Source organism: Ancylomarina subtilis (assembly GCF_004217115.1).
In the GTDB taxonomy this organism is placed as follows: Bacteria; Bacteroidota; Bacteroidia; order Bacteroidales; family Marinifilaceae; genus Ancylomarina; species Ancylomarina subtilis.
On the sequence record NZ_SHKN01000001.1, the window covers coordinates 2056909 to 2114579 of the forward strand.

Annotated in this window: 52 protein-coding genes (2 of these 52 only partly in view); 14 read left to right on the forward strand and 38 right to left on the reverse strand. The window is 37.2% G+C overall.

Annotated features, from left to right (window positions below):
• Positions 1-950 carry the beginning of an ATP-dependent zinc metalloprotease FtsH gene (ftsH, locus tag EV201_RS08380; RefSeq protein ID WP_130307139.1) on the reverse strand. 1099 nt of this gene lie to the left of the window's left edge, so 950 of the gene's 2049 nt are visible here — the first part of the coding sequence; it begins with the start codon at positions 948-950; its stop codon lies beyond the left edge, outside the window.
• Positions 951-980: 30 nt separating this feature from the next.
• Positions 981-1355: a ribosome silencing factor gene (gene rsfS, locus EV201_RS08385; RefSeq protein ID WP_130307140.1), complete on the reverse strand. Its 375-nt coding sequence runs from the start codon at positions 1353-1355 to the stop codon at positions 981-983.
• Positions 1356-1511: 156 nt separating this feature from the next.
• On the opposite strand from rsfS, the gene EV201_RS08390 reads away from it, so the two are divergent.
• The gene (locus EV201_RS08390; protein ID WP_130307141.1) at positions 1512-2261 is read left to right on the forward strand and encodes a biotin--[acetyl-CoA-carboxylase] ligase; all 750 of its coding nucleotides are present in this window, start codon (positions 1512-1514) and stop codon (positions 2259-2261) included.
• A gap of 16 nt (positions 2262-2277) precedes the next feature.
• On the opposite strand, the gene EV201_RS08395 is transcribed toward EV201_RS08390, so the two are convergent.
• From EV201_RS08395 to pyrE, 4 genes are all read right to left on the reverse strand, one after another.
• A complete protein-coding gene (locus EV201_RS08395) occupies positions 2278-4545 on the reverse strand; it encodes a TonB-dependent receptor (RefSeq protein WP_130307142.1) in 2268 nt (755 codons plus the stop codon).
• Between the two features lie 230 nt (positions 4546-4775).
• Complete coding sequence (locus EV201_RS08400; protein WP_130307143.1) at positions 4776-5108, reverse strand: hypothetical protein; 333 nt, start codon at positions 5106-5108, stop codon at positions 4776-4778.
• A 92-nt stretch (positions 5109-5200) separates the two neighbouring features.
• Positions 5201-5698, reverse strand: coding sequence for a hypothetical protein (locus tag EV201_RS08405; protein WP_130307144.1), 498 nt, complete (start codon positions 5696-5698; stop codon positions 5201-5203).
• Positions 5699-5788: 90 nt separating this feature from the next.
• A complete protein-coding gene (pyrE, locus tag EV201_RS08410) occupies positions 5789-6421 on the reverse strand; it encodes an orotate phosphoribosyltransferase (RefSeq protein ID WP_130307145.1) in 633 nt (210 codons plus the stop codon).
• A 128-nt stretch (positions 6422-6549) separates the two neighbouring features.
• Here pyrE and EV201_RS08415 point away from each other — a divergent pair, with 128 nt between their 5' ends.
• On the forward strand, positions 6550-7152 hold the full coding sequence (locus EV201_RS08415) for an NUDIX hydrolase (RefSeq protein ID WP_130307146.1): 603 nt from the start codon (positions 6550-6552) through the stop codon (positions 7150-7152).
• 23 nt (positions 7153-7175) lie between these two features.
• Here the strand turns inward: EV201_RS08415 and EV201_RS08420 are convergent, their stop codons facing one another.
• The 7 genes from EV201_RS08420 to EV201_RS08450 form a co-directional block, all read right to left on the reverse strand.
• Complete coding sequence (locus EV201_RS08420; RefSeq protein ID WP_130307147.1) at positions 7176-8582, reverse strand: TlpA disulfide reductase family protein; 1407 nt, start codon at positions 8580-8582, stop codon at positions 7176-7178.
• A 90-nt stretch (positions 8583-8672) separates the two neighbouring features.
• Positions 8673-9146, reverse strand: coding sequence for a pantetheine-phosphate adenylyltransferase (coaD, locus tag EV201_RS08425; protein ID WP_130307148.1), 474 nt, complete (start codon positions 9144-9146; stop codon positions 8673-8675).
• A gap of 127 nt (positions 9147-9273) precedes the next feature.
• Positions 9274-11496, reverse strand: coding sequence for an amino acid permease (locus EV201_RS08430; protein WP_130307149.1), 2223 nt, complete (start codon positions 11494-11496; stop codon positions 9274-9276).
• A gap of 54 nt (positions 11497-11550) precedes the next feature.
• On the reverse strand, positions 11551-12750 hold the full coding sequence (gene hydF, locus EV201_RS08435; protein ID WP_130307150.1) for a [FeFe] hydrogenase H-cluster maturation GTPase HydF: 1200 nt from the start codon (positions 12748-12750) through the stop codon (positions 11551-11553).
• Between the two features lie 28 nt (positions 12751-12778).
• Entirely contained in the window at positions 12779-13945 is a 1167-nt protein-coding gene (locus EV201_RS08440) for a sigma-54-dependent transcriptional regulator (RefSeq protein WP_130307151.1), read from the reverse strand.
• A gap of 36 nt (positions 13946-13981) precedes the next feature.
• Complete coding sequence (locus EV201_RS08445; protein WP_130307152.1) at positions 13982-14938, reverse strand: Ppx/GppA phosphatase family protein; 957 nt, start codon at positions 14936-14938, stop codon at positions 13982-13984.
• A gap of 157 nt (positions 14939-15095) precedes the next feature.
• A complete protein-coding gene (locus EV201_RS08450) occupies positions 15096-16160 on the reverse strand; it encodes a putative type IX sorting system protein PorV2 (RefSeq protein WP_130307153.1) in 1065 nt (354 codons plus the stop codon).
• A gap of 149 nt (positions 16161-16309) precedes the next feature.
• Between EV201_RS08450 and EV201_RS08455 the strand changes: the two genes are divergently transcribed.
• The 7 genes from EV201_RS08455 (at position 16310) to EV201_RS08485 (ending at position 25268) form a co-directional block, all read left to right on the forward strand.
• Entirely contained in the window at positions 16310-17047 is a 738-nt protein-coding gene (locus EV201_RS08455; RefSeq protein WP_207224417.1) for a CDP-alcohol phosphatidyltransferase family protein, read from the forward strand.
• Positions 17048-17438: 391 nt separating this feature from the next.
• Positions 17439-18572 carry a cytochrome c3 family protein gene (locus EV201_RS08460; protein WP_130307154.1) on the forward strand — a complete coding sequence of 378 codons (1134 nt, stop codon included), beginning with the start codon at positions 17439-17441 and terminating at the stop codon, positions 18570-18572.
• A 50-nt stretch (positions 18573-18622) separates the two neighbouring features.
• Entirely contained in the window at positions 18623-21589 is a 2967-nt protein-coding gene (locus EV201_RS08465; protein WP_130307155.1) for a 4Fe-4S dicluster domain-containing protein, read from the forward strand.
• A 20-nt stretch (positions 21590-21609) separates the two neighbouring features.
• Positions 21610-22965, forward strand: a complete 1356-nt coding sequence (gene nrfD / locus EV201_RS08470) for an NrfD/PsrC family molybdoenzyme membrane anchor subunit (protein ID WP_130307156.1) — start codon at positions 21610-21612, stop codon at positions 22963-22965.
• Between the two features lie 12 nt (positions 22966-22977).
• Complete coding sequence (locus EV201_RS08475; RefSeq protein ID WP_130307157.1) at positions 22978-23496, forward strand: DUF3341 domain-containing protein; 519 nt, start codon at positions 22978-22980, stop codon at positions 23494-23496.
• A gap of 21 nt (positions 23497-23517) precedes the next feature.
• Positions 23518-24678, forward strand: coding sequence for a quinol:cytochrome C oxidoreductase (locus EV201_RS08480; protein ID WP_130307158.1), 1161 nt, complete (start codon positions 23518-23520; stop codon positions 24676-24678).
• Between the two features lie 23 nt (positions 24679-24701).
• Positions 24702-25268 (forward strand): c-type cytochrome, encoded by a 567-nt coding sequence (locus tag EV201_RS08485; protein WP_130307159.1) that lies wholly within the window; start codon positions 24702-24704, stop codon positions 25266-25268.
• Positions 25269-25325: 57 nt separating this feature from the next.
• Here EV201_RS08485 and coxB read toward each other — a convergent pair whose 3' ends face one another.
• Genes coxB through EV201_RS08510 form a run of 5 tightly spaced genes read right to left on the reverse strand, consistent with a single transcriptional unit; the run spans position 25326 to position 29572 of the window.
• Complete coding sequence (gene coxB, locus EV201_RS08490) at positions 25326-26267, reverse strand: cytochrome c oxidase subunit II (protein ID WP_130307160.1); 942 nt, start codon at positions 26265-26267, stop codon at positions 25326-25328.
• Positions 26268-26270: 3 nt separating this feature from the next.
• Entirely contained in the window at positions 26271-26558 is a 288-nt protein-coding gene (locus EV201_RS08495) for a cytochrome C oxidase subunit IV family protein (RefSeq protein ID WP_130307161.1), read from the reverse strand.
• Between the two features lie 10 nt (positions 26559-26568).
• On the reverse strand, positions 26569-27183 hold the full coding sequence (locus tag EV201_RS08500; RefSeq protein ID WP_130307162.1) for a cytochrome c oxidase subunit 3 family protein: 615 nt from the start codon (positions 27181-27183) through the stop codon (positions 26569-26571).
• Positions 27176-28786, reverse strand: a complete 1611-nt coding sequence (locus EV201_RS08505; protein WP_130307163.1) for a cytochrome c oxidase subunit I — start codon at positions 28784-28786, stop codon at positions 27176-27178. The genes EV201_RS08500 and EV201_RS08505 overlap by 8 nt, the downstream gene beginning before the upstream one ends.
• A 3-nt stretch (positions 28787-28789) precedes the next feature.
• Positions 28790-29572: an SCO family protein gene (locus EV201_RS08510; protein WP_130307164.1), complete on the reverse strand. Its 783-nt coding sequence runs from the start codon at positions 29570-29572 to the stop codon at positions 28790-28792.
• Between the two features lie 329 nt (positions 29573-29901).
• Here EV201_RS08510 and EV201_RS08515 point away from each other — a divergent pair, with 329 nt between their 5' ends.
• Positions 29902-30333: a c-type cytochrome gene (locus EV201_RS08515; RefSeq protein ID WP_207224418.1), complete on the forward strand. Its 432-nt coding sequence runs from the start codon at positions 29902-29904 to the stop codon at positions 30331-30333.
• A gap of 58 nt (positions 30334-30391) precedes the next feature.
• Here EV201_RS08515 and EV201_RS08520 read toward each other — a convergent pair whose 3' ends face one another.
• From EV201_RS08520 to EV201_RS08575, 12 genes are all read right to left on the reverse strand, one after another.
• The gene (locus EV201_RS08520) at positions 30392-30655 is read right to left on the reverse strand and encodes an SEC-C metal-binding domain-containing protein (protein WP_130307165.1); all 264 of its coding nucleotides are present in this window, start codon (positions 30653-30655) and stop codon (positions 30392-30394) included.
• A gap of 129 nt (positions 30656-30784) precedes the next feature.
• Entirely contained in the window at positions 30785-31510 is a 726-nt protein-coding gene (locus tag EV201_RS08525) for a sulfite exporter TauE/SafE family protein (protein ID WP_130307166.1), read from the reverse strand.
• Positions 31511-31543: 33 nt separating this feature from the next.
• Complete coding sequence (locus EV201_RS08530) at positions 31544-31990, reverse strand: FixH family protein (RefSeq protein WP_130307167.1); 447 nt, start codon at positions 31988-31990, stop codon at positions 31544-31546.
• Positions 31991-32008: 18 nt separating this feature from the next.
• Positions 32009-33406, reverse strand: a complete 1398-nt coding sequence (gene ccoG / locus EV201_RS08535; RefSeq protein WP_130307168.1) for a cytochrome c oxidase accessory protein CcoG — start codon at positions 33404-33406, stop codon at positions 32009-32011.
• Positions 33407-33423: 17 nt separating this feature from the next.
• Positions 33424-33999 (reverse strand): cbb3-type cytochrome c oxidase N-terminal domain-containing protein, encoded by a 576-nt coding sequence (locus EV201_RS08540; protein WP_130307169.1) that lies wholly within the window; start codon positions 33997-33999, stop codon positions 33424-33426.
• A 62-nt stretch (positions 34000-34061) separates the two neighbouring features.
• Positions 34062-34268, reverse strand: coding sequence for a cbb3-type cytochrome oxidase subunit 3 (locus EV201_RS08545; protein WP_130307170.1), 207 nt, complete (start codon positions 34266-34268; stop codon positions 34062-34064).
• A gap of 74 nt (positions 34269-34342) precedes the next feature.
• Positions 34343-36487 carry a cytochrome-c oxidase, cbb3-type subunit I gene (gene ccoN, locus EV201_RS08550; protein ID WP_130307171.1) on the reverse strand — a complete coding sequence of 715 codons (2145 nt, stop codon included), beginning with the start codon at positions 36485-36487 and terminating at the stop codon, positions 34343-34345.
• A gap of 39 nt (positions 36488-36526) precedes the next feature.
• A complete protein-coding gene (ccoS, locus tag EV201_RS08555; protein ID WP_130307172.1) occupies positions 36527-36742 on the reverse strand; it encodes a cbb3-type cytochrome oxidase assembly protein CcoS in 216 nt (71 codons plus the stop codon).
• A gap of 25 nt (positions 36743-36767) precedes the next feature.
• A complete protein-coding gene (locus EV201_RS08560; protein WP_130307173.1) occupies positions 36768-39257 on the reverse strand; it encodes a heavy metal translocating P-type ATPase in 2490 nt (829 codons plus the stop codon).
• 166 nt (positions 39258-39423) lie between these two features.
• Positions 39424-40338 carry a cytochrome c gene (locus EV201_RS08565; protein WP_130307174.1) on the reverse strand — a complete coding sequence of 305 codons (915 nt, stop codon included), beginning with the start codon at positions 40336-40338 and terminating at the stop codon, positions 39424-39426.
• A gap of 14 nt (positions 40339-40352) precedes the next feature.
• Positions 40353-41693 carry an NrfD/PsrC family molybdoenzyme membrane anchor subunit gene (gene nrfD / locus EV201_RS08570; protein WP_130307175.1) on the reverse strand — a complete coding sequence of 447 codons (1341 nt, stop codon included), beginning with the start codon at positions 41691-41693 and terminating at the stop codon, positions 40353-40355.
• 67 nt (positions 41694-41760) lie between these two features.
• A complete protein-coding gene (locus EV201_RS08575) occupies positions 41761-42696 on the reverse strand; it encodes a 4Fe-4S dicluster domain-containing protein (protein ID WP_130307176.1) in 936 nt (311 codons plus the stop codon).
• Between the two features lie 656 nt (positions 42697-43352).
• Between EV201_RS08575 and EV201_RS08580 the strand changes: the two genes are divergently transcribed.
• Complete coding sequence (locus EV201_RS08580) at positions 43353-44447, forward strand: chorismate mutase (RefSeq protein WP_130307177.1); 1095 nt, start codon at positions 43353-43355, stop codon at positions 44445-44447.
• Between the two features lie 73 nt (positions 44448-44520).
• Here the strand turns inward: EV201_RS08580 and EV201_RS08585 are convergent, their stop codons facing one another.
• The 6 genes from EV201_RS08585 to EV201_RS08610 form a co-directional block, all read right to left on the reverse strand.
• The gene (locus tag EV201_RS08585) at positions 44521-46221 is read right to left on the reverse strand and encodes a lytic transglycosylase domain-containing protein (RefSeq protein ID WP_207224419.1); all 1701 of its coding nucleotides are present in this window, start codon (positions 46219-46221) and stop codon (positions 44521-44523) included.
• 215 nt (positions 46222-46436) lie between these two features.
• Entirely contained in the window at positions 46437-47090 is a 654-nt protein-coding gene (locus EV201_RS08590; RefSeq protein ID WP_130307178.1) for a DUF5683 domain-containing protein, read from the reverse strand.
• Between the two features lie 23 nt (positions 47091-47113).
• Complete coding sequence (locus tag EV201_RS08595) at positions 47114-47998, reverse strand: ParB/RepB/Spo0J family partition protein (protein WP_130307179.1); 885 nt, start codon at positions 47996-47998, stop codon at positions 47114-47116.
• A gap of 60 nt (positions 47999-48058) precedes the next feature.
• The gene (locus EV201_RS08600) at positions 48059-48862 is read right to left on the reverse strand and encodes a ParA family protein (RefSeq protein ID WP_130307180.1); all 804 of its coding nucleotides are present in this window, start codon (positions 48860-48862) and stop codon (positions 48059-48061) included.
• Between the two features lie 238 nt (positions 48863-49100).
• Positions 49101-50102, reverse strand: coding sequence for a bifunctional heptose 7-phosphate kinase/heptose 1-phosphate adenyltransferase (locus tag EV201_RS08605; RefSeq protein WP_207224420.1), 1002 nt, complete (start codon positions 50100-50102; stop codon positions 49101-49103).
• A 123-nt stretch (positions 50103-50225) separates the two neighbouring features.
• Positions 50226-52448 (reverse strand): APC family permease, encoded by a 2223-nt coding sequence (locus EV201_RS08610; RefSeq protein ID WP_130307181.1) that lies wholly within the window; start codon positions 52446-52448, stop codon positions 50226-50228.
• A 295-nt stretch (positions 52449-52743) separates the two neighbouring features.
• On the opposite strand from EV201_RS08610, the gene EV201_RS08615 reads away from it, so the two are divergent.
• The 3 genes from EV201_RS08615 to EV201_RS08625 all read left to right on the forward strand — a co-directional run bounded on the left by EV201_RS08615 (position 52744) and on the right by EV201_RS08625 (position 56160).
• On the forward strand, positions 52744-53898 hold the full coding sequence (locus EV201_RS08615) for a TlpA disulfide reductase family protein (protein WP_130307182.1): 1155 nt from the start codon (positions 52744-52746) through the stop codon (positions 53896-53898).
• A gap of 75 nt (positions 53899-53973) precedes the next feature.
• Entirely contained in the window at positions 53974-54738 is a 765-nt protein-coding gene (locus tag EV201_RS08620; RefSeq protein WP_130307183.1) for a UDP-2,3-diacylglucosamine diphosphatase, read from the forward strand.
• Between the two features lie 51 nt (positions 54739-54789).
• Entirely contained in the window at positions 54790-56160 is a 1371-nt protein-coding gene (locus EV201_RS08625; RefSeq protein ID WP_130307184.1) for a DNA recombination protein RmuC, read from the forward strand.
• 71 nt (positions 56161-56231) lie between these two features.
• Here the strand turns inward: EV201_RS08625 and EV201_RS08630 are convergent, their stop codons facing one another.
• Both EV201_RS08630 and lon read right to left on the reverse strand, forming a co-directional pair.
• Positions 56232-57332, reverse strand: coding sequence for an AI-2E family transporter (locus EV201_RS08630; protein ID WP_130307185.1), 1101 nt, complete (start codon positions 57330-57332; stop codon positions 56232-56234).
• A gap of 204 nt (positions 57333-57536) precedes the next feature.
• Positions 57537-57671 carry the 3' portion of an endopeptidase La gene (gene lon, locus EV201_RS08635; RefSeq protein ID WP_207224421.1) on the reverse strand. Its footprint extends 2319 nt past the window's final position, so only the last 135 of its 2454 coding nucleotides appear in the window; its start codon lies beyond the right edge, outside the window; it ends in the stop codon at positions 57537-57539.

Below are 57671 nucleotides of genomic sequence, written 5' to 3' on the forward strand. Positions count from 1 at the left end.
CGACCAATGGCATCAATCTCATCAATAAAAATGATACAAGGTGATTTCTCTTTAGCTTGTTTAAACAGGTCTCGCACACGACTGGCACCAACACCAACAAACATCTCAACAAAATCAGAACCTGACATACTAAAGAAAGGGACATGAGCTTCACCAGCTACAGCTTTTGCTAAAAGAGTTTTACCTGTTCCCGGAGGGCCTACAAGTAGAGCTCCTTTGGGGATTTTCCCACCTAATTGGGTGTACTTTTCAGGATATTTTAGAAATTCCACAATCTCTTCAACCTCTTGTTTAGCCTCTGCCAAACCAGCAACATCCTTAAAGTTTGTTTTAATATCTGATTCCTTATCGAAAACCTTAGCTTTTGATTTACCAACATTAAAAATATTGCCACCACCAGCACCACCGCCAGCGCCTTTACTCATTCTCTTAAATACAAAGAACCAGATCGCAAGAATAATCAAAATTGGAAAAATAAATCCCAGAATATCACCAAAGTAATCCTTATGATCGACATACTTTACAGCTACACGATCAGCTTCAGGCATTGATTCTTGAGCCTTTTCAAGATTTTTCTCAAAATTCTCAATCGATCCAATGGTGAAGAAATAGTGTGGTCCTGCCTTTGACGGCGAATCAAATGAATTTGAGAATAGATCAGGATATTTATCCAAATTCGCATCCTTGATATAAACATTTACATTACCCAGGTTACGAACAATCTCAATTTTTTCAACATCATGATTGCGCAACATCTCAACTTTCACCTTATGCCAACTTGTTTCCTTTGGATTTTGTTGGTAGGTAAAATATTGAATGGCTAAAAAAGTAAGAGCTATTATTCCATAAATCCAATAAGCATTAAACTTAGGTGGTTTCATCATATTAGCAGGTCCTTTTCCTTTTTTATTAGGAGGTGGAGGTGTATTAGGCATCTTCTTATTTGTCATTATATTATTGTATAATTCTATTTGTAATAATTAAAGAACATCTGATATGTGGTTGATTTTAGCATCAGCCCAAAGTTGTTCCAATTGATAAAAATCGCGATATTCTTTTTGAAAAACGTGAACAACGACATCGGCATAATCCAGAAGCACCCATTGCGCATTCCGAAGCCCCTCTTTCCGCCACACTTTTTCATTTAATGCTTCCAATGTTTCATCTTGAACATGATCGGCAAGCGAAGAAACATGTGTATTTGAAGTTCCATTACAAATAACAAAATATTTACATACCGCACCACTTACATTTCTTAAATCAACACTTACAATATCTACAGCTTTTAAATCTTTTAATGCTTCAATAATCGTATCGACTAATTTTTCAGGTGAATGTTCTCTTTTTTTAGTCATATATTAATTTTAATCTTACAAAGATAATTTTTTTTTAAGTCTATTATAATAAAGCAAACTATAGATTTAGCCAGATCTGATAAAAACAGAGTTTGAAGTCTTAGAAATTGAAATCTTCATCCTAATTTTGTATCCAAATCATATTTAAATCAAATTATGCCAAATTTATTTCACCCAGATCGAATAATTAGAGTCAATCAACTTGATTCAACCAATTCGCATGCTCTCCATCTGTTAAAAAACAACAATACGTCAGGTGGCACTGTCGTTATGGCATTAAATCAGACAGAAGGCCGCGGACAGCAAACAAATACCTGGGAAAGTGAAAGCGGCAAAAACCTTACCATTAGTCTCATTCTTCGTCCCGACTTCATTCTGGCTCAGGATCAATTTCAGGTTTCCATGATTATTTCGCTAGGGGTTTCAGATTACCTAAGAGCTTATACAGAGAATGTTAGTGTCAAATGGCCAAACGATATCTATATTGGAGATAAAAAGATTGCAGGTATTCTCATCGAGCAAGCAATTATGGGTGCTTACCTGTCACATTCGGTATGTGGCATCGGCTTAAATATCAATCAAAGTAAATTTATTTCCGATGCTCCCAATCCCATCTCTCTAAATATACTGACTAAAAAAGAATATAATCTGGAAGATGAATTGCTAAAACTTTTGGCAGCTATTGAAAAACGCTACTTTCAATTATTCAATGATGGGGGCGAAATTATTGAGCAGGATTATCTAAAGTCCTTGTATTGGATTAATGAAGTACATTCTTTCAAAGATGAAGAAGGAACGTTTTCAGGAAAAATTATCGGCATCACAGAATTTGGACAACTGCAAATTGAAGATGAACAGAAGAAAATTAGAACTTATAATTTTAAAGAGGTGAGCTTTTTAAGATAGCCCACCCCTCTACTGATTAAAGTTCAACTGTAAGCTTCAAGCTGATATTTCGTCCCTGATTTAAATAATCAAAGCTTTTTAGTGTTGATAAATGATCGATGTATTTTTCGTTGAAAATATTGTCTGCAGTGAATACCAAATTTGTCGTATACTTCCCTAATTTTAGAGATGTCCCCATTTGTATAGCAAACAAATTATAAGCGGCAGTTTCTGTTTCAAACATAGCGGGTTGATTTTGCCTAAAAGCATGCTTCCATGACAGGTTCAGGAATGGAGAATCAAAAAAACTTGCCCCCTTTAAAATAAATCGCAGTTCATTATTCAACTTATGCTGTGGTACAAATGGTAAAGCTTTTCCATCATCATACTTCGAAATGACCATTGCGTAGTCAGAATGAAATTTCATAAAACTAAACGGAACAACATTAAAGGCCACTTCGCCTCCATAAAGCTTTGCATCTTGTTGGTCATAGGCATACACAAAACCGGTTCCCTCTGGTGAGATCTCGTCAGTCGGTGCCAGATATATAAAATCATAAACCCGATTATAAAATACAGAAACATCGATATTATGTTTCTGCGTATGGTAGTGAAGGCCCAAATCAGACTCTATACTTTTCTGAGGATCTAAATTGGTGTTCCCCTCTTCGAAACGACTTCCATGCATACCATGTTGCGACAATTCGGCCAAATTCGGGACCCGATAGGCGCTGGCAATATTGGTCCTCAGAAGAATATTTTCAGAGAGATGATATGTAGTCCCGATCGATGCATTCAGATTATTATACTTCCTGTTAATATGTACCATTTCTTCATGCTCATCATGCACCTCAGCTTCACTGTGAGAATGGCCTCCGGCTTCTTGCTCCGGTACATAAAGAAATCGGTTATCATATCGAAGTCCCAACTGCCATTCCCAAAAATTAACCTCTTTTTTATAAAGCGCAAAAACAGAAAAATCATCAATATTAGCGTTCGGGATAATACGATTGGGCGCCTTGTTGTTTCTATTCGTTTGATGCATCCCCTGAATCCCTACTAAAAACTCCGTGCCTTCCGATGTTGGGAAATAAAGCTTACTGTCGTATGTTAAGGTGTTTAAATCCATATCTACCAATCGAAAAGTGGTTGATTCGGGATTCCCGTTCAGTCTTCGTTGATTGAATTGATAAGCTGCATTTAATTCAAGCTTAAAGTCTCCTATAAAAAGTCGATTTCGCGATGCAATTAAATGCTGGGATAAATCCTGATACCAAAATCGATTCTTAAGCAAGCCCTTTCTTACCAAAGGAATTGATTCTTCATTAGTCATTCCTAATTTTGGACGCAGATAGTCGTAATAAATTTTAAAACTACCGTAATTCTTAATCAAGCCCAGTCCTACTTGCAAGCCCTTTGAATTAAAACGGGTATTGGGAATATAATCACCATTACCATCCTTATAATCATGATGAGATTGCTGATTCGCTCTTAACATCCAAAACCAATTTTCCCGACTGCCTTTAACACCGATATTTCTGTTAAACCCCTCGGTCACACTATAAAATTCAGTGCTGACATCTGCCTTAATTGCATTGGCCGGAGCCGGTTTTTCACGCACAATATTTATCACTCCCCCCATGGCATCTGATCCGTACAATAAGGAGGCAGGTCCTTTAATCACTTCAATATGGTCAACCCCCTGATCGTTTACCAGAAACGGATGATCTACAGAGAATTGAAAATTTTCCAGTCGGACACCATTATTAAGAAAGATCAGATTGTTAAGCGACAAACCTCTAATGACCGGCGAACTCACCCCGGGACTTCTCGAAATAAGATCCACACCGGGGATATGTGCTAGTTTTTCCCCCATAGATGGCGTAAGCAATCGATCGAATTCCTGTTTGGACATGACAGATATCTTTATTGGATTCTCGTGCTGCGAAGATGGAAATCCCCCGGACACAACAACATCCTGGGTTGTGACGGATGTGAAAACAAGATTAACATTCAAGTTTAAATCCGAATCTTTTAGTTGGAGTTTTTTAATAACCGTTTCATAGCCCATATATGAAAATTGAACTGTAAAACTTCCATTGGGTAAAGCATCTAGTTGATAGGAACCATCCGTCTGACTCAAAGTCCCTTTTTGGAGTTCAGGTATAAAAATACTGACACCTGCCAAACCTTTTAAATCATTTTGGTCAGATACAGTACCATACAGCTTATTTATTTTGAGGTCTGACGAAGCCAACGCCATTTGTGGCAATAGAAATAATACTGCCCATATATAACGAATCATATTTGCAAATTCTTTTTTTTATAAAACATAGGGAAACAATCGCATATGGTGTTTACTAACTAAAACCACACACGTACATTCCGACCAGTAGAATAGTCAGAAAATAGAGATCATAAGCATCACATGCCAACACATTAGCGAATAGCATTAATGAATAACAAAGACAAGGGTAAAAAGACACATCACTAAACAGTTTTTTAAAAGTGATATGAACTCGTCGATATGATCTCTTAAACAAAAAGATTTACTGCATATGGAGGTGCTCTATGGCTATAACCAAATTCGTAATCGAAGGAATTTGCTTGATAATAAGTAAACAGGTAAGATTTTAATTCAATGGCTACAACCGGAGTGATACAGATTATATCGGAAGCCACAAAAAAGAAATAATCAAATTCTAAGATGCCACAAACATCCTTAATGTCAGAATCTGTATGCTGACATGAATAGCCATGATGTTCGTGATTAGGAAACATCAAATGCTCCGCCTTTATTACTATAGGCAGAGTAAAAGCAAAAGCAAGAAGCCAAGCCAGAAAACGATGTTTGCTATTTTGATTCATTCTATCACAAATCTAATCAATAAAAATTAGCAAACAAAAAAGCTATTGATCAAGTCAATAGCTTTACATATGTATCTGATATGGGATTAATCTTAGTTAAGATTCTGAAGATTTTGATATGGAATCTGAGTCATGCCTTCAGCCAGTTGTTCAATGCCTTTCTCCAATTTCTTCTTCAACATCATCTTCATCATAGCATTCAACTCAGCATGTACGGTTAGTCTGAGCTTTGTTTCATAAGGCCCTTTTTCAATCAACTGAATCCAAAAGTAAAACTCAAAAGGACTGCGGCCATATCCGGTCAGTTTAAGGGTTTTGTTCTCCTCCTTCTCAACAAACTGCAAGCCGGCTTCACCAAAACCTTTTATTACAAAAGAACAGTTGTCTTCTGTAGCTTCCCAATGTTCAATTTTATCCTTAAAATTCATCTTTTTATCCGTTTGCTCTTCAATCTTGGCTTGAACCTCTGGATTCTCAGCAGCCAATTCAAAAACTTTCGCAATTTTTCTAAAATCAGATAAAAATGAATAGATACTATTCACATGATTTGGAATAATTTTGATATCACTTACAATCTTCGTTGTTGACATATACTTTCTCTTTTAGAATACAAAAGAGGGTGCCCAATGATAAGACACTCTCTTTTGCTTTATTTTTTATTCGCTATTTGAGCTTATTTTTTACTTTCTCCAATTGGCTGGATCCTTTCGCCATTCTTTCAACTGATCAACATCTTCCGCTTTTACATAGCCAATTTCCTGTGCACAATCAATCATTGTGTTGTAATCACTCAAGGTATCAACAACACAATTTGCATTTGTAAAGTTGTCTTCAGCAGTTTGGAATCCGTAAGTGAAAATGGCAAGCATACCCATCACGTTACATTCTGCCTCACGAAGTGCTTGAACAGCTTTCAAACTTGATCCACCTGTAGAAATCAAATCTTCAATCACAACAACTTTCTGTCCGGCTTTCAAATCTCCTTCAATCATATTGGTCATCCCGTGAGCTTTTGCGGCAGAACGAATATAAACCATTGGCAAATTCAATTCATCAGCAACCAAAGCACCAAGTGCAATAGCTCCTGTTGCAACACCTGCAATCACTTCAACATCCGGATATTTTGCTAAAACTGCCTTTGCGAAAGCCTTTTTAATATCATTTCTTACTTGAGGATACGATAAAGTTTTACGGTTATCGCAGTAAATTGGCGACTTCCATCCCGAAGCCCATGTGAATGGGTTTGTAGGTTCTAGCTTAATTGCTTTTATTTGCAAAAGGTATTCAGCGATTTGTTTTGCAGTACTTTGCATAGGACTATTGGATTAAATGGTTCGATAAATATGAGTTGATTAAACAAAACTGAGTGAAATACTCAAGCTTATACCACAGTGATACAAACTTTTACAACACCAGTCTCATAATCTGAAATCATCCGCAAATGTATAAAGTATTTTTTAAAGATCGTGCAATTTTCTTAGGCGATAAGACTGAAAGCTTGAATTTTCATGGCATGGTTTATCTATGGACAGAAGGAAATAGTTTAGAAGCCATCGTCACTGATTTCGATCAAGATGAAAATAAGACCGCTTTATTTTTTGCAGCTGAGGATGTGGAAGCTCTTTTTTCAGAATTCAAAAATCAATTCAAGTACATTGAAGCCGCAGGCGGACTGGTTTTCAATCAGGAAAATGAAATTCTGGCTATTCACCGTCTGGGCAGATGGGATTTGCCTAAAGGAAAAGTTGAAGAGGATGAAACAATAAGTGAAGCTGCCATTCGCGAAGTTGAAGAAGAGTGTGGCATCAGCCATTTACAACTGAAGGAAGAACTTGAATCGACTTATCATACGTATTGGATGAATAATTCGTGGGTGCTAAAACGCAGCTATTGGTTTAAAATGAGCTATAGCGGCAATGAAAAATTAGTCCCACAGACCGAAGAAGATATCGAAAAAGTAATTTGGATACCGACAAATCAACTTGACGAATTCAAATCCAACACCTATGCTTCAATTCTCGAAGTCTTAAAAAATCTGGCCTAAATTCAAGTACAAAATCCAATGGTTCACTTTTGGGAATAGTTTTCCCGGAGGATTTGTCTCTGAATCTTCACAAATGTTTTTTCAATCCCATCATGAGGTCCTCTTGCAGGATACTGATAGACTTTCCCTTCGGGGTCGATAATAATATAAGTTGGAAACACTTTAATCTTATAATCTCTCAAAACTGTATTATCCTTATCAATCTGCACAACAGGCCAAGTTGCCTCCTGGCTTTTCAAACGGTTCTGAAAACGAATAGAATCAACATCACTGGCCAAACTTAAAAATTCGATATCCTTACCAAAAGCTTTTTTCAATTTCTTCAACAATTCAAAATCACGCTCCCAAACTGAATTTGTCGTATTACAAAAATTCAGATACACATATTTCCCCTTATAGTTTTCCAGACTAATGTTACCCACTTTGAACTGAGGGGCCTTTGTGTTTTTAAGTAAATGCGATAGTTCAATCAGATAATTTCGAGTCAACTTACTCAGGTTTTCATCTTGAGAATTCAGCTTGATTTTTTGAATAATATCAATCGCCTTTCTTCGGGTTAACAGCCCATTTTCAGTTCCATCGAACACTGACTTGGCTAATAGAATGTCTCTAAAATTTTTATCCTGATAAACCGTATAGGTTTTCATAACATCATTCAAAGCCTGATAGGGAGCAGACGATTCAAGCGCCTTGTTAAACTTGGATTTTTCTCTTCGATGAAAAGCTGAAGCCAAAGGATTGTCATAAATTTTCTTGAACAAAGTTGTGTAAGCCAAATTGTTCAAGGCTATTTCCCGATTTGCAAAATATTGATTCTCCATGCGAATATAAGCCTCCGGCGAAGCCAGATAATCCAAATAAGCCAAACGATATTCCAAATAAACCCGAAAATACGGGTGTTTCACATCAGCAAAATTTGTTTTCATTTGCTTCGCAAAATCTATCCCAAGAGATGATGAGCCTTGATTGTAAATGCCATCAAAATTTTGATTGATGAAATTATCAATTTGATTATCGAACAGACGAATCAAACTATTCAGTCCGTTTTTATCTGCATTTCTAAAACCTAGAAACACATCCTGAGGTTCAAAAAAAGGATCCAACTTTTGTGCAGGAGATAAATCTCTTCGTGGTGGTAAACTGACCTGATATTCCTTACCTGCTTCAACAAAAAAATAGCCTCGAAATACACCAAGAGGTAAAAATATCATTTGCGTTTCAGCTATTTCAAATTCAACCGAAAACTGACCTTGCTTATCAAGTTTCATGACAGCTAATTGCTTCTCAGTTTTCGAGAAAGCATCGTCATAACACAATACTTTGATTTGCATATTGGCATAGGCCGCATGTTGCCCAAACAACTTTACTTTTTTAGCAAATGTACTTTGAACTCCAAGAGTCAATATCAGTAAGAAAAATAGTGATCGCATATTCAAATTTTTATAAGTGAATATCAGGAAAAACAGGTATTCGTATCCTTCATTAACATCGAATACGAATAATCTGTTAAATCTTATTGGTTACAATTTGTAAGCATCGGGATCCTGCACCACCGGCACGAATTGTGAAGCATCTCCCCCATGACGAATAATATCACGCACAATGGTTGATGTAATCATGGTATGTTCTGGTGTTGTCAATAAAAAAATCGATTCCAAATCGTACTCCATTTTTTTATTGATTTGTGCGATGGCGCGCTCATATTCGAAATCGGCAGCTGTTCGCAAGCCTCGTAAAATAAATTGTGCCCCTTTTGACTTGCAATATTCCACCGTTAAGCCACCATAAATCTCAACTTCGATTCTTGGGTCGTTATTAAAGCTCTCCTTTATCCACTGAATCCGTTTCTCAACTGGGAAAAACTGTTTTTTCTCAGCATTATAACCTATGGCAATTACGATTTTATCGAATAAGGGTAATGCTCGTGTGACAATTGATTTGTGTCCTACCGTAAATGGATCAAACGATCCTGGGAATATGGCTATACGCTCCATTTTTTTCTTAATAAATTTTCCGAGATCATCCTTACAGTGCCGAATTCTCTCATATTTTGATAAACTAATAATACAAACTTAGATATAATTAATCAAAGTCGTAGGATTGAATGATTAACAATCCCCATTACTTGATTTTAATTTTTTTGTAGGAACTCACAAAAAGGATATTCCCCATATCATCGAATCCGGTAAAGAGATCCAACTTATCGCGATCAATATCTTCTCTATTGAAACCTAGAATCGTTAAATCAGCATCCATCGATTTGTTCATAATTTCCTTCTTCTTATCCGTGTGATCAATTCCAATCAGCTCAATATTACTCGACGAAATTGGCAACTGTCCTGAACGAATTAAACTCAACAACTTGCCTTGTTCCTTTTCCAGATCTTTTTCAGGATACATCGCAAAAATCTTAATCATGCTTTTCTTCCAATCCGGATGCCCTTGAATAATATAGGCCAACAGAATCATCAAATTCGCATTCTCATAATCTTCCGATCCAATCCAGATATGAATCTCTTTGTGATAGCCAAACCCTTTATAAGAAGTATTCAAAATGCAAACATCAAATTGAGTTGACTCAATCAAATCGTAATTGTCAATCACATAATTCAGTTGCTTGGGTTTTGTGCGTGAGTACTCAAACAGAATCGAGTTATACCCATGTCCGGATATACCTGAAAGCTGCATCACCTGGGCAATAGCCGAAGTCATCGAAGGACTGATAATGGTATCCAAGAAAACACGATTTCGACTTCCTGATGCCAGATGAATCAATCGTTTCATCACTTTTTTCGATTCGTCATTGGTTTTCTCATTCAAAAAACCATCTAAGTAGTGAATATAGGTTCCAAAGCCGTACTTATAGGAAATCCATCGCAATAAATCGAAAGCTGAACGGCGCTTGAACGTATCCTGAGAAATACAAATTGCAAAAGGTCTCCAACTCACTTCACGATCGACTTTTTCCGCTCGTTGAGCAAAAATCTGTAGGTATCGACTCAACTGAAAAACAACCCCTCGGAAAAGTTTGGCCAGGCCTCGATGTTCCTTATTACTCACATTGATGCCATAATAAATAACCCCCATTATTAATAATGAAACAACGGCATAAACCATATTCATTTTAAACATGATCCAGAACGAAAGAATGGCTCCCATCAAAGAAAGGTACCAACGCGAACGAAAGGTTGGTCGATATGAAGGGTCAGCGGCAAAATGCTCAAGAAATGAAATCATACAAATGGCACCGTAGGTCACCATAAAAAACATTGAAATGATCTGAGCAACAAAATCAACATCACCAACCAATATAAATACAAAAGCAATAACAATTGAAATAACCGAAGCATTTAACGGCTCTTTCGTCTTTCTATTCTCGGTTTTCAACCATTTATTTAAACCTTTCTGGGGGAAGATATCATCCATCCCAATAGCCTGTAAAGTACGTGGAGCCACCATAATAGAACCTAAAGCCGATGAGAGAGAAGCTGCTGCCAAACCAATAGGAATAATTGGCCCCCATATCGCAATATTACTCATGATAAGTTGATTGCTATCCAGGTCTTCGGGACTAGCTGAAACCGTAAATTTATAAGCTGCCAATAAGTAAATTATCAAGCCCCCTATAGTTGCCCATATGGTTCCTCTGGGAATTGATTTCTTTGGATTTTTCAGATCGCCAGACAAGCCCAAACCTGCTGCAAGACCTGTAAATGCTGGAAATATAATGGTAAACACATAGAAAAAACTTTTCGGGTTCTCAATGGTTGCATCCAAAACAATATCCTGAGGTGCATCTGCCGGCGAACCAATAAAAAACATAAAAAGAGATGTTGCCAGCGTTGCCACAACAATATACAAAACCTTCATTCCCATATTTGAGCCTCTCCATAAAAATAGACCCGAAAGCAAAACCATTGCCGGAACAGAAATGGCTCTTTTATCATAAATTAACCAGCCAAAATTGTGAGCGATCCACTGAATGACTGGGTCAAAAGCTTCGGCAAAAGCAATGATATAAAATGCAACCGATATAGCTTGTGACAGATAGAGTGTAATTCCAATTGCTGCCCCAATATTCATTCCAAAAGATCGGGATATGATGTAATAGGCTCCTCCCCCCAACACCTTCTGATTGGTTGCAATTTCAGCAACGGCCATTGCGGTAGGAATGGTAATCATATGTCCTAAAATAATGATTCCGATAACACCAATAAAACCGACATTCCCAACAGCCCAGCCAAAGCGTAAGAAAAGAATAGCACCCAAAATGGTCGATATTGCCGTCATGAAAACGGGTAATGTCCCAAAATTAGCAGTGGGTTTTGCAAAATTATTAGCCATGTATTTTAATGAGTTTCAATTTAAGAATAGTGTACAAAAAAAATCAAAGTGAAATTAAAGCTTAAACGGTTCGACAGCTCTCTGGTAAATTCCCTGTACATAAGCAATGGCCAAACCATAGTTACTCACAGGAATCCCGGCTTCAATTGCAGGTAAAAGTCGATTCCGAATTTGTTTCTTGGTAATCATACAGCCTCCGCACTGAATCACCATGGCATAATCAGTAATGGGACGTTGAATGGCATCCAAACCTGAAACAATATCGAATACCAACTCGCAATCGCAATATTTTCTCAACCAAGCCGGCAGTTTAAACCGACCAATATCTTCACAGGAAACATGATGAGAACAGGATTCCAAAACTAAAACCCGATCACCACTTTTCAAGTCATCAATCTTTGGAGTCCCCTTTAAATAGTTTTCAAAATCACCCTTTTGTCTCGCTAGAACCGTACTGAAACTTGTCAGAGGAATATCTTTGGGTACTAATTGGCCTGCCAAATCGAATATCTGACTGTCGGTAATAGCCAACTTGGGTTTCACATTGGTATTTTTGAAAAATTCGGTCACCTGATCTTGCTGCAAAACAATATTCACACAATGGTTATCCAAAACATCTCGTATCAATTGAACTTGTGGCAAAATCATTCGTCCAGCCGGAGCTTCAGAGTCAATCGGGCAAATCAGCATCACCACGTCGTTAGGTTGAATTAAATCGCCAATAATGGTTTTAAAAACCTTGGACGATTCCGGTGCCGTTTTCTTTATAAGCTCAATCACCTCTTCAAAATTATCCGGCTTGATTGTCGAAAAATCGATCACTGAGGTTTTGTATGTTTCCTCCAGATCTGCTTTTAAATCCGCATTAATTTTGTTCTGATCAGACTTATTGTGAATGATAAAAAACGGTGTCTTATAATAGTCAAATTTCTTAATTAAGTCCTTTTCAAAATCACCAAATTCATTATCTGCAATCACCAGTATCGCCAAATCGATGGTAGAGATCGAATGTACGGTTTTTTCAATTCGCTTTGCTCCCAAATCGCCAGTATCGTCAATTCCTGCCGTATCGACCAGAATAACAGGAGCATAATCAAGAATCTCAAATGATTTCTTAACCGGATCGGTTGTCGTACCCGCCGTATCAGAAACAATGGCAATTTGCTGATCGGCCAAAGTATTTATTATGGACGATTTTCCCAGATTTCTACGCCCGTAGATACCGATATGTGTTTTATGATCTTTAGTCTTCATTAAGTCTTATTCTAATAATTCTCTCCTGCTAATTTTTATTTGCACCTGCATATAGTTTAATATCCTCTAGTGTGATCTCTTTCCCACCTAAAATAATTAAACGCTCAATAATATTCCGAAACTCACGAATATTCCCAGTGTAATCAAATTTTAAAAGCTCTGCAATGGCATCTTCTGCGATCGATTTTGGAGGCAATCCCATTTCATTACAAATCAAGTCAATAAAATGCTGGGCCAATAGAGGAATATCTTCCAATCTTTCATTTAAAGCTGGAACTTTAATCAGAATGACGCTTAATCTGTGATATAAATCTTCACGGAATTTCCCCAACTCAATTTCATCGGAGAGATTCTTATTGGTTGCTGCAATCACTCTCACATTCACCTTTATTTCCTTATCGCCACCAACACGCGTAATTTTATTTTCCTGCAAGGCTCGTAACACTTTAGCCTGAGCGGACAGACTCATATCGCCAATTTCATCCAAAAAAAGCGTGCCGCCATCGGCTAATTCAAACTTACCTTTACGTTGTTTATGAGCCGATGTAAAAGAGCCTTTTTCATGACCGAACAATTCACTCTCAATCAATTCAGAAGGGATTGCTGCACAATTCACTTCTACAAACGGGCTTTTTAATCGATTACTTTTTTCATGAATTCGATGTGCTACCAATTCTTTTCCGGTTCCATTGGGTCCCGTAATCAAAACACGTGCATCCGTTGGAGCAACCTTTTCTATCATCTCATTCAATTCCATGATGGCTTTCGATTCGCCAATCATATCGTATTTCTTACTAACCTTTCTTTTTAAAACTTTGGTTTCAGTCAGTAAAACAGCCTTGTCTAAAGCATTTTTAATTGTGATTAAGATGCGATTCAGATCCAAAGGCTTTTCAATAAAATCGAAAGCGCCTTTTTTAATAGCCTCAACCGCGGTATCGATGTTTCCATGTCCTGATATCATGATAACGGGCACATCAAATGCAATTTCCTGCAACTTTTCAAGCACCTCTATCCCATCCATTTCGGGCATTTTAATATCACACAGAATCACATCGAATTCATTATCATTGACCATTTTAATGGCCTCCATGCCATTCTCGGCAAGACTTACCTGATAGTTTTCGTATGATAAAATATCTTTTAACGTATTACGGATACTTCTTTCGTCATCAACAATTAAAATTTTTGACATGCTATAGTATTAAATAATGATCTAATTTTTAAAATTCTAGTCTGAAGATACTGATTTTTCCGATTGTTTTATCCTCTTAATGTAATCAAATAAAGCCCCTTCCTTCAATGCATATGCCGATTGAAACAAAATGGACACACCGCTTTCCTTAACCAGAAAATTAATAAAGATGCTGGCAATAACCATCAAATGAACTCTTGCCATATCCATACCTTGCATCTGCATACGTTCTTCAAGAGTCGAATTCAGAAAACGTTGATGCAGACTATTAAAATCTTCCAGCTTAATATGATAATGTGTTTTATCAGTCTCCATCTCCATTTTTTCTTCAGCAAGCAGAACCTGACGCAGAGTTGAAAAAGAACCCGATGACCCGATCAAGGTTTTGACAGAATAGGTTTGAAAAGCTTCGATTAAATCACGAAGTTGTTCCTTAAGAAAAGTTTCAATATTTCTTAACTCATCTATTTTGATAGGGTCAGAAGGTTGAAATTGTTCAAGCAAACGCGTCATCCCAATAGGATAAGACTTCTTCCAAAATATTTTCTCTGAGTTGGCAATAATAATTTCATTGCTGCCCCCACCAATATCAAGAATCGCAACAATCTCCTCATCCAAACCAACTGCCTCACGAGTTCCATAGTAAATTAACTCCGCCTCTCTGTTACCTGAAATAATCCTCACATCGATATCAAAATCACGACGAATTTGGGTGACAAATTCTTCCCCATTTTTAGCTGTGCGAATAGCAGAAGTTGCAAATCCAAAGGTTTTAACCGATTGATATTCGGTTATAATCTGTTTCATCTCAGTCAGAGCCAAATGTGCTCGCTGTTTAGCCTCTTCAGTAATATAATTCTGGTTGATCCCCCCAGCACCAATTTTTGCCGGATATTTAGATCTATGGAGTATATTGATTTGCATATCAACTGTAATTTCAGCGACAAGCAAATTAAATGTATTGGTACCCAAATCGATAATTGAGATACGCATATGAGAATGAGTTTTCAGTTAAAAAATAGCTCTTACAGGTATCGAAAGTAGTGAAAATTCAGAGCATAACAAGTTAAAAAAACTCTGGAAGAAAGGAAAAATGAATCAAATGATTCTCGGTCTCTAATAGCTACATCATCTCAACCAATCATCGAGATTAATTAAAGGTATAAGACAGTGAAAAGACATTTGAATATTTGGCTATGGACTGATCTCCAATATCAGTCAGTGCGTAATCTAAACGAAACCCCTTGTAATGAATTCCCAAACCCAGATTAGGCTGAAACACAATTGACTCTTTCTGATTAAAATCCATTTCACGTTGGATGTTTCCCACACCCATACGTAAATAAATAAGAGATTCATACCGAAATTCCAAACCCAAATGGGGATCCACACTCATAGGGTCACCTTCTACTAAAACATGGCGTTTCCCATCAAAGGTTAGATCTGCATCCAACTCTGCCAAAACAGAAACTTTGTCTGTCAATGTAAAATCACGACTCACGCCCAATATCAATCGGGGTAAAGTAATCTCCGTTGAATTCTCTGGAATTTCGTTTCCTGTTATATCGTAAACCTGTTCCAGATTGTCGGTTTTGAACACCCAGGCATTAAAGGTCGAGCTGGCATCCCTCAACAAAGCTCCCAATTGCCAATTGCCCCGTTTATAGCTTACAGCCGCGTCAATACCAAAACCGTAAGCTGAAGCAAAATCACCCGTATGCCGATAAATCACCTTCACATTCCCTCCGATTGACAAACCTTGAACCTTGGTATTCCTGGCATAAGAAAATAGGAAAGCGTAGTCAGCAGCCGAAAAAGTCGTCACTAAATCGTAGCGAACATTTCCATCCTTATCAATCAGTTCAAGCGTATTGGGAATATCATCAACACCAAAGCGAATCACACTAAAAGCCAAAGCGCTTTTCTCATCCAGTTTAATTCCCAAGCCCGCATAATCGTATGCTGCCATCCCAGCAAAATATTCAGCGTGCATAACCGAAACGTCATATTTCCTATTCAATCCTACCAAATTGGCAGGATTCCAATAAGCAGCCTCTACACCTCCTTGCGAGGCAACAGCAACGTTCCCCATTGCAAAAGCACGGCCTCCAATTCCCACCGAAAGGAATTCATTACTGTATTTAGGCGCTGTGGTTTGAGCTAATAAGGTCAATCCTGAAAAAAAGAAGAATATTAAAACTAGGTATTTCTGCATGCTATTGTCTTTGAACGAAAGGTAAAAATACAATGCTTTTTTAATTCGACGACATTCTCCTCCAAACTTTTCATTGCATTCCGATTTTTAGATTAATTTTGCAATGCTCATTGTACTGAGCAATAGCTATTGATCAAAACCCACTTAAAATGTCAATTACAAAACATATTCCCAACACCATTACCTGTTTAAATATTTTTTCAGGATGTGTTGCCAGCTTATTAGCCATAGAAGGTTATCTATTTCCGGCTGCCCTTTTCATTATACTAGCAGCTGTTTTTGACTTTATGGATGGTCTGTTTGCCAGACTACTGGGAGCTTACTCTCCAATGGGAAAAGAGTTGGATTCATTGGCCGATATGCTAAGTTTTGGTTTTGCACCAGCATGCATCGCTTTTTCTTACCTGCGTCTAGCCGTTCTGGGAGATAGTGGAGCTGCTTTCTCTCCTGAAAGCTTAAGTTATTCGCAAATAGCCATTCTCTTATCAGCTTATCTCATTTCAATCTTTTCAGGATTGCGATTAGCCAAATTTAATGTTGATACCCGCCAGACCAGTTCGTTTATTGGTGTTCCAACTCCGGCAAATGCCATGTTTTGGGCCTCATTACCCATTATTCTGCATTTTGGTGATTACCCAATGATTGAAAGTTTGCTTTCGAACCAATGGCTTATTATTTCAGCCGTTCTTGTCACATCATACCTGCTGGTTGCTGAAATTCCGATGTTCGCACTAAAAGTTAAAAGTCTGAAATGGCAAGAAAATCAGATTCGCTATTTATTTCTAATTACTCTGGTAATTTTAGCACTACTGCTTAAGTGGTTGGTTATCCCTCTTATTCTCTTTGTTTATATCTTGTTCTCATTGATTGATAATTTAAGAAAGTAATAAAGCCAAACTTCAAAATATTTCGAAGCCCTCATTCCAGCGAATGAGGGCTTTCTTATTTATGAATCGCTCTATATCAATAATTTTTACAGGAAACACTTGGCCTTAATTATGAACCATTTTCCCTTTTATAATGCAGGTCAAATTTCTCATGATATTCCTCCAAATAGGCATTAACCAAAAATAATTCACGAGATAAAATCAATCTTGATATTCTATATTACAAAATTTTAAAAGCGGAACTGTGATTAATTAAGTAAAATTTATAACTTGTAAGAGGAGTATAATTATTTAAGGACTAAATCATTTCAAATTTATTAAAATAAAAACTGATTCCTTAGTGAGCAAATAGACATCATATTTATATAAAGCATTTGTAAATCATTCTACCATGAGTAAACTTTGCCTTTTCATTTCTATTGTCTTTTTTCTTCTGACGATAAAACCCTCCTTTTCAAAAAATCAGAATAACGAAAAACACGAGAAATCTGAACACAATTTTTTGGAATCATCAAAGCAAGGGGAACGTTTATTTAAAGGCTTATTACTCAAAAGAAGTAAATTAAAAACATGTATTTCTTGTCATAACCTCGCCCATTCTGACACACTTAATTGGAATCCGTCTGCATGGGATATCGCTCATAGTTTTTCTGAAAAAGAAATCTCTGATTTCAATTCTGTAATAAATAATCCCATCGCGAAAAAGATGTCAGAGGTACATGCTGGCTTTCAATATAGCGATGAGGAGTTGGGGCATTTAAAAAACTATTTACTGAAACTAAAACATGATGGTACTCCGAAAACAAAACCTGTTATAAATAATCTCATCCTGTTTTTGTTTCTGGGTTTGCTTATCACTCTTGCCTTAATCGATTTGTTTTTCACGAAAAAGATCAAATACAAGTTCATTCCGATTTTTGTTTTTTTAATAGCCCTGGGTTATCAAATGAAAATGATAGGTGAAGATGCTATGGCTCTCGGACGAAATCAGGATTACGCACCGGATCAGCCCATAAAATTCTCTCATAAGGTACATGCAACCGATAACAAATTAGATTGCAGGTATTGCCATACAGGAGTTGAAACAAGCAAATCGGCCCTTATACCTTCTGCCAATGTTTGTCTTAACTGCCACCTTATTGTACGCGAAGGGCGATATTCTGGCAAGTTCGAAATCAATAAAATTCATGCCGCCATTGAAAACAATAAACCTATCAAATGGGTCCGAATTCACAAACTGCCTGATTTTGTTTTCTTCAGTCACGCCCAACATGTAAAAGTGGGTAAACGAGAGTGTCAGGAATGCCATGGCGAGGTTGAAAAAATGCATATTCTCAGACAGGTTAAAGACCTATCAATGGGCTGGTGCCTGGATTGCCATGACAAAACCGTTGTTGATTACAATCGCAACCACTATTATACAAATTCATTTAAAAAATTACATGAGGAATTAACCAAAGGGACCATTGACAGTCTTCGAGTTAAAGATATTGGTGGACGTGAATGCGGACGTTGCCATTACTAAACTAAGGTGAGCCTAATTAAGCTTAAGATCGAACCGAAATAACCCGAAATATGAAAAAATACTGGAGAAGCCAGCAAGATAAAGACTTCGATTCTGAAATCAGAAAAACGAAACATGAACCCAAAGGAAATTTGGAACAAATGTTAGATATTTTTGAAGATGGAACTGTTGAAGCTAAGAGCAATCGCCGTGATTTTCTAAAACTCTGTGGTTACAGTTTAGCAGTCACAACCTTGGTGTCAAGCTGTGAAAATGCGGTACAAAAAGCCATCCCCTATCTGAACAAACCTGAAGAAATAACCCCTGGAATTGCCAACTATTATGCCTCTACTTATATCAACGGGAGTGATTATGCCAGCATTCTGATCAAAACGCGCGAAGGTCGTCCCATTAAAATTGAAGGAAATGATTTATCCCCCATCAGCAATGGGAGTTGTTCTGCACGGGTTCAGGCCTCCATTTTAAGTTTATATGACAGCTCTCGTTATCAGTTTCCACAAATCGATAATAAAAAAGTTTCCTGGGATGATTTTGATTTAGAGATTATCAAAGCCCTGGAAGCTAATAAAGAAAATCAAATCGCATTATTAACACCGACCATTTACAGCCCCTCTACCAAAAAAGCCATTGAAATATTCACAAAAAAACATCCAAATATCAGTTGGATTCAATACGATACTCAATCGGCTAGTGCCATTTTAAAAGCGCAAAAATTATGCTTTGGAAAGGAAATTATTCCTGATTATCGATTTAATAAGGCAAACCTCATTGTCAGTTTCGATGCCGACTTTCTGGGTAGCTGGATCAACCCAAGCGAATACATCAAAACCTATACCGATGCCCGAAAATTATCTGACTCGCTCAGTCAAATGTCAAGACATATTCAATTCGAGTCGAGAATGAGTTTGACCGGAAGTAATGCCGATGAAAGGCATGCCATAAAACCATCGGAATTAAATCTTTTGATTGCTCAACTTTATAATGAAATTTTAAGTTTAAAGGGCAAACCGACTTATCACATAACGCCGCCTTCAACTGTCATAAAAGAGCTTGCGAAAGACTTAATTGAAGAACAATCTCATGCTTTGGTTGTTTCGGGCAGTCAGGATTTGAATGCACAAATTCTGATTAATGCAATCAACTACGAAGTAAATAGTTTTGATTCCTGCATTAGTCTCGATACACCATTGCTCAATCGTCAGGCTCATGATGAAGAAATGAATATACTCTTAAATGATCTTAATTCGGGACAGGTAAAAGGTTTAATCTGTTACCATGTTAACCCGGTATATAATCATCAAAAAGGAAACGAATTTCGAAAAGCTATAGAAGCACTTCCTTTTAGTCTGTCCATACACGAGGCCCCTAACGAAACCTCATCGCTAATGCAATTCGTCGCACCCGATAATCACTATTTGGAAAGTTGGAACGATGCTGAAATAAAGCAGCATTCATTCAGTTTAATGCAACCTGTCATTCATCCTCTTTTCGATACGCGTCAATTTCAATCATCTCTGCTGAAATGGTCGAATCAAGAGAACGACTACCACAGCTTTCTAATGGACACTTGGAAAACAAATCAATATCCGTTGCAGAAGACTTATACCAATTTTAAATATTTTTGGGATCATACACTTCAGGAAGGCGTATTCCAAACAAGACTTGAATCGAAAGTAAAAGTCCGATTTGCCGATATTGACATTCAAAAAGTGATGAATCATATCAGCAACAAAAAACAAACACCTGATACCGAAATTCAGCTTTACGAAAAGGTCTCTATGGGGGATGGCAGCATGGCTAATAATCCCTGGCTGCAGGAAATGCCCGATCCGGTCAGTAAAATATGCTGGGATAATTATTTAAACATTTCTCCCAAGCAAGCTAAAGAACTTGGTGTTGAAACCGGCGATTTCGTCAGGTTTGAGTCTAACATTCAATTACCTGTAAACATCTTACCCGGACAGGCCTACGAAACTGTTTCCATTGCAAAAGGGTACGGTCGCGAAACTTGCGGAAAAGTCGGTAAACAAATCGGAATAAATGTGGCTCAACTAGTCAATTTTAAAGATGATTTGAGTCAGGATTATTCATTAATCAAACTTGAAAAAGCCGAAGGCAAATATGCTTTTGCAATGACTCAAACTCACCATTCTATGGAGGGGAGATCTCTTGTTCGGGAAGCCAGTCTTGAAGACTATAAAAAGAATCCTGCAGCAGGAAATGAGATTGATCATCAATACGATGATGCCGGTATCTATAAAAAACCGGAATTCCCTGATCACCGCTGGGGATTAGCCATCGATTTAAATGCCTGTATCGGTTGTGGTGCTTGTACCATTGCCTGTCAGGTAGAAAATAATGTACCTGTGGTCGGTAAAAAAGAAGTCATCCGGGTTCACGAAATGTCGTGGATTCGAATCGATCGCTACTTCTCCGGCAATGAAGATAAACCCAAAGTCGTTTTTCAACCCGTTATGTGCCAGCATTGTGACAACGCGCCTTGTGAAAATGTCTGTCCTGTAGCGGCAACTAATCACAGTCGTGAAGGGCTAAATCAGATGATTTATAACCGATGTATCGGAACCCGATATTGTAACAATAATTGCCCGTACAAAGTTCGGCGTTTTAATTGGTTTGATTTCACAGGGGCCGACTCCATTCCAAACAATCGGCACGATGTTACTGATATGACTCTGGATCTGAAACGAATGGTGCTCAATCCTGATGTGACCATTAGAGCCAAGGGAGTTATGGAAAAATGCTCTCTTTGTATTCAACGCATTCAGGCGGGTAAACTAAAAGCCAAACTGGAGAATCGTCCCGTAAAAGATGGCGACATAAAAACCGCTTGCCAGCAAACTTGCCCGGCAGGAGCGATTCTATTCGGTGACTTAAACGATAAAGGAGGTCAATTATTTAAAGTTACCTCCAGCAAACGCAACTACCATCTGTTGGAAGAAATTCACACGCTTCCTTCAGTCAGCTATCTCACAAAAATTAGAAATATAAAGAGTTAAACCCACTAGAATATTGCCCTATGTATGTATCTCCGGTTCGAGAACCTTTAATAAAAGGAAACAAAACTTACAGCCAAATCACCAAGGATATTGCCGCCCCAATTGAAGGCAAACCCGGCAAGGCTTGGTATATGGGACTTGCCTTGAGTTTATCAGCCATGTTTTTTGGTCTGGCAATGATGGGTTATACCGTTTGGCAAGGCATCGGATCCTGGGGACTCAACCGAACCATTGGCTGGGGCTGGGGAATCACCAACTTTGTATGGTGGGTCGGGATCGGACATGCCGGAACTTTTATTTCAGCGATTCTACTACTCTTCCGACAAAAATGGAGAACCAGTATCAACCGATCTGCTGAAGCTATGACCATATTTGCGGTCTTATGTGCAGGTTTGTTTCCCCTCATCCACATGGGACGACCACTACTGGCATTTTTTGTATTCCCCTATCCCAATACACGTGGCTTGTGGGTCAACTTTAACTCTCCCCTTTTATGGGATGTTTTTGCTATATCAACCTATTTACTGGTCTCACTCTTATTTTGGTATATGGGCCTGATTCCCGATATCGGAACCATGCGCGACAGGGTGAGTTCAAAAGTGAAAAAATACATCTACGGATTACTAAGTTTTGGTTGGACGGGCTCGGTAAAACACTGGCAACGACACGAAAAACTAAGTCTCATACTAGCAGGTATCGCCGCACCTCTTGTTCTTTCGGTTCATAGTATTGTAAGTGCTGACTTTGCCACCTCTATTGTTCCGGGCTGGCATACCACCATATTTCCTCCATACTTTGTAGCTGGAGCCATCTTTTCTGGTTTTGCCATGGTACTCACTTTACTGGTAGTTACACGTAAAGTATTGAATTTAGAAAGTTACATCACTCTGGCGCATATTGAATCGATGAATAAAATCATTATTGCTACAGGGTCTATCGTTGGTATTGCCTATATGACCGAACTCTTTATTTCCTGGTACTCTGGTGTCGAATTTGAACAATATGCCTTTTTAAACCGAGCCACGGGACCTTATTGGTGGGCCTACGCCATCATGATGACTTGTAATGTGATTTCACCCCAATTGTTATGGTTTCGAAAACTCAGGCGAAATCTCGCATTTACTTTTATCCTCTCCATTTTTATTAACATCGGTATGTGGTTCGAACGCTTTGTTATTATTGTAAGCTCATTGCATCGCGACTACCTTCCATCAAGCTGGTCGATGTATTCGCCAACAATTGTTGAAGTTGGAATCTTTATTGGGTCACTCGGCATCTTTTTTTCTTGTTTTCTCTTATTCATTCGGGTTTTCCCAGTGATTGCCATTGCTGAAGTTAAAACAGTTATTAAAAGCTCCGGGGAAAAAAGAACTTAAAAATGAAACGCTATGAAAAGATATATTTCGGCCTATTTCACTGATGAAGAAAACCTACTAAGAGCTAGCCAAACTTTGATAGAAAAGGATATTGCAATTCTTGACGTTTTAACACCATTTCCAGTTCACGGATTGGATAAAATTTTAGGATTGAAAGAATCAAAAATACCCACCGTCGGGTTTATTTCTGGCGCAATAGGAACAATTTCTGCTTTTGGGTTTCAAACCTGGGCTTTTGTCGTTGATTACCCCCTTTTCATTGGAGGTAAACCTCATTTTTCTATTCCTGCCTTTATCCCAATCACCTTTGAAATCACTATTCTATTTGCTGCCCTCGCCATGGTTTTTGCTTTCCTTTTCAGATCACACTTGGGGTTTGGAGCCAAAAACAAAATACACGACGAAAGAATAACTGATGATCGTTTTTTAATCATTATTGATGCTAATGGAAATGAAGAGCACTATAATAATGTTAAAACTATTCTAGAAAAAGAAGATGCTCATGATATTCAACTCAAAGAGAATAACTAGAAAATACAAAATCACAAGCTGATGGACACTTATATCTTATCTAAAAAAACAAAACAGATTTTCCTATCAATATCTGCAATAGGAATCTTTTTGATTGCACTCGGTTTTTTGTTTGAAAATCCCGGAAGCAAAAATGTTTGGATGAATATTTTGCTAAACAATCTATATTTCCTCTTTCTATCACTTTTTGGGGCTCTGTTTATTGCGCTCCATAAAATTGCTCATGCTGGCTGGCATGTAAGTTTAAAACGGATTCCCGAAGCTCTCAGCACCTTTCTCCCCTATTCTGCTGTTCTCATGTTTTTGCTTGTTTTCGGCATGCACGATTTATACCATTGGTCACTCCACGACCTGCAAGATCCTATAATTGAAGGTAAATCGGCCTATCTGAATCTACCATTCTTCTTTATCAGGATGGCTGTTTATTTCACCGGATGGATAGGACTGAGCTATCTGCTTCGTAAAAATTCATCGTCCCAGGATCTTTCAAATGATTCTAAATTTCACAAACAAGGTCGAATTTTAGCAGGCCTGTTTATGGCATTCTTTGCCGTGAGTAGTTCGACTATGAGTTGGGATTGGATTATGTCTGTCGATCCGCATTGGTATAGCACACTGTTTGGTTGGTTTGTTTTTATTGGACTCTTTGTATCAGGGGTAGCTGCCTTCATCCTAATTATTACCTTTCTCAAAGCTCAAGGTTATCTCAATTTTGTAAATAAAGAACACCTGCATGATTTGGGAAAATATCTTTTTGGCTTTAGCATCTTTTGGATGTACCTCTGGTTTTTCCAATACATGCTAATTTGGTATGGTCATCTACCCGAGGAAACAATCTATTTCGCACAAAGATTGCATGGGTTTCCGATCCTCTTTTTCACCATACTCATCTTAAACTTTCTCTTTCCGTTTTTAGCTTTAATGACACGAAACGCAAAACGCAATATCAAATGGCTAGCCTTTGTTGCCCTGGTCGTTCTGATAGGGCAATGGTTGAATCTTTATCTCATGTTAAGCCCTGGGATTTTAGGCAAAACTGCTCAAATTGGCTTATTGGAAATTGGAGGTGCATGTTTATATCTTGGAAGTTTTCTTTTTGTCGTCTTTAATTCTCTTTCAAAGAAACCATTGTTGTGCAAAAACGATCCTTTCCTTGAAGAAAGCTTTCATTATGAAACATAAACTGCTTACAAAAGATCTATATTATGCTTAAATTCAATTTGTATATCATTGTATTTTCCCTCGCAATTCTTTTCTTATCTGCATGCGATAGAGATCGGAATCACCCGGGGCATTCCTATTTCCCGGATATGGTAAAATCCCGTGCTTATGAAAGCTACTCAGAAAACCCAAATTTTGCAGATAGTTCGTCGGCACGTCTGCCTGTTGATGGAACAATTCCAAGAGGAATAATCCCATATAATGTCGAAAAGACGGATGAAAACAGAGCTTTGGCAGGAATTAACATGACAAACCCAATTGTTGTTAATGATGAAAATCTGAAACATGGAAAAGAACGTTTTGAAATTTTCTGCATGCCTTGTCATGGAGAACTTGGTAATGGGAAAGGATACCTGGTAACCAGTGATCGCTACCCTTATAAAGCTGCAAACTTATTATCTGATAAAATGAAAAAAGCGCCTGACGGAGAAATATTCCATGTGATTTCTGTTGGCTGGGGTGTGATGGGGGCACATGCTTCACAAATTAGTCAGGAAGACAGATGGCTTATCACAACTTACATCAAAAACAAATTACAGACAGCTGAATAAAAAAAATCATAGAGCCTATTCAGGTTCTATGATTTTGTTGTCTCTTTCTAACAATAATTATTTCAATGTCTTCATAAATTCAATAATTTCTTTGATATCCTCCTCTTTTAGTTCATTTTTATAAGAAAGCATCAACCCTTTTTTATAACCCTTTACAATATCATCGTTGGGGTTATATATTGAGTTTACGACATAGGCACTATCAACGATTTGTTTCCTTTCAACCCCATTGGTCAACACGGTTTCTTCAGATCCGAATAAGCCTTTCCAACTCGGTCCAACTATTTTAGAACCATCCAAAGAATGACAGGCCAGACAACCATTCATTTGAACAATTCTCAAACCAAGTGCTCCCGGTTTATCAGTTATTATAGGGGCAACAATTGTTGTATCAATATACCATTTATCAAACTTATCAGAGTCCATCACAACAACAGATGTTGTCATCGATGAATGAGAAAGGCCACAATACTCCGTACAGAACAAATCAAAGTCACCTTCCCGTCCTGCTTTAAACCACATAAATTGATCTTTACCCGGGACCAAATCCTGCTTCAATCGAAAAGCAGGAATATAAAGACTGTGTATCACATCCAATGCAACCAAATCTAATTTTACATCCCGATCTTTAGGAACATAAAGCGTATCGGTTACTTTTCCATTCTCATATTGAAACTGCCAATGCCACATACGTGCAATACTCTTTATTACGAATGCGTCATCTGGCACTTCTTTCATGGGCTTATAGCCCATCCATCCAAAATAAAACATGACCATAACCAAAGCTGTTGGAATCAATGTCCATATAATTTCGAGCATTGTATTTCCATGAATTTGTTCTGCTTTAGGATGCTTCGATTTTCTATATCTATAGACAAAATAGATCATTGTCGCCGTTATCCCAATCAAAAAGAAAGAGATTATCGCAAAGATGACAACAAAAGTTGTGTCGACTCCTTTTACAAAATTGGATGCATCAGCTATTTCTTTTGAAAACATAGGCTATCGGTATAAATAATCTAAAAACGTAATGGTAATAACAGACACAATTAACAGAACAATCCCAGCCATCATAATAGTATAAAACTTCTTATCGAACTTCAGGTGCATAAAATACATCAGAACCAAAATGGATTTTAGGCATGCAAAAATCAGTGCAGCAGTAACCGAATACACACCCAAATCGTATTGGGTTATGGCTACAGAACTAAAAGTGAACACAAGTAGTAGAAGTAAAACCACAACGAAGGTTTTGTATTTTACAATGTGAGTATGTTGAGCGTTTTCCATGATGCCGGTTTTAGGTAATGAGATAAAACAAGGGAAATAAAAAGATCCAAATCAGATCGACCAGATGCCAATACAAAGCTGAATTCTCTAAAATCACGTAATCGTCATGTTTGACATCTTCGGTTTTAACCAGCCACATCACATAGGCAATAAATGCAACTCCAATAATAATATGAAGTGCATGCAAGCCTGTCATGGCATAATACAAACCAAAGAACAATATCTCTCCCTGACTGCTTTGATGAAGAATTTCGCTCCCCGGAAAAATACCATGAGAGATCTTCCCCGACCACTCAAAATATTTGTTCACCATAAATGCGAGAGCAAGGCAAACCGTAATTCCCATAAGAATCAAGGTCAGTCTTTTATTTTTCAGCTGAATGGAAGTAACAGCCATAGCAATGGTCATACTGCTCACCAAAAGAATAACTGTATTGGCAGTCCCAATAAAAATATCTAATTCTTCAGCAGCCAAATGAAAGGCCATCGGATTTAAATATCGATATATCGAATAGACTATAAAAAGACCACCAAAAAGCAAAAGCTCAGTGAAAATAAAAATCCACATGCCCGTTTTGGCACCTTCATCGTCTCTGTGTTCGTCAATATGAGCGTGATCAGTCATAATCATAAGGATCTTGAGTTACAAGTGGGATTTCGTCGAAATTTTCAAGGCTAGGAGGGCTATCCACCGTCCACTCCAATGTTTTCCCTTTCCAGGGATCCTTTCCGGCTTTAGCACCATGTCGGGCAGACCGCACTAAATTGGTAATCAAAATGATCAAACCCGATATCATAAGCATAGCTCCCATTGAGGAGACAATATTGGGGCCGTGAAATCTTTCCACATAATCGTAATAACGACGAGGCATGCCCGTTATGCCAAGATAAAACATGGGTAAATACAGCGTATTAAAGCCCGTAAAAAAGATAGCTAAACCAATATTAGCCCAGGATTTATCATACATACGCCCAAACATCTTAGGAAACCAGTAATGTAAAGCCCCAAAAAAAGCAAAACCCGTTCCTCCAAAAACAATATAATGAAAGTGTGCCACAACAAAAGCTGTATCATGCAAATGAACATTAGCCGAAAGAGCTCCCAAAACCATCCCTGACAAACCGCCAATCATAAAAACAAACAAGAAACAGAGTGCCCATAAAAAAGGTGTTTGTAAATCGATAGATGCTTTATGAAGCGTAGCGACCCAATTGAAAATTTTAATGGCACTGGGGATAGCCACAAGAAAGGTTAAAATTGAAAACGTATAAAGTGCGACCCCACTCATTCCTGAGGTAAACATATGATGCCCCCAAACAAAATAACCAACAAAAGCAATAGCAAGAGTTGAAACAACAATGGCTGTATATCCAAAGATGGTCTTGCGTGCAAATGTTGGGATAATCTCAGATATCACCCCCATTGCAGGCAAAATCATAATGTACACCGCCGGATGAGAATAAATCCAAAACAGATGCTGGTAGAGAATAGGATCACCACCCAATGCCGGATCGAAAAATCCGATTTGCAACGTTCTTTCCAGAACAACCATCAATAAAGTAATGCCAACTATTGGTGTTGCCAGAACCTGAATCCAGGCTGTTCCATATAATGCCCATGGGAAAAGGGGCATTTTCATCCACTTCATTCCCGGGGCTCGCAAGCGATGTATGGTTACAATAAAATTAATTCCTGTTGCGATGGATGAGAAACCTAAAACAAATGCCCCCGTAACAGCAGGTAACATATTAGTTCCCGTTTTAAAACTATAAGGTGCATAAAAAGTCCATCCCGTGTCCGGTGGTCCATCACCTAAAAACTGAGATGAAAGAGCAATAAAAGCACCCACAATATAAATCCACCAGGAAAAAAGATTCAATTTTGGGAATGCGACATCTTTTGCCCCAATCAGAATGGGAAGAAAGAAATTACCAAAAACTGCAGGTAAGCCTGGCACAACAATCAGAAAGATCATGGTAATACCATGAAGGGTAAAAAAGCTATTATAGGTTTGTGCTCCCATGATAGTTCTGCCCGGAGCAATCAACTCTAATTTCATCATCAAACCAAGCGTAGCGGCGATAGAAAAAAAGACAAGCATACTATACAAATACAAAAGCCCTATTCGCTTATGATCTGTAGAAAAAATCCAGGCAAATATGCCTTTAAATCGACCTTGATATTCCAGGAAACTCGGGGTAGGAGTCTGTTTCAGTGTTTCTGTCATAGTCTAATTCTTAGGGTAGTTTCTTTTTCGTGGTTTACGAATAATCAATATGAGGAAAACAACGAGTCCAAGACTCAAAATTAAAGTTCCACCCAAACGGGTTACATTTAGGACATAAGCTTTCCCAACAGGATCGTAGGAATAACAAAACTGAAGAATTTTATTCATTGTCGGGGCGGAATGCCCTTTAGATGCCTCGATCAAGGCCAATTTAAATTCAAAAGGTAAAAAATAGGTTCCGTTTAAGTATCGGGTAATTTTTCCATTCGGACTTAAAACAATAACTGCTGCGGCATGTGTAAAATCTGTCCCTGCTTTAATGTATTTAAAGCCAAGCGCTTCAGTCACTTTCGCTATATTCGCACTATCTGAGGTGAAAAATCGCCAGCCATCCTCTGTATTCTGATTCGTAATCAAACTCTGGTAATTCTTTTTCTTTTTGATAGCCAGATCAATTTTCTCACGTGGATCAAATCCAATTGTGAACACCTGGTAATCCTCTCCCAGTTTCATATCCAACTTTTGAATCACATCAGCAATACCATCCATCAAAGGGGTACAAATTCCCGGACATCTGAAATAAACAAAAATCAAAGCCGTCGGTTTATCAATCTGATCCTTTAAATTGACCATCTCTCCATTCTCGTTCATCAACTGAATATCAGATGGAACAAATTCATCAAGATGCTCTATAATTCCAACTTCTACTTTCTTCTCAACATCCTGACCAAACAAAATCTGCAAGTGTAGAAAACAGGCAAAAAATAACAAAAGTGATAATTTCATTTGAACTCCTCCTTGTATTAATACGATGAGATAATTGAATTAAAACTTGATTACCTTTAAATATAATAAATAATACTTGCAGCTGAAAAATAAATCACAACTACTTCTGAAACAAGACATAAAATAACATCAAAACCTATAATACATGCCTGTTTGAAATTCAAATTAAATTGATTATTATTTGCAATAATTTGCGGTATTATACCCTGTAAAGAATTTGAAAGATATAATCCAAACAATGAAAATATCAAAACCTTTATGGCAGCTATTTAAAGCACATTGGTATCAGAGAAAATCAACTTATTTTTAGAAATAAAACGCAATCTACAATGACAAAACTCAGATTCATATTTATTATCCTTTCGGTATTTTCAGTTTTTTCGTGCACCAATACTGAGAAAAAATCAATCACTACCAATAAGACAATCTCAAAGCAGGAAATGGAACTGGGAGGGCAAATATTCAGGGCCAAATGTATGAACTGTCACAAAATAAACGGAGAAGGCCTGAAACGCACCTATCCCCCTCTAGCCAAGTCCGATTATTTGAAAAACAATATTGAAGATGCAGTTCGAATGGTTAAATTTGGGAGTAGTGAGAAAATAAAAGTCAATGGTGTGACATACCAATCGTATATGCCCGAGTCGGGACTCAGCGATGAGGATTTAAGACTGGTTTTTAATTACATCCTAAATTCATGGGGCAACGAATATGGCAACCTGGATCTCGAAACAATAAAAGCAATCAAAAAGAAAAGATAGAAAACAGTTTTGCAACTCTAATCTATCTTATGGTATTGACTAACTATAAAAATCGCGATCAGGTCTGAATCACACTTGGTTTAAACAATTCATGATTTTTGCGTATTTGTTTAACCGATAGAATCTGAAATGTTTCTTCTCCTGTAATTTCACTTATTTTACGCACTGCCCGTTTACTCGATTTGTAGTGTTTCGGGAAATGACAGCTTTTGTATTTTTTTCCACTATTACAATAACACTTCTCATTACGTTCAATTTTCACATAATAAAAATTTTCAGTATCAGAACGAAACAGGCTAAGGACGGCATCTAGAAAGTTCATAATATTTAGGTTTATTTGGGTTAATTCATTTCTTTAAATTAAGAGTAATCTTTAACAAAATCAAATAAAAAAAATGAGTCAAAACGGATTCTCCATTTTGACTCATTTTTTATTTATCTCAACTTTAGACTAATGACAACAGGATGGCACAGTCTCTTCCGCTTGTTCAACAGGAATTGTCATGGCTTTCTCCGGTGGACTTAAATAAGGAATCCCCAAGCTCAGTCCTCGAAGGATAAATAGAATACCTATAAATACAATGGCATATGGAATGACACGTGTCAGCTTTTTACGAAGCTCCACAGTAATCAAATTGCCAATTAATGATACAGCTAATAACATAGGAATGGTACCCAAGCCAAAAACAAACATAAATAAACTCCCACTATAAAATGAACCTGTAGCAATGGCACCCGCAATTGCAAAATAAACCAAACCACAAGGCAGCAGACCATTCAACAAACCAATCAGAAACAAAGAAAAATGACTGCTTTGTGTGAATAATTTTCTTAAACCAACTTTAACTTTGCCTACGAATCCAAATACGGATTTTTCAGTGTCGAATCTGTTTTTATACAGATTAGGTGCCAAAACAGATACAATCATGATAGCTCCCATAATAATGGATACCCATTGCTGAAAACCACTCATCACAAGTCCCTGTCCCAACAGACCAAAAACAGCTCCCATAAGGGCATAGGTAACGGCCCGACCAAGATTATAAATAAGTCCGCCTAATATTCGAATGAACCACGAATCCGTTTTCAATGGTATAGCCAAAGCAATAGGACCACACATCCCCACACAATGAAAACTACCCAAAAGACCAAGAGTCAGTGCTGATAAATAAATCATCTTATTATATTTTATAATTCATTGAGTCTAATATTACTTTGAAAGATAAATTGCTTCTTCCTGATAATACGCTTTATTCTGATGTGTCCAATCGATCTTCACCGCGTATCGCCCCTTAATCAATCTATCTGCATTAAATTCCTGAAGACCTGAAGCATCTAAATTAATGTCTGAACGCAAATCATGATCTGAATTTGATGGCCGATAAAAGATAACACTACCCATCACATCTGTTCTCATATTCTCAGGAAACTGAACTTTTATCATGCCCGCATTCTGAGAAATGACAACTTTGTCTTTCAAAGCCTGTGCATTTTTTATCTTATCAATCTGAGCCTGATATTTCATTTCCTGAGGATAATAATCCTTAGAAACCAAATTGATATCCTGGGTGGTACTGAAACCAACAAAACACAAAATACCAATCACATATACCGAAATAAACATAGCAAGTTTACTTCCCCAACTTAATTTTTTCATATCGTAAATTCTAGAATACTAATTAGGCCCCACAAAAGTTAGATCTACTTTTTCTATAAGTCTATCTTTTGCATAAACGCCAACTTGTATATGTGTCTTATCTGTTAATACAGATTTTTTGGGAAACTTAGCAAAGAATGTGCCTTCATGTATTGAACTTGCAGCTGCATTGAATGTTTCTCCAATAATCTGAATCTCTCCTTCCCCACCAAGAATCTTAAACTCGACAGGTAAATCTTCAGTTGTTTTATTCACAATTTTAAAACTGTACATATTGCTAATAATTCCTTCTGAGGGTTCCTGATACATCAGACCAGGTGTGCGTAGGATAATCGCTTCCAGATCGCTCCTTGAAGCAAACAAACCCACCACAACACAAAGCAAAACAGCAAGTACACTGGTGTAAGCAATCTTTCTGGCCGGCCATTTTTTCTTAATCCCTTCCGCAATATTTTTCTCTGAATCGAAACGAATCAAGCCCTTAGGCTTCCCTTGCCAAGCCATTACAGAATTACAGGCATCAATACAGGCTGTACAATTGATACATTCAAGCTGTGTCCCGTCACGAACATCAATTCCGGTTGGACACACATCAACACAATCATAACAGTCGATACAATCGCCCTTGTTCTCAGCTTCTCTATCCTCTCCAGCCTCCAGTGGAGCTCTCTCCTCACCTCGTTTGTAATCATAGGCTACCACAATGGTATTTGAGTCCAGTAAGACACCTTGCAAACGGCCGTAAGGGCAAATCATTGCACAAACTTGTTCTCTCAGTCTTGAGAAAACGAGATACATCACTGTAGAAAAAAACAATAAGGCAATAAATAGAATAGAATTACTTGATGGTGTGTGCCATAAATCAATTACAAAATCAACACCTCGTATATATGATAAAAAGGTACTCGAAATGGCCAGACAAATCAGGTAAAACAAAGTATGCTTACTTGTTTTCTTTATGAATTTCTCAGGATTCATTGACTGAGCATTCAACTTACGTTGTTGCTGAGGCGTTCCTTCGATCAAATACTCTATTCGACGAAAAATAAATTCCAGAAATACCGTTTGAGGACATGCCCAACCACACCAAATTCGACCATAACTAACCGTAAAGAGAACAATGAAAACAAAAAGAGTAATCATCGAAAAAAGAAAGATATGGAAATCCTGGGGCCAAAAATGAACCCCCAAAAGTATAAACTTTCTCTCAATGACATTAAGCAAAATCAAAGGATCCCCATTCAGCTTAATAAACGGAGTTACAAAAAGAATAGTCAATAAGAAGTAACTAACTAAATTTCGATAATTATATAACTTCCCCTTTGGCTGTTTGGCATACACCCATTGTCTTTTCCCTTTCTTATTTAATGTTGCGAGTTGGTCTCGATACGTATTATCCGAATTCAAGTTGGGCATTTCGCTTTTTTTATCTTTTATTTTTCTTGTTTGTACAATTCACCTTGAGCTGCTTTTGCATTGGGAGGATTGGTGCCATGCAAACTCATCACATAACTTGACACCTGCAACATCTGCTCAGGAGACAATTGATTCTGCCAGGCTAACATCCCCTTTAAAGGTTTCCCTTCTTTAATTATCTTATAGATATCTTCAAGGCTACCACCATTCAACCAGTAATCGTCTGTTAAGTTTGGTCCAATAGCATTTCCCTCTCCCAGGGTAGCATGACAAGCAACACAGTTTTTATCATATATCGCTTTACCAGCGGTAATATTCTTTGCATCCGTCATCAACACCAAGGAATTTTCATCAAATGTTGGTTTGGGTTTATTTGCTTCAGCTAAAGCCATCTCTTTATTATATTCAGCAATTTGAAGATCATCTCCAAAAACATGATAGCGGAACATATAAACGAAAGCAAATATGATGGTTACATAAAACAAATAACGCCACCAGGTTGGCATCGGATTATTTAGTTCACGAATGCCATCGTAATCATGATCACTCATCAAGTGTTCATTTTCTTCAAGAAATTTATCATTTTTTTCCATTACAGAAGATTTTTATAATGTCTTAAATCGTTTTAGATATTGAATTACAAAGCAACAATTCATCAGATATTGGTACCTGACTGATCCGAAGAATTGATTCCGTCATCATCAAGAGCATAACTTTTCATATCATTGAAAAAGTTTTTATTACTCTTTTTGAAAGTCCACCAAATCATTCCTATGAAAAAGGTAAAGAAAATAATTAGCGAGATGCTGGGATAAAGACCAACATCTGAAATGCTTTGTAAATAATGGCTGACTAGTTTCATAACTATAAAATTTAAAGGATAAAGGGTAAAGTAATATGTATCGACTTTCCCCTTTTTTCCTTATTTGCTTGATTTTATTTTTTCACTGAAATATCACGACCCAAACGCTGTAGGTATGCAATCACAGCAATAATTTCTTTCTCACTTGCAACTTCAACGCCATTTTTCTTCAGGTCAGCTGCAATCTCTTCGGCCTGCTTTTTCATATCTTCATGAGCAACAACATCATAATTGGCAGGATAAGGCGCCTTATCATATGGCACTCCCAACTTAATCATCGCACGAATTTTAGCCGACGTATTCGAAGTATCCAAATCATCCTTAATCAACCAAGGATAGGCTGGCATAATCGATTGGGCATTCATCTTTTGCGGATCGAGCAAATGATTATAATGCCATACATTCGTCTTATACATTTTTCCACCAGGAACACCTTCACGAGCCAAATCCGGTCCCGTACGTTTCGATCCCCAAAGGTGTGGATGATTGTAAACCAATTCACCAGCTTTCGAATATTCTCCATATCGTTCGGTTTCCGATCTAAATGGACGAATCATTTGCGTATGACAGGTATTACATCCCTCACGGATATAAATATCACGCCCTTCCAATTCAAGAGGTGTGTAAGGTTTCACACTTTCGATAGTTGGGATATTCGATTTCACCAAATAGGTTGGGATAATCTCAAAAGCACCCCCAATAAGTATAGCTACAGTAGCCAAAACCATAAATTGAACAGGTCGACGCTCCAACCAACGATGCAATCCTTCGCCTCGAGCACGTTTTGAAGAAGTCACAAGAGCTGGTGCTGAAGCCTCTTCGTTATCAGCACATTTACCCGATGCCGCAGTTTTCAATAGATTATAAACCATCAGGAATAAACCTGCGAAATAAAGAAGTCCTCCCAGAATTCTAACGTGATACATGGGTAATATCTGGGTAATCGTTTCTAGAAAGTTTGGATAAGCTAGCAAACCATCCGGTGTAAATTCTTTCCACATCAGAGTTTGAACGATAGCGCCCCAGTACAAAGGCAAAGCGTAGAAAATAATTCCTAAAGTTCCAATCCAAAAGTGAGCATTTGCTAATTTCTCAGAATACAACTTGGTTTTCCACATTTTTGGGAAAAGGTAATACAACATACCAAAGGTTAAGAAACCATTCCATCCTAGAGCTCCAATATGAACATGAGCAATATTCCAATCCGTATAGTGGGTTAATGAATTCACCCATTTCAAAGACATCATTGGGCCTTCGAATGTAGACATACCATAAGCGGTTACCGCAACAACCATAAATTTTAAAGTGGCATTATCGCGAACCTTATCCCAGGCTCCTCTCAATGTCAATAATCCGTTAAACATACCACCCCACGATGGTGCAATCAGCATGACAGAAAAGACAACACCCAACGACTGTGCCCAATCAGGAAGAGCCGTATAAAGCAAGTGGTGAGGGCCAGCCCAGATATATAAGAAAACCAATGCCCAAAAGTGAATAATAGATAATCGATACGAATAAACCGGACGATTAGCCGCCTTAGGCAAAAAGTAATACATCAATCCCAAATAGGGTGTTGTTAGGAAAAACGCAACAGCATTATGACCGTACCACCACTGAACCAAGGCATCCTGAACTCCAGCATAAACCGGATAAGAATGCAACCAGCTATATGGAATCTCAATAGAGTTACCAATGTGAAGTACAGCAACAGTTACGAAGGTTGCAATATAAAACCATATGGAAACATAAAGATGATCGGCTCTGCGTCGCAGAATGGTTCCGAACATATTCCAGCCAAAAACAACCCAAATAATTGTAATCGCAATATCGATAGGCCACTCCAATTCGGCATATTCTTTACTGGTTGTGATACCAAGTACAAAAGTTATAGCAGCTGATACGATAATGGCCTGCCAGCCCCAGAAATGGACCCAACTCAACTTATCGCTAAACATACGAGCCTTTAACAGACGCTGAAGCGAATAATAAACTGCAGCAAATATTCCATTACCTACAAAGGCAAAAATCACTGCATTGGTATGAATGGGTCTGATTCGCCCAAAAGTTGTGTAAGCCAACTTGAAGTTGAAAATGGGGAACGCTAATTGTAAAGCAGCCAAAAGACCGACCAACATCCCGACCACACCCCACAATATTGTGGCGTAAGCAAAATATTTGACGATTTTGTTATCGTACGAAAAATGTTGTGTTTCCATGTATGTTATAGCTTAATAAATTTACGAATGAATTCTATTTTAGTCTTCTGAAGATTTTGATTCTGTTTCAGTCTCTTCTGTATTTTTGGTTTTTATTTTTTCTTGATCTTTAAGTTCTTCATCATCGAATAATATCCGAACCGAAGGCGAATAGTGATCATCATATTGTCCCTTCTTTACTGCCCACAAAAAGCCTATCAGGAAGCCTCCTGCAACAACCATACTCACCGCTATTAAAACAAATATTACACTCAAATTTTTATTTTTTAACTCTATATAATTAAACAGTCTCAACTAAATTGTCACGTTCTTTTCTTATTGTTTTAAGCTTGCTTAAAACATTCTTCTCATCTGTAATCAGATTTTCAGTCTTATTTCTGGCTAAATAACTGGTTGTTAAACTTGCAAAAGCCACAACCGATATGGAACTAATTGGCATCAACAATGCCGCTACTATTGGAGACAAAAGCCCCTGAACGGCAAAGAATAATCCAAATATGTTATAGGAAAAGGATAGTAAAAAGCTCAGTTTAACAACCAGCAAACTTTGTTTCGATATTTTCAGGAATCGCTTCAATTCCTGAAATTTCGAAGCCTTAAGTATGGCATCACAAGCTGGGGAGAAATGATAAATATCATCAGCAATGGATATCCCAACATCACTCACCTTTAATGCACCAGCGTCATTTAAGCCATCACCAATCATTAATATCCTCTTATTTTTACTTTTAAGTGCTTGTATGTATTCCAATTTATTTTGGGGAGACTGATTGAATAACAAATTCGAATTTTCAGGAAAAATATGCTGCAGATTTATCTTCTCAGCATCGTTATCACCGGAGAGAACATGAAGTTCGTAATCAGAAGACAAAGATGTTATCATCTCCTTCAGACCAACACGATATTGATTGCTTAAAACAAAGCGCCCCTTCACCTGACCATCAATAGAAACATACACTTCCGTTGAGCCGGATTCTTTTTCGACTTTTGAATCAAACACAAAGCTGGCTGAGCCAATTTTAACTTGACGACCTTCTACAATCCCTAATAATCCAAGAGAAACAGACTCTTTAAAATCAATGACTTTTTCAGATGAGTAAGCTTTTAAATGCTCGTACAGGATTGTACTCAAAACGTGTGAAGAATGACGAGACAATGACTTCACTGCATTATAATCCTGAACCGATAAAGCGTCTCCTTCAAACTTAACATTCACGGCATCAGCCTGAGTAATCGTTCCGGTTTTATCAAAAACGATGGTATCCACCCCACTCAAAGCCTCAACAATATCAGCCCCCTTCAGATAAATTCCTAAACGACCCAGCATACGCATTGTATTCCCCAATGCAAATGGAGAAGAAAGCGCTAAGGCACATGGACAAGCCACAATTAAAACTGAAGTAAATGCAAATGGCGCTTTTGATGGATCATTTAATAACCAATATAAACCGGCTAAAGCACCAATAGCAATTATGGTCAGAGTAAAATATTTACTAATTTGATCTATTAAGGAATTCAGCTTTGAGAAATAGATTTCTTTCTCTTCTGATTGATTCCAAAGTTGTGTAAGACGGGATTGAACCACCTCCTTTTCGATGCACATCTCAATAGCGCCACCAACTTGTTTACCGCCTGCAAACAAATGATCACCAATCTTTTTTGAAACAGATCGGGATTCACCTGTCACAAAGCTATAATCAATTAAAGCATCCCCTTTGGTCAGAATGGCGTCAGCAGGTATCAATTCCTGATTTCGAATCAGAATTAGATCTCCCTTTTTCAGTTTATTGATTTGAGTGCTTTCCTCATTGCCATCTACAATTTTACTAACAGCAACGGGAAAATAGGAGCGATAATCACGTTCGAATGACAAAGCCTGATAACTTTTGCTTTGATACCACTTACCAATCAGTAAAAAGAAGATTAAGCCCGTCAGAGAATCCATATAACCGGAGCCAGTACGAGTGAAAATTTCAAAACAAGATTGAATAAAAAGAGTGATAATCCCCAAAGAAATGGGCACATCGATATTGATAAACTTGTGCTTTAACCCTTTATACGCAGAAATGATATAATCACTTCCACTATAAAATAAGACGGGTAAAACGAGTAGAAAATTCATCATTCCAAAAAAAGATTTGAAATGCGTCTCTAGATATTCCGATCCAGGTACATATTCAGGAAGGCTCAAAAGCATAATATTCCCAAAACCGAAACCCGCTACACCAATTTTATAGAGGAGTTTTTTATTGGCATCCTGATTCTTTTTTTCCTGTAGGTTATCCAATGTAATCTCTGGAATGTAATGAATAGATGCCAAAAGTTCAGCTAACTGACGAAGGCTTAATTCGCTGGAATCAAAAGTAACAGCAACTTCCTTTTTGACAAAGTTAACAGTTGATTTCAACACAGCCTTATTCAGTACATGAAGATGCTCAAGCAACCAAATACAGGAACTGCAATGAATACCTGGAGTATACAAACTCACCTTACGTATCGAATCTTCAGAAAATTCATACAACTGATTGGCAATCTCTTCTTCATCAAGAAAAGCAAACTTTGCTTTGAATTTTCCATCTTCGATTTTAATACCCGGAGTCGATTCTATAGAATAATACGAACACAGCTCATTCTCGTTCAACAGTTGAAAAACAGTAGAACAACCTGAACAACAAAAGGGCTTTCCATCCCAAATGACAGGATGTTTACCACAATCATCACCACAGTGAATGCAGGCTTGATTTTTTGTATCTTCAGCTATTTTCGTCATATTGCAGACTTATAAGTCTTAATATCAAACAATGTTCTCAGATTCAACTCTAATTTATATTATTGCGGGCATTACGCTTGCTCATTTTTTATTCGGAATCGGTTTTTTACTCTACAAACTGGGCTTTGGCCCCAGGAAAAACAAGACCGATAAAGAGTAATAAATCTTATTTTGATTTTACACGCATTTTAGACAACTGGAAAACCTGAAAAAGTACAAGGAAGATAACACCCCAAATTCCAATAACTCCCAGAATATAAGTGGCCATAATCCAAATAGGCGCATTGGCACGGGTTCCCCACATTGCTCTTTCACTAAGAATATTTTTAGGATTTGTAGGAACAGCTATTGAGACAACACGTTTCTCCTCAATTGGTCCATAATTCTCTTCATCCGTAATTTTCACGAGTAAATTTGCCTGACCTTCTCTATCTCCTGGTAAGTCTGTAGGAAATTGAACAATTAATTGTCCTTTTTCATCCGTATAAGCCTCCTCACCTGAAATATCTAATTGACCAAAAGCTCTTTTTACAAGAAAACTCAATTCGATTCCTTGTAGTCCGACACGTTTCCCATCTTTTTTAAGACCCGTTAATTGTGCAATCAATTTTTTGTGTTCTGGATCGATATCAAGATCAATTTTGACATCAGTAACCTCAGGATTCACAATCTCCTTAGCTACAACAGCTTCCCTTTTAGTCTTATCCAACGAACGCAAATAAGTAATAACCATCCATTTACTCTCATCATTCAACGTTTTATCGAAAGTTGGCATAGCTCCCTTTCCGGTTCTAATCTTGTGAAAAATTTCACCATCAGTCTGAACGAGAAAATTTTGAGACCCCAAATCAGTTGGAGGGGGTTGCAAAGGCAATGCATTCCCCTTACCCGGATCACCATGACAGGATTTACAGGTCGTTTGAAATATTTTTTTCCCGGCACTGATATTTCTCTTAGTCAGCTCGTATGGATTCTGTTTCTTTTTTGCCGAAGCAGGTACATCCCAGCCTTCAGCACAAACGGTAGCTGATAAGGACAGTACAAGAATAATGGTCGCTAATATATTGAATGTATTCTTCATTATTTCGTGATTTATTAATCTTCAATTTTATAATCGATTCCCTCTTTATCGGCAATTTCACAAATAGGAACAACTGGGAAAATTTTTGCCAATACAGTCATAATCAGCAAGGCTAAAGCAAAACTAAGAACTGTAATCGCGATTTCAATTGGAGTTGGAGCGTAATGCTTAAAATTAAAGGGCACATTCTGGATTGGAAGATGTGGGTGTAACATAGTAGGGATCACAATCACATAGCGCTTGAACCATGCACTTGCAAGTACAAATAATGAAATAATCATCAGTGGCAAAGGCTTACGAAAACGCTTATTTACCATTAAAATTACCGGTATAATATTCCCCAATAATTGCGAAGCCCAAAACATAATGGCCCATGAACCCACAAATAATTCCGTCAAATGCGTGTTATCACCTGATTTCATTTTATAACCAGGAACAAGGAACTCATTAATATTGAAGTAGATGTAAACCAAACAAACAGCTACCATCAACTTCCCCATTTTATCAAAATGCAAATCGGTAAGGTAGTCTTGCAATTTATAATTCACTCTAAAAAAATACATGGCTATTACAAGACCAGCTGCACCTGCAACAAACGCCCCGGCGACGAAATAGGGGCCGAAAATTGTTGTATCCCAACCATTACGTAAAGTCGCAGCAAACAACCATGAAGTCACGGTATGAATGGCCAAACCAACGGGTACAATTAAAACCATAAGGGTGCGAACCATTCTGTGAAGGTGTTTGTGCTGTTCAGGCGTATTGGTATACCCAAACGATAGAATACTGTATACTTTCTTTAAAAGAGGAGATGTATTCTTCATTTCCTTTTTACAAATAGCCAAATCAGGAATCATGGGCAGAATCAACAGTAGCAAACTAATAACTAAATATGTCGTAACAACAGTTACATCCCACAGAATCGGAGATTGAAAACGACCATGAATAAAAACATTAAGTAAACGATCAGGACGTCCCATATCTAAAACGATAACTAAACCTGCCACAGCTACAAAAGCAACGGCTATAATCTCTGCTATCCTGGAAATGGGTGCAATCCAATCAACCTTAAGCAAACCTAATATTGACGAGATTAACATACCAACCAAACTGACGGCAACAAAAAACACGAAGTTCGCAATATATAAACCCCATGAAACGTAATCCCGCATTCCGGTTACACCTAAACCATCGCGGAGCTGCACGTAATACGCCCAACCACAAACCGCAATAACAGCAATTAAAAAAACGATCCACAACTCCAGTCCTCTATGCGTTTGCATCGGACGAAGAACATCTTGTTTTATTTTCTCAAACGAAAGTGTTGTTTCTTTCGGTTTCGTATTGTCATTCATAAGTAAAATGATTTTCTATGAATATTACATCTTAAAATATAATAGTATGGTCTATTTCCGACTTGTATTAATGAAGATGTTCTTCATTTAATAAATCACCGTTGAATTCGAAAGCTCGGTCTTTCGGTGGCAAATAATACACGCGGGGTTTAGTTCCTAATTCTTTCATAAGAGTATAACCGGCGTTATCCTCAATCAATTTAGAAAAACGAACCGTAACACCCGTTGTTCCGTTTGTAACAGCATCTTCATTTCTATCTCCAAAATAATAAACGCCATTTGGACAAGACGAAACACATGATGGCAACTTATCTTCACGAAGACGATCTGCACTAAACAAACATTTACTTACGGTACCCTTCTTTTGTGGAACATTGGCTTCAATATTGTAAGTCAAGTCCTTATATTTCTCAGAATCTTTAGGTTCAGTCCACTGGAAAATACGTGCAGAATATGGACAAGCTGCGATACAAAAACGACAACCAATACAACGCTCATTATCAATCAATACAATACCATCCTGACGCTTAAATGTTGCATCCACCGGACAAACTTTTGTACAAGGCGGATTATCACAATGCTGACAAGGTTTTGGCATAAAATAAGGAGCTGTGTGCTCGGAATCCTGCATCTGCAAAACATTAATATGATGCTGATCAGCTCTGAGTTGGTGGTGATTTTGACAAGCATCCATACACTTGCGTGCATTTCTACATTTACTCAAATCAATAACCATTACAAATGATTTGCCTGCAATTCCTTCTCGTCCTCTTTTTTGAAGTTCAGTAAGAGGTTCAGTAACAGTTGGACGGAGTTGATTTTTATCAACCTGAACCAATTGCCCATCTGCAGTCAGTAAATTAACCATTTCTTCAGGTTCTTTGGCTGCGGCTTTTGCGGCACCTAATAGCGAAAAACTACTTACAACCCCTGCTGCGCCAACGGTAACTCCAAAACTTTTTAGAAAATTTCGTCTACTCTTGTCGGAAGTTTTTTGTGTCATATCTCAAGAATTTGCTCAGTCACGATATGATAACATCACGCTTTGATCTTCCATATCGAATTGACAAAAGGTGTATTTCTACACTTCATACATTAATACTAATATCCTGAAAACCAAGCCACGATAAACATGAAACCGTTTGCAGAACATTCAAAGATAAATAATATTTTCAGATATTTTAACATTTATAAAGACGAGTGTTTTATTAACACAAACACTTACATTATGATGCGATAAAATCTTCATCAATCCTGTTTATCTGAACTTTATGACTTTTATTACATCTAATAAGATAGCAATTAAAACCTCTACATCTATTATCAAGATTAAATCTAAAAAGATCCCTTACTCTTAATTATCAGCTATTTAACAAGCAAAACTACTCCAAGACAAAGCTATCGTTCTAACACAAAAAGCTTTATCGATTTTTCTAAACAGCTCATCAAAGGAATCTATCAGCAATCTTCAATAACAGTCTAAATACCCAAAACAAAACATCTTATCAACTATGTCAAACTGTCCCACAAGTTCGTCATGTTATATAAGACATTAATCGATTGATTGAGGTTAGAATTTCCATAAAAGAATTAAAAGCGTAATTTTGTGCGAATCTTTCAGCCGAAGATGACTTTATACATTTGGCCTAACTTAAGACTATGAACGAATTAAATAATTTGAAACCCATTAATGAGTGGTTTAAAAAATTAGACAGCCGACCTATTATCATTAGTGGGCCCTGCAGTGCTGAATCTGAAGAACAGGTCTTAAATACAGCTCGTCAGTTAAAGGAGATTGACCAAGTAAAGATTTTTAGAGCCGGTATATGGAAACCTCGTACTCGTCCTAACACTTTTGAAGGCAGAGGTGACGATGCGCTGCATTGGTTAAATCAGGTAAAACTTGAAACAGGTTTATTAACGACGGTTGAAGTTGCTTCGCCAAAGCATGTGGAAATGTGCCTACGCCACAATGTCGATATTCTATGGATTGGAGCCAGAACAACCTCAAATCCATTTTCAATTCAGGAACTTGCCAGTGCTTTGCAAGGTATGAATGTGCCGGTCATGATTAAGAATCCTCTTAATCCGGATATCAACCTTTGGATTGGAGCGCTTGAGAGAATCAATAAAGCGGGAATTAGCAAACTTGCAGCGATTCACAGAGGATTTTATCCTTTCGAACAAACAAGCCTTAGAAACATCCCTAAATGGGAAATTCCCATTGAATTAAAATCAAGATTTCACAACCTCCCCATGATTTGCGACCCAAGTCATATTGCAGGGGACAGAAGATACATTCAACAAATCTCTCAAAAGGCTTTGGATTTGAATATGGATGGTTTGATGATAGAAAGTCATTGCAATCCGGAAGAAGCTCTGAGTGATATGGAACAACAACTCATTCCATCTGAATTAAACACAATTCTCAACAGTCTGATTTGCCGATTAAGTATTAAAGATGGAGAAGATTATAACCCACTTGAGCAGTATCGCAATCAGATTGACTCGATAGATACACAGCTAATTGAATTGCTGGCGCAAAGAATGCACACTGTAAGTGAGATTGGAGAATACAAATCTGAAAAAAATCTGAACATCCTTCAACTTAAGCGCTGGGAGAAAGTAAGAGAACAAGGAACAGAACTTGGAAAGTCATTAGGACTTTCAGAAAAATTCCTAACCCAATTACTTAGAATGATTCACAAAGAAGCGATCCTGATTCAGAACGACGTGATGAATGATAAAAAATAAAAAAAACGACTATACAGAAAAAGCCATCAGATATAAAATCTGATGGCTTTTCTTTTTATTTATTGCTGATAGATTAACCTCTCTGTTTAATCTTTAATTTCTGTCCAACTCTTAAACTGCGAGCATCCTTAATATTATTGATTCTCATAATATCATAATTCGATACACCGGGAAATTTCTTAGCAATCGTCCAAAAATTATCATTCTTACGAACCGTATAATAAACGTAATCACCACTACCCGAATTGGTTTTCCGAACAGTTTTTGGTGAGCTGCTTTTGGCAATATAATTTTTCCCTAATGTAGCTTGTTTCTGTGCTTTTGACATGGAGTTAAATGACCTGTAAAATTCAGCCTTAGACTTTGGTACATACACTGCCAATTTCTGTCCAACACGAATCATATTTCTTCTGATATTATTCCAATATCGTAAATCGGAAGTTCTAACATGAAACCAAGATGCAATCAGGCCAACTGCATCACCAGACTTAACCTTATAATAAATCTTCGCTTTTCCTTTAGGAACAACATGCGCATATTTCTGGTATCTATCACGCGGATTAACAACCTTATCTTTTAAGTTGAAATAATAGTCCTTCTTATAAGACGTGATTGAATCCTGATTATCAATAAAATCAAGTGCCGCTTCGAAAGGAACCTTCAAAGGGTAAGACTTTCTCAATGCAGGAATAATATCAGCGCGATATTGCGGATTCAAATCTCGCAATTTGCTTTTAGAAACCTTTGTAAATTGAGCGATTTGGTCAAAGTGCAATTGCTCCTTTATCATTAAGGTATCGCAAACATCAGGAAATTGATTGGGGCGAGGATACAGACCATGTTCTTCATGAAAATTGAAAGAGTAAAGTGCCGCAATAAATGCAGGAACATAACCTCTTGTTTCCTTAGGTAATCGGTAATAAATATCCCAATAGTTCTTCTTCCCTCCACTACGACGAATAGCTTTGTTCACGTTTCCGGGACCACAATTATAGGCTGCAATCACCAAAGGCCAATTGCCATACATCTTATACAGGTCCTTAAGAAACTTAGCCGCAGCATAACTCGATTTTACAGGATCGCGACGTTCATCAACAAAAGAATTCACTTCCAACTTATACATTCGACCGGTTGAATACATAAATTGCCATAAACCACACGCACCTGCACGAGACAGAGCTTTAGGATTTAACGCCGATTCAATAATTGGAAGGTATTTCAATTCAAGAGGTAAACCCTCTTTATCAAGAATTTCTTCGAAAATTGGGAAATAATACTCAGACATTCCCATCATGAGCTCAACCTGTTTTCTTCTTCGCTGAGTATAGAGTTCGATATAATTTCTCACAATTTTATTGTACGATAAATCGAACATAGACGGGATCGATTCTAATCGTTTGATATAAACCGAATCAGCAATTTTTTCTCTCACATAAGGCGTGTCAGGCGCCTCATATTCTTTTGTTTTAAATGTATTTTCCGCATACCAGGAATTAACCAGTTTATCCAAATTACTTTTAAACTCAGGTTGAATACTATCATTGAGATCCCAGCGAACATCCACCGGATTAATCTTCAGAAAAGCCAAAGAATCTTTTTCAACGGCAGGCGTCATATCCTCCTCTTCAATAACCGGATTTTCAACTTCACTTTCCTGAGCAAAAACTTCTGGAATTTCTTTATCTGCAGACGAGTTGTCTACAACAGTTTTACTCGTAGAACAAGCCATGCTTGCAATCAAAGCCAATGAATAAAGGGAATATTTAAATTTCATATTTGTCTTTTTCTTCTTCTCTATTTCAAAAAAATAGAATTCAAATTAAAAATAGTGCTTCACGCACTCTCCACTCTTGATTATACGCACTCGAGCAATTTTTATTGCTCCATTCATTCTAAAAAGTGTATAAACTCCAACTATTTTAAATTTTCAGCCACCTTCTCGCAAACGGCTATAATAATTCACTTCTGAATCAATTTCTTCAAACGAAATTAAAAATTAATGCGACAAGAAAGACCGAGAGTACTCCCTGAAACAGGTGAATAGTTCATTTTGGGTTGAACAGTCATACTCAAATCATCATTGATATTAAAATTCGTAAAATGAGCATCAACAGTCGCATCGATAATATTCAACACATAAACACCAACCAGAATAATATAACTTAAATCTCTATCGTGCTTGTATTTGTCTTTCCCATTTTTAAGTCTTGTCTTATACCAATTATCTTCGCTGGCAGTAGAATTCTCAAAATCAAAATCTCCGATTAATTTTTCATACCGTTTGGAACTGGGTTCTTCAATTGTTCCATCTACAGGCTGATTTTTATATTCGAGATACTTTGTTAAATCGATATAGCCGTCCTTATAATTATTATACTGTGTGGTATTCCAACCAATGGCATAAAGAGTCACACCAATTCCACCATAAAGAATAGGTAGCTTCCAATATTTTCGATTATAAATTTGGCCTAAACCAGGAAAAATAGCCGAATAGATTGTCGCTTTATGGGGCGAATGTTCCTTAACTTTTATAGGTGTATAAACAGAATCTGATTCTATTTTTTGTGCTTGCACATTTTGTCCGGAAATTAGCACAACAAAGCACACTACTACAAATAAAAGAAGTGTTTTTAACTTATTCAAAATCGTATTTTTTTGAGTTCTAGTTATGATTTCATCTGGTCGAGAACGCCTAATATACGCTCCAAATCATCATCAGATTTAAAAGGAATAATAATCTTTCCTTTTCCTTTATCGTTGCGTTTCAGATCAATTTTAGAATCAAAATGCTTCGATAAATGTTCCTTAAGGCTTTCGTATTCTTCAGCCAAACGAGTTGGACGAGCCTTCTCTTTTACCGGGCTGCCATTATTGGCTTCACGAACCAATTCCTCAATTTTTCTTACTGAAAGTTCCTGATCCACAGCCATCTTAAAAATCGACAATTGAGATTCCATACTTTCAACATTTACAAGAGCACGTGCATGTCCCATTAGAATCAGCTTTTCGCGAATCCCTTTCTGAATTTCAGCAGGAAGTTTAAGCAGACGTAGGTAGTTTGAAATGGTTGAACGCTTTTTTCCAACTCGATCACTCAAACTCTCTTGAGTCAAATCGCATTCGTCGATCAAACGCTGATACGAAATGGCTACTTCAATGGAATCAAGATCTTCACGCTGAATATTTTCAACCAAAGCCATCTCAAGCATCTTATCATCTTCGGCAAGACGAACGTAAGCTGGAATTTTAGTTAAGCCAGCAATTTTCGATGCTCTAAAACGACGTTCACCTGCAATAAGCTGAAATGAATTGCTATTGAGTTTACGAACAGTGATAGGCTGAACAATACCAATTTCTTTTATCGATTTGGCCAATTCATTTAAAGCATCCTCATCAAATTGAGTTCGAGGCTGAAATGGATTCACCTCAATTTTCGATAATTCAATTTCGTTGCTAAGTTCATGCTCCTGACGTGATGGACGTGTTTGAACATCATCTCTATCATCAATTAAAGCACCTAAACCTCTACCTAGTGCACTCTTTTTTACCATAACATATCATTATAAAATATGAATTCGATCAAGTGAAAAACCTAATCGAATCGCATTTTTTTATTGCTCAATTTCGTTCTCCTGATGTTCCTCTTCTACGTCAGCATTATTTTCAACCAGCTCGCGAGCCAGATTTAAATAATTGATTGCTCCGTTTGATTCGGCATCGTATAAAATAGCAGGCTTACCATAAGATGGCGCCTCGCCTAGTTTTGTATTTCGTTGAATAATGGTTTCAAAAACCATATCCTGAAAATGCTTTTTCACTTCACTCACCACCTGATTTGATAGTCTTAATCGACTGTCATACATGGTAAGTAAGAAACCTTCAATCTCCAAATCCGGATTCAATCGACTCTGAATAATTTTGATTGTATTTAAAAGTTTCCCTAATCCTTCAAGTGCGAAATATTCACATTGAACAGGAATTAAAATTGAATCAGCTGCTGTTAATGCATTCACAGTAATCAATCCGAGTGAGGGCGAACAGTCGATAAGAATATAATCGTAATCATCACGAAGGGTATTCAATACATTCAAAAGGATTTTTTCACGATTAGCCAAATTCAACATCTCAATTTCGGCTCCAACCAAATCAATATGTGAAGGAAGAATATCCAAACCTTCCATATCTGTTTTAAGAATTGCTTCTCTTGGATTCGTACCATCAACAATACACTCATACAAGCTATTTTCAATAGCACGAACATCAAAACCATAACCCGATGTTGCATTCGCCTGTGGATCAGCATCGACAATAAGAACACGATGTTCCAAAACGGCAAGACTGGATGCTAGATTGATAGCTGTTGTCGTTTTCCCAACACCACCTTTTTGATTTGCAAGAGCGATTATTTTAGCCATAAACAATTCCCATTTAAGTCAGAGAAAATGAATACAATTCATCTCTCCTCTGTAGATACAACACTTACTTTCAGCACAAACTGAACCAAAATACAACCGGGTATAATCTCTTACATCCCAGTCTCATCAGATCAGAATTTCAATAGTTTCAAAGATAATATTTTATAAGACATTTAAAATCCGGATACACTCAGACTTATTAAAAATAAGCATCAAGTTATAAACAATTTGTCTGGTCTTAATTCTCAGTATATAGTTTCAAACTCTCTTTTAACAATTGCTCTTTATCAATTGGAACCACCACAGGAATTTCACAAACAATACCCCCTGCAAGATTCGAAATGGCCGCTATTTCAGCAGCATTCATTCCTGATGCCAGACAAAGTGTTGCCACCGAAATGACAGTATCACCCGCTCCGGACACATCAGCAATTTTTCTTACTACAGCCGGAATATGCTCATAGGTGTTCTCGTTACTGATAAAAACACCCAATTCAGACAAGGTTATTAACAACTTATCAACGCCCATTTCAGTTTGAAATTGTTTTGCAGCTCTAAATAAACCATCCATATCACCTTTTTCCAGAATCAAATTCGATCCCTCAAGAAACTCCTTAAAATTCGGCTTAAATAAAGTGACATTTTTATAATCGGCGTAATGGCGTTTTTTAGGATCAACTAAAACGGGGATAGCCATTTGCTTGGCCTTATCGGTAATCGTTTCAATCAATTTCTTTGTAATTAGCCCCTTATCGTAATCCTCAAAAACAATGGCATGTATTTGCTGATTATCTAATATATTCAGGACATGATCAATAAAATCCACTTCGGTTTCATCAGCCAACTCATGCGTATCTTCTTCGTCGATACGAATAACGTGCTGATTGTTGCTGATAAATCGGGTTTTAACTGTTGTTCTTCGATGCGAACTCACAACAATACCCGATTGTTCCTGCTGAATTTCTGATAGAAGTTTGACAAAATCTTTTCCTCGGTCATCATCACCAATCACAGAGCACAATATAGGATTAGCTCCAAGCGATTTGATATTCAGAGCCACATTAGCCGCTCCACCCAATCTATTTTCGCGACTTGAACATGAAAAAATGGGTACAGGAGCTTCCGGCGAAATACGATCAACCTCGCCCCAGGCGTAGGCATCAACCATAACGTCACCTATAATAAGTATGTTGTAATCGGAGAAGGATTCGAAAATACGATTCAATTCAGATTTATTCACAAGCGGTATTTTTATTTGTTTTCCCAACAAAGATAAACAAATTCAAATCTTTAAAAATAGCCAGGACCAGCCTTTAGTTTTTTTTAAGAGATTCACCCAAGTTGAAACCGTGTAAGAAATTATCTATCCAATTTCTTTCTTAGAGTTCGCATTTACAAACAAGACATGACCCAATTTTTCGTAACCTAAAAACACTTCAGCACCTTCGTGTTTGACCATATCACCTCTAAAACCTATCAGCGTTAAACCAGCATGTTCGGAACGTTCATTAATCATAGCCTTAGGTGAAACATTTTCCTGCACAAGTAAAACTTCAACATTGGTACTTCGTATTGGTAAACGACCAGAAGCTATCATCTCATCAAGACTAGCTCTGGTTTCTTCAGCTTGTTCTGCCTTACAGATATTAAAAATTTTAATGTCTGCTTTTTTCCAATCGGGATGCCCAGCAATAATAAAGCTCAAAAGAATCATCAAATTCGCATTATCCGCATCACTGGGTTTTATCCAAATATGAATATCCGATTTCAGCTTAAATTGCTGCTTAGAACTTCCCAGCACACAGAAATCAAAATTACCCGCATTAGCTAGTGCATAATTCTCGATAATATCATCTAAATTTTGAGTATTTTCTTTGTCATATTCAAAAATCACCATATTATTCTCCATACCCGCAACTCCCGGCAACTGAATAGCTTGCGCTATCGCAGAAGTATAGGACGGTGAAATAATCGTATCGACAAAAACATGATTTCCAACATTCTCAGACCGACTAACCAATAAATCAAGTTCATTTTTAGCTTGCTCGTGAGTAGCCTTGGAATAATACCCTTCAATTCGATGCAAATAGGTTCCAAAACCATACTTATAAGCAATCCAATTTAATAACTTAAACGCAGTGTCTCGTTCAAAAGAATCTTTTGAAATACAGATTGCACTTGGTCGCCACTCCTGTACACGCTTTTTCCCTGATTTTTGTAAAAAAACCTGCACATTTCTATTCAGTTGGTATAAGGAGTTCAAAAATATAGAAGCCAATCCATTCCTATTCTTGTGATAAGAATTGATGTACAAATACATCAATACCATGAGTACGATAGACAAAATGGCGTAAATGGTATTTATTTTAAACATGACTAAAACCGAGACAATGAAGCCAAGCAATGATAAATACCATTTCGACTTAAAAGAAGGACGATAACTGGGAGACGATCCAAAATGATTAAGAAAAGAGATCAAACAAAGCGATCCATAAGTCACCATAAAGAACATCGAAATCACTCCAGCGACAGCATTAATATCACCAAGAAAAACAAAAAACATTGCAATCAAACAGGTCACAATTGAGGCATTTATAGGTTCGCCATCTTTTTTTCGCCCTTTGGATAGCCATCTGTTCAAACCACCAGATGGTAAAGATTTATCAACTGAAAGAGCTTGCAAGGTTCTTGGTGCCACCATAACCGAACCCAAAGCTGAGGAAATAGTAGATGCTGCCAAACCTAAAGGAATCGCAATTGCTCCACCAATGGCAATTTTACTCATGATCAATTGATTACCCAAGAGATCTTCTACACTGGCAAATCTCGCCAACTTGTAAACAACAAAGAAATAAATAATCATGCCGATGAAAGTCGCAGCTGTTGTTCCCCAGGGAATCGACTTTGCCGGATTCTTCAGATCACCTGAAAGTCCAACACCAGCTGTAATTCCAGTAAATGCCGGGAAAATAATGGCAAAAATCACATAAAAATCACCAGAATTTCGAAATTCAAAATTTAACAGACTGGATTCTGTGGCTGAAGCATGTACCGTATCGCCAAAGAAAAACAAAACCAAAGAGATAAAAAGTATAGCTACCACAAAATACAAAGCTTTAACCCCCAGATTAGCCCCTTTTTTCAAAATCAAAACTGATAACAACAACATTGCCGGAACCGAAACAACTTGCCTTGGCAAAGACAAATCGTAAGTCGATTGCACCCAATTAAATAACGGCTCAAAAGCCTCGGTAAAAGCAATCACATAAAAAGCAACGGAAATAGCTTGAGAAAGAAAAAGAGCCAAGCCAATTGTCGCTCCGATATTTAAACCAAATGATCGGGAAATAATAAAATATTCTCCGCCTCCTTCAACTCGTTTATTTGTAGCCAACTCAGAAATTGCAAAAGCGGTTGGGATGGTTACCATATGCCCCAATAAAATAATTAGAATCACCCCCCAGAAACCTACACTCCCAACAGCGTAACCAAATCTAAGAAACAAAACGGCTCCTAGTATGGTCGATATTGCAGTAAAAAAAACGGGTGCGGTTCCGAACTTCTGATTTTGTACTCCCTTTTGCATAAGCCTTTCGTATAGGTGATCATTCTCGATTCTCACTAAATTTAAACTTTATTATTTAGCCACGCGAATGTTTTATGACAATTTTTCTTAATCAAAACTCTATTTATAAATAATTAGAAACTCAATCTGTTCAATAAATTTGAGTGTAAATACAGGAAATTATTACTATTTTCGGCTTTAATTATTACAAAAAAGATTTTTAACAATATAGCGCACTTCGTTTGATCATACAGATCCAATATTGAATATCAAATTACGGGTGCGTTTTATTAAAAAGACATAAAAAACGACAAAAATGAAGAAACTATTATTTGCAATTCCCCTACTCCTATTGTTTGCTTGTAATCAGGAAAATACGATTAAAATAACGGGTCGTATACAAAAAGGTGATGGGATCACTCTTTATTTGGATAAACTTCATACGGCCAGCAAAGAAACAATTGACTCTGTCCAACTTGATAAGGACGGTGAATTCAGCTTTAAAACCAAATCAACACAACCTGAATTTTATTTATTACGCCTTTCAAATGGTAAGTTAATTACACTACTCACTGCTCCCAACGAGGAAGTTGAAGTCAACTCAATTGCTTCTCATATGAACAGTGCCTATATTGTTTCGGGATCAACAGGCTCCGCCTTTGTTAAAGATTTGAATGATAAATTAAACAAAACAAAAGATAGTCTGGCAGTCATCAAAAAAGAATTGAAAGAAAAAAAATCTGACCCAAACTACTCGAGTATTTCTCAAAATTTATTGGCTAAATACATTGAAGTCATTCAGGATCAAAGAGATTTTTCAGCAAACTTCATCATGAAAAATGCAACCTCTCTTTCGAGCTACTTAGCCCTTTATCAGAAAATTGATAAGGACACATACACACTAAATGAGAATGCAGACATCAAGTATGCAAAAATCGTTGCTTCATCGATGAGAGCCTTATATCCGGAACATGAATATACCAAAGCTGTTTTAGCTAACCTGAAAACTATGCAAGACAGGTTGACCAATTTAAAGGTTAAAGAAATGATCGCAGAAAAGGGTACAAATTATCCAAACATTACCCTTAAAAACACAAAAGGAACAGAGGTAAATCTAAATTCTTTAGATGGAAAATTCATCATTTTAAGTTTTTGGGCTTCACAAGATGTCAATTCAAGAAAACAAAACAAAACGCTTAAAAACATCTATAAAAAATACAAAAACAAAGGTTTGGAAATCTATCAGGTCTCGATTGATCAGGATGAAAAACTATGGAAAAAGGCCATTAAAGAAGATGGACTGAACTGGATAAATGTTTGCGATTTGGAAAACGGAAGTGGTTTGGCTGTTCGTAACTTTAACGTTCAACAAATTCCTGCAAACTACCTAATCAGTCAAAAAGGTGAAATTGTCGGAAAAAATCTTTACGGTATAGCTCTTGAAGAGAAGATAGCTGATTACATCAAATAAAAAAACAATCAATTGAGTTTGATTGAAAGGTATCGTTTCTGTCAAACTCAATATATAGTTTAACCAGACCAAAACATGACAACCAGAAAAAAAATATATTTTGCCTCTGATGTACACTTGGGAGCTCCTGCTCTAAACAATAATCTCGAACGAGAAAAGTTGTTTGTGAAGTGGCTCAATCAGGTAAAAAAAGATGCAAAAGCAATCTACCTGATGGGGGATATCTTTGATTTCTGGTTTGAATACCGAAAGGCTGTTCCCAGGGGATTTACCCGTTTTTTAGGCACGTTAGCCGAGATTTGCGATTCAGGAATTGAAGTGCATTTCTTCACGGGGAACCATGACATTTGGGTTTTTGATTATCTTCCTCAAGAAATTGGTGTTATCGTTCATCACGATGTCATAAAAACTGAAATTTATGGCAAAAAATTCTTTTTAGCTCATGGGGACGGCCTGGGTCCACACGACAAAGGTTACAAAATGCTAAAGAAGATTTTCACCAATAAATTCTTACAGTGGGCATTTGCCAGGTTGCATCCCAATTTTGCGATTGGTATAGCTCACAAGTGGTCTTCGCACAGCAGACTTAGCGATGGAAAAGTTGAAGCTGATCAATTTAGAGGCACTGACAAAGAATGGCTCGTCCTCTTTGCCAATGATATTCTGAAAAATGAAGATTTTGATTATTTTGTGTTCGGACATCGCCACTGGCCTTCAGATATACAACTTGACAAAAACGCCCGTTACATCAATACGGGGGATTGGATCTCTCATTTCACCTATGCGGTTTTCGATGGTGAATCAATGGAGCTAAAGAACTTTGAAAAACCGGAAGCATAGCTTCAACTTAACAAAACGACATCTCAATAAACTTCAAATAAATTCTTTTCTATGGAATTTTTATATCTCGCTATCGGAGTCTTAAAAGGAATGATAATCGCCTGGCTGATTTTAAGGAAAAAATTATCTTTTGCCGAAGCAAATCATCGTGCAGAACTGTTGAAAAAAGAGAATATGTTTATTCTTGAGAAGAGTGAATTGGATCAATCTAAAATGAAATTTGAAGAAAGAGCCAACAATCTTCAGAATGAAAAACAGGAATTACAGACAGAACTTGCGATAGAGAGAGACAAAAACGAGAAATTAAACCGTTCGGTTTCGATATCGGCTACCGAACGCAAGAACCTTGAAGAAAAACTCGATACTCAGAAAAAAGAACTCGAAGAACTTCAAAAGCGTTTCACCACTGAATTTGAGAATATTGCAAATAAAATCCTTAAAGAAAACTCAAAAGAATTCAGCAGTTCAAATCAAAAGAACATGAACGAAATCTTGAGTCCAATAAAGGAAAAGCTAATCTCTTTCGAGAAAAAAGTAGAAGAAACCTACGATAAAGAGTTGCGCGATAAGATCAGCTTACGAGAAGAAGTACGAAAACTTTACGATTTAAATACAAAGATTTCTGATGAAGCCAACAACTTGACTAAGGCTCTTAAGGGTGATGTGAAAAAGCAAGGTAATTGGGGCGAAGTTGTTCTTGAACGTATTCTTGAACGATCAGGACTAACCAAAGGTCAGGAATACGATAGAGAAGTTGCCATGAAAAATGACAATGGACAATCCATCCGCCCGGATGTGATCATTCGTCTACCGGAAGAAAAACACATTATTGTTGACTCAAAAGTATCACTTATAGCCTACGAGCGTTTTGTAAATTCGACGACTGACGAAGAGAGAGAAGTCTTCCAAAAAGAGCATATTGCTTCGTTTAAAAGTCATATAAAAGGCCTGGCAGAGAAACACTATCAAAGTTCAGATAGCTTAAACACCCCCGACTTTGTTTTAATGTTTGTACCCATTGAATCGTCATTCTCTGTTGCGGTACAGGCTGATCAGGAACTTTTCGGTTATGCCTGGGACAACAAAGTTGTAGTCGTCAGTCCATCCACATTGTTAGCAACTCTCCGTACGATCTCATCCATTTGGAAACAGGAAAACCAAAATAGAAACGTCATGGAAATTGCCCGTCAAGGTGGTGCCCTATACGATAAATTTGTTGGTTTTGTTGAAGATCTTATTAAGCTTGGCAAACAAATGGATGGTTCTCAAAAACTGTATCAGGAGTCGATGAAAAAACTTTATGATGGCACTGGTAATTTGGTTGGTCGTGCTGAAAAAATTCGCACACTAGGCGCCAAGGTTAAGAAAAAATTACCACAAGCTTTACTGGATAGAATCAGCGAGGAAAAAGCTGTAGAATAAATATTAAAAGCATTATAAAAGTAAAGGCTGTTTCAAATGAAACAGCCTTCCTTTATATATCAATTTTCAAATCATATCTTCTCCGTCAGTTTTCTGACAAAGCGATATTTATTGAAAAACTCCTTAGCAATCACCCGAAAGATTGTATAAGCAGGGATCGCTAACATCATTCCTAAAATACCCGACATAGAGCCTGCCAAAAGAATCACAATGAAAATCTCCAAAGGATGTGCATTCACACTATTGGAATAAATGAGTGGCTGAAAAAGGATATTATCAATCAACTGAACAATTAGAAACACAAGAGCCGTATAACCTAAAAGTGGAACAACCTCAGTATAAAAATCGACGTTAAGATTCGTCGCAATTCCGATAATCAAACCAAACATGGTCCCAATAATTGGCCCAATATAAGGGATTACATTTATAAGTCCAGCAAACAAACCAATCACAACGGCATGACTGAATCCCATCCCCACAATCGTTAAACCTATAGTTACCATTGTTCCGACGAGAATCACTTCGAAAAACAAGCCAACAAAATAACGCATCAATAAATTCTTAATTGATTCGAGAACATGACGAACGCCCTCCTCATTCTTTTCAGGAACTAAAAGGACAAGGGAATCTACAAAGAGACTGCTGTCTTTCAGAAAGAAAAAAGTGATAAATGATATGGAAAATAAGGCGATAAACAATCCCCCAACGGTTCCTGCAAGAGATCCAAAAACAGAGGATATATCCGAAAATTTAAGAACAGAAGAAAGATTCTCAGTTATCAAGGCCTGAATTTTAAAATCACTTCCTTCCGTAGAATATTTTGAGACAAAAGCTTCAATATTTCGAATGGGTTCATCCAAGCTGTGAACGGCTGATTGCACGTTAATATCGGATAGCTGTTTGGCTTCTTCAACAATCATTGGAATGAAAGTTCGAAAAAATACGATCATAACCAACCAAAGTAAAGCCAAGGTTAAACCGGCAGAAACACTTGTTGGAATAGGATGCTTCTTAATAGTTGCTTTATTGAGAAAATCGACAACCGGACGCCCAATAAAAGAAAGTACAACAGCAATTCCAATATAGGCTAATATGGCACTGAAATACCAAAATATAAGCCCTAAAAAAAGCATCCCGACAGCCGCAATTAAATATTTCCCTTTTCCATTCATAACAGAAGGTTCATTTTACAGTAAAATATAGTGTGTATAGACTACAAAGAAGCGAATTTTGCTCTCTTTATTCGATTAAAATTAATAAAAATATTGAGCAATCGATAAGAGCATAAAAAAACGAAGGGACTGCCGTGTATAAACGACAGTCCCTAAAAAATTATTTATAGCTCAATTCCCTTTGTCTAAAACAAAGGATGAGTTTTAAATTTTAACGGGTTCCTTTACTTTTTGTTTCATCAAAGCAATATCAAGAACATCCATTACATCTTCTACATAATGGAATTTTAAACCTTTTAAATAAATTGGTTTAATCTCATCGATATCCCTTTCATTCTC

Excerpts from the sequence above, each read along its gene's own strand:
- EV201_RS08520 (WP_130307165.1), bottom strand. The coding sequence starts at position 30,655 with ATGAACTTTCTAGATGCCGTCCTTAGCCTGTTTCGTTCTGATACTGAA.
- EV201_RS08480 (WP_130307158.1), top strand. The coding sequence starts at position 23,518 with ATGGACACTTATATCTTATCTAAAAAAACAAAACAGATTTTCCTATCA.
- EV201_RS08455 (WP_207224417.1), top strand. The coding sequence starts at position 16,310 with ATGTCAATTACAAAACATATTCCCAACACCATTACCTGTTTAAATATT.
- EV201_RS08580 (WP_130307177.1), top strand. The coding sequence starts at position 43,353 with ATGAACGAATTAAATAATTTGAAACCCATTAATGAGTGGTTTAAAAAA.
- EV201_RS08505 (WP_130307163.1), bottom strand. The coding sequence starts at position 28,786 with ATGACAGAAACACTGAAACAGACTCCTACCCCGAGTTTCCTGGAATAT.
- EV201_RS08585 (WP_207224419.1), bottom strand. The coding sequence starts at position 46,221 with ATGAAATTTAAATATTCCCTTTATTCATTGGCTTTGATTGCAAGCATG.
- EV201_RS08525 (WP_130307166.1), bottom strand. The coding sequence starts at position 31,510 with ATGATTTATTTATCAGCACTGACTCTTGGTCTTTTGGGTAGTTTTCAT.
- EV201_RS08515 (WP_207224418.1), top strand. The coding sequence starts at position 29,902 with ATGACAAAACTCAGATTCATATTTATTATCCTTTCGGTATTTTCAGTT.
- EV201_RS08540 (WP_130307169.1), bottom strand. The coding sequence starts at position 33,999 with ATGGAAAAAAATGATAAATTTCTTGAAGAAAATGAACACTTGATGAGT.
- coxB (WP_130307160.1), bottom strand. The coding sequence starts at position 26,267 with ATGTTTTCAAAAGAAATAGCTGATGCATCCAATTTTGTAAAAGGAGTC.
- EV201_RS08560 (WP_130307173.1), bottom strand. The coding sequence starts at position 39,257 with ATGACGAAAATAGCTGAAGATACAAAAAATCAAGCCTGCATTCACTGT.
- pyrE (WP_130307145.1), bottom strand. The coding sequence starts at position 6,421 with ATGCAAAGTACTGCAAAACAAATCGCTGAATACCTTTTGCAAATAAAA.
- EV201_RS08485 (WP_130307159.1), top strand. The coding sequence starts at position 24,702 with ATGCTTAAATTCAATTTGTATATCATTGTATTTTCCCTCGCAATTCTT.
- EV201_RS08500 (WP_130307162.1), bottom strand. The coding sequence starts at position 27,183 with ATGACTGATCACGCTCATATTGACGAACACAGAGACGATGAAGGTGCC.
- EV201_RS08575 (WP_130307176.1), bottom strand. The coding sequence starts at position 42,696 with ATGACACAAAAAACTTCCGACAAGAGTAGACGAAATTTTCTAAAAAGT.
- EV201_RS08400 (WP_130307143.1), bottom strand. The coding sequence starts at position 5,108 with ATGAATCAAAATAGCAAACATCGTTTTCTGGCTTGGCTTCTTGCTTTT.
- EV201_RS08545 (WP_130307170.1), bottom strand. The coding sequence starts at position 34,268 with ATGAAACTAGTCAGCCATTATTTACAAAGCATTTCAGATGTTGGTCTT.
- EV201_RS08420 (WP_130307147.1), bottom strand. The coding sequence starts at position 8,582 with ATGCGATCACTATTTTTCTTACTGATATTGACTCTTGGAGTTCAAAGT.
- EV201_RS08450 (WP_130307153.1), bottom strand. The coding sequence starts at position 16,160 with ATGCAGAAATACCTAGTTTTAATATTCTTCTTTTTTTCAGGATTGACC.
- EV201_RS08620 (WP_130307183.1), top strand. The coding sequence starts at position 53,974 with ATGACAACCAGAAAAAAAATATATTTTGCCTCTGATGTACACTTGGGA.
- EV201_RS08460 (WP_130307154.1), top strand. The coding sequence starts at position 17,439 with ATGAGTAAACTTTGCCTTTTCATTTCTATTGTCTTTTTTCTTCTGACG.
- EV201_RS08405 (WP_130307144.1), bottom strand. The coding sequence starts at position 5,698 with ATGTCAACAACGAAGATTGTAAGTGATATCAAAATTATTCCAAATCAT.
- EV201_RS08465 (WP_130307155.1), top strand. The coding sequence starts at position 18,623 with ATGAAAAAATACTGGAGAAGCCAGCAAGATAAAGACTTCGATTCTGAA.
- EV201_RS08630 (WP_130307185.1), bottom strand. The coding sequence starts at position 57,332 with ATGAATGGAAAAGGGAAATATTTAATTGCGGCTGTCGGGATGCTTTTT.
- ccoG (WP_130307168.1), bottom strand. The coding sequence starts at position 33,406 with ATGCCCAACTTGAATTCGGATAATACGTATCGAGACCAACTCGCAACA.
- EV201_RS08595 (WP_130307179.1), bottom strand. The coding sequence starts at position 47,998 with ATGGTAAAAAAGAGTGCACTAGGTAGAGGTTTAGGTGCTTTAATTGAT.
- EV201_RS08565 (WP_130307174.1), bottom strand. The coding sequence starts at position 40,338 with ATGAAGAATACATTCAATATATTAGCGACCATTATTCTTGTACTGTCC.
- EV201_RS08600 (WP_130307180.1), bottom strand. The coding sequence starts at position 48,862 with ATGGCTAAAATAATCGCTCTTGCAAATCAAAAAGGTGGTGTTGGGAAA.
- EV201_RS08390 (WP_130307141.1), top strand. The coding sequence starts at position 1,512 with ATGCCAAATTTATTTCACCCAGATCGAATAATTAGAGTCAATCAACTT.
- EV201_RS08445 (WP_130307152.1), bottom strand. The coding sequence starts at position 14,938 with ATGCGTATCTCAATTATCGATTTGGGTACCAATACATTTAATTTGCTT.
- EV201_RS08510 (WP_130307164.1), bottom strand. The coding sequence starts at position 29,572 with ATGAAATTATCACTTTTGTTATTTTTTGCCTGTTTTCTACACTTGCAG.
- EV201_RS08615 (WP_130307182.1), top strand. The coding sequence starts at position 52,744 with ATGAAGAAACTATTATTTGCAATTCCCCTACTCCTATTGTTTGCTTGT.
- EV201_RS08495 (WP_130307161.1), bottom strand. The coding sequence starts at position 26,558 with ATGGAAAACGCTCAACATACTCACATTGTAAAATACAAAACCTTCGTT.
- EV201_RS08610 (WP_130307181.1), bottom strand. The coding sequence starts at position 52,448 with ATGCAAAAGGGAGTACAAAATCAGAAGTTCGGAACCGCACCCGTTTTT.
- hydF (WP_130307150.1), bottom strand. The coding sequence starts at position 12,750 with ATGAAGACTAAAGATCATAAAACACATATCGGTATCTACGGGCGTAGA.
- EV201_RS08415 (WP_130307146.1), top strand. The coding sequence starts at position 6,550 with ATGTATAAAGTATTTTTTAAAGATCGTGCAATTTTCTTAGGCGATAAG.
- EV201_RS08530 (WP_130307167.1), bottom strand. The coding sequence starts at position 31,990 with ATGAAAAAATTAAGTTGGGGAAGTAAACTTGCTATGTTTATTTCGGTA.
- EV201_RS08430 (WP_130307149.1), bottom strand. The coding sequence starts at position 11,496 with ATGGCTAATAATTTTGCAAAACCCACTGCTAATTTTGGGACATTACCC.
- coaD (WP_130307148.1), bottom strand. The coding sequence starts at position 9,146 with ATGGAGCGTATAGCCATATTCCCAGGATCGTTTGATCCATTTACGGTA.
- EV201_RS08395 (WP_130307142.1), bottom strand. The coding sequence starts at position 4,545 with ATGATTCGTTATATATGGGCAGTATTATTTCTATTGCCACAAATGGCG.
- ccoN (WP_130307171.1), bottom strand. The coding sequence starts at position 36,487 with ATGGAAACACAACATTTTTCGTACGATAACAAAATCGTCAAATATTTT.
- EV201_RS08625 (WP_130307184.1), top strand. The coding sequence starts at position 54,790 with ATGGAATTTTTATATCTCGCTATCGGAGTCTTAAAAGGAATGATAATC.
- nrfD (WP_130307175.1), bottom strand. The coding sequence starts at position 41,693 with ATGAATGACAATACGAAACCGAAAGAAACAACACTTTCGTTTGAGAAA.
- rsfS (WP_130307140.1), bottom strand. The coding sequence starts at position 1,355 with ATGACTAAAAAAAGAGAACATTCACCTGAAAAATTAGTCGATACGATT.
- nrfD (WP_130307156.1), top strand. The coding sequence starts at position 21,610 with ATGTATGTATCTCCGGTTCGAGAACCTTTAATAAAAGGAAACAAAACT.
- EV201_RS08475 (WP_130307157.1), top strand. The coding sequence starts at position 22,978 with ATGAAAAGATATATTTCGGCCTATTTCACTGATGAAGAAAACCTACTA.
- EV201_RS08440 (WP_130307151.1), bottom strand. The coding sequence starts at position 13,945 with ATGTCAAAAATTTTAATTGTTGATGACGAAAGAAGTATCCGTAATACG.